At 74.1% G+C, this 46,255-nt stretch carries 40 protein-coding genes and 1 pseudogene; 19 read left to right on the top strand and 22 right to left on the bottom strand.

Translation table 11 applies throughout. The annotated features are described in order from the left end of the window. Window positions 1–1,060: 5-methyltetrahydropteroyltriglutamate--homocysteine S-methyltransferase (metE, locus tag ABZS51_RS31135; RefSeq protein WP_355448405.1), on the top strand; the 1,060-nt coding region annotated here is incomplete at its 5' end. On the opposite strand, the gene ABZS51_RS31130 is transcribed toward metE, so the two are convergent. The 6 genes from ABZS51_RS31130 to ABZS51_RS31105 all read right to left on the bottom strand — a co-directional run bounded on the left by ABZS51_RS31130 (window position 1,053) and on the right by ABZS51_RS31105 (window position 6,831). Further along, a complete protein-coding gene (locus tag ABZS51_RS31130) occupies window positions 1,053–1,898 on the bottom strand; it encodes an aminoglycoside phosphotransferase family protein (protein ID WP_355448402.1) in 846 nt (281 codons plus the stop codon). The genes metE and ABZS51_RS31130 overlap by 8 nt on opposite strands. 61 nt (window positions 1,899–1,959) lie before the next feature. Then, complete coding sequence (locus tag ABZS51_RS31125; RefSeq protein WP_355448399.1) at window positions 1,960–2,877, bottom strand: carbohydrate ABC transporter permease; 918 nt, start codon at window positions 2,875–2,877, stop codon at window positions 1,960–1,962. Then, the gene (locus ABZS51_RS31120) at window positions 2,877–3,791 is read right to left on the bottom strand and encodes a sugar ABC transporter permease (RefSeq protein WP_355448396.1); all 915 of its coding nucleotides are present in this window, start codon (window positions 3,789–3,791) and stop codon (window positions 2,877–2,879) included. Before ABZS51_RS31120 ends, ABZS51_RS31125 begins: the two co-directional genes overlap by 1 nt. Further along, complete coding sequence (gene ngcE / locus ABZS51_RS31115) at window positions 3,791–5,206, bottom strand: N-acetylglucosamine/diacetylchitobiose ABC transporter substrate-binding protein (protein ID WP_355448393.1); 1,416 nt, start codon at window positions 5,204–5,206, stop codon at window positions 3,791–3,793. Before ngcE ends, ABZS51_RS31120 begins: the two co-directional genes overlap by 1 nt. 20 nt (window positions 5,207–5,226) lie before the next feature. After that, on the bottom strand, window positions 5,227–5,961 hold the full coding sequence (locus ABZS51_RS31110; RefSeq protein WP_355448390.1) for an SIS domain-containing protein: 735 nt from the start codon (window positions 5,959–5,961) through the stop codon (window positions 5,227–5,229). Then, on the bottom strand, window positions 5,962–6,831 hold the full coding sequence (locus ABZS51_RS31105) for a MurR/RpiR family transcriptional regulator (RefSeq protein ID WP_310716500.1): 870 nt from the start codon (window positions 6,829–6,831) through the stop codon (window positions 5,962–5,964). It lies immediately after the preceding gene. 79 nt (window positions 6,832–6,910) lie between these two features. Between ABZS51_RS31105 and ABZS51_RS31100 the strand changes: the two genes are divergently transcribed. Further along, on the top strand, window positions 6,911–7,867 hold the full coding sequence (locus ABZS51_RS31100) for a BadF/BadG/BcrA/BcrD ATPase family protein (RefSeq protein ID WP_355448387.1): 957 nt from the start codon (window positions 6,911–6,913) through the stop codon (window positions 7,865–7,867). A 1-nt stretch (window position 7,868) separates the two neighbouring features. On the opposite strand, the gene ABZS51_RS31095 is transcribed toward ABZS51_RS31100, so the two are convergent. The 3 genes from ABZS51_RS31095 to ABZS51_RS31085 all read right to left on the bottom strand — a co-directional run bounded on the left by ABZS51_RS31095 (window position 7,869) and on the right by ABZS51_RS31085 (window position 10,474). Next, a complete protein-coding gene (locus tag ABZS51_RS31095) occupies window positions 7,869–8,792 on the bottom strand; it encodes a hypothetical protein (protein ID WP_355448384.1) in 924 nt (307 codons plus the stop codon). Further along, window positions 8,789–9,316 (bottom strand): RNA polymerase sigma factor, encoded by a 528-nt coding sequence (locus ABZS51_RS31090; protein ID WP_355448381.1) that lies wholly within the window; start codon window positions 9,314–9,316, stop codon window positions 8,789–8,791. Before ABZS51_RS31090 ends, ABZS51_RS31095 begins: the two co-directional genes overlap by 4 nt. Window positions 9,317–9,403: 87 nt before the next feature. Next, the gene (locus ABZS51_RS31085) at window positions 9,404–10,474 is read right to left on the bottom strand and encodes an acetyl-CoA acetyltransferase (RefSeq protein WP_355448378.1); all 1,071 of its coding nucleotides are present in this window, start codon (window positions 10,472–10,474) and stop codon (window positions 9,404–9,406) included. A gap of 246 nt (window positions 10,475–10,720) precedes the next feature. Here ABZS51_RS31085 and ABZS51_RS31080 point away from each other — a divergent pair, with 246 nt between their 5' ends. After that, window positions 10,721–11,398, top strand: coding sequence for a MerR family transcriptional regulator (locus tag ABZS51_RS31080; RefSeq protein WP_355448375.1), 678 nt, complete (start codon window positions 10,721–10,723; stop codon window positions 11,396–11,398). A gap of 10 nt (window positions 11,399–11,408) precedes the next feature. After that, a complete protein-coding gene (locus ABZS51_RS31075; RefSeq protein ID WP_355448373.1) occupies window positions 11,409–12,275 on the top strand; it encodes an alpha/beta hydrolase in 867 nt (288 codons plus the stop codon). On the opposite strand, the gene ABZS51_RS31070 is transcribed toward ABZS51_RS31075, so the two are convergent. Further along, window positions 12,265–12,939 (bottom strand): ThuA domain-containing protein, encoded by a 675-nt coding sequence (locus tag ABZS51_RS31070; protein WP_310716488.1) that lies wholly within the window; start codon window positions 12,937–12,939, stop codon window positions 12,265–12,267. The genes ABZS51_RS31075 and ABZS51_RS31070 overlap by 11 nt on opposite strands. A 147-nt stretch (window positions 12,940–13,086) precedes the next feature. Between ABZS51_RS31070 and ABZS51_RS31065 the strand changes: the two genes are divergently transcribed. The 6 genes from ABZS51_RS31065 (at window position 13,087) to ABZS51_RS31040 (ending at window position 20,920) form a co-directional block, all read left to right on the top strand. Continuing rightward, window positions 13,087–13,848 carry an SDR family oxidoreductase gene (locus ABZS51_RS31065; RefSeq protein WP_355448370.1) on the top strand — a complete coding sequence of 254 codons (762 nt, stop codon included), beginning with the start codon at window positions 13,087–13,089 and terminating at the stop codon, window positions 13,846–13,848. Window positions 13,849–13,943: 95 nt separating this feature from the next. Further along, on the top strand, window positions 13,944–15,593 hold the full coding sequence (locus tag ABZS51_RS31060) for an FAD-dependent oxidoreductase (protein WP_355448367.1): 1,650 nt from the start codon (window positions 13,944–13,946) through the stop codon (window positions 15,591–15,593). Then, window positions 15,590–17,029: an ATP-binding protein gene (locus tag ABZS51_RS31055; protein ID WP_355448364.1), complete on the top strand. Its 1,440-nt coding sequence runs from the start codon at window positions 15,590–15,592 to the stop codon at window positions 17,027–17,029. Before ABZS51_RS31060 ends, ABZS51_RS31055 begins: the two co-directional genes overlap by 4 nt. Window positions 17,030–17,065: 36 nt before the next feature. Beyond that, window positions 17,066–18,199, top strand: coding sequence for a M20 family metallopeptidase (locus ABZS51_RS31050; protein WP_355448361.1), 1,134 nt, complete (start codon window positions 17,066–17,068; stop codon window positions 18,197–18,199). 90 nt (window positions 18,200–18,289) lie between these two features. Beyond that, window positions 18,290–19,345 carry an LLM class flavin-dependent oxidoreductase gene (locus ABZS51_RS31045; protein ID WP_355448358.1) on the top strand — a complete coding sequence of 352 codons (1,056 nt, stop codon included), beginning with the start codon at window positions 18,290–18,292 and terminating at the stop codon, window positions 19,343–19,345. 72 nt (window positions 19,346–19,417) lie between these two features. After that, window positions 19,418–20,920, top strand: coding sequence for an AMP-binding protein (locus ABZS51_RS31040; protein ID WP_355448355.1), 1,503 nt, complete (start codon window positions 19,418–19,420; stop codon window positions 20,918–20,920). A 71-nt stretch (window positions 20,921–20,991) separates the two neighbouring features. On the opposite strand, the gene ABZS51_RS31035 is transcribed toward ABZS51_RS31040, so the two are convergent. Continuing rightward, window positions 20,992–21,903: a cyclase family protein gene (locus ABZS51_RS31035; RefSeq protein WP_355448352.1), complete on the bottom strand. Its 912-nt coding sequence runs from the start codon at window positions 21,901–21,903 to the stop codon at window positions 20,992–20,994. A gap of 79 nt (window positions 21,904–21,982) precedes the next feature. On the opposite strand from ABZS51_RS31035, the gene ABZS51_RS31030 reads away from it, so the two are divergent. After that, window positions 21,983–23,287: a serine hydrolase gene (locus ABZS51_RS31030; protein ID WP_355448349.1), complete on the top strand. Its 1,305-nt coding sequence runs from the start codon at window positions 21,983–21,985 to the stop codon at window positions 23,285–23,287. 57 nt (window positions 23,288–23,344) lie between these two features. Here the strand turns inward: ABZS51_RS31030 and ABZS51_RS31025 are convergent, their stop codons facing one another. Both ABZS51_RS31025 and ABZS51_RS31020 read right to left on the bottom strand, forming a co-directional pair. Continuing rightward, window positions 23,345–24,094, bottom strand: coding sequence for an SDR family NAD(P)-dependent oxidoreductase (locus tag ABZS51_RS31025; protein WP_355448408.1), 750 nt, complete (start codon window positions 24,092–24,094; stop codon window positions 23,345–23,347). A gap of 119 nt (window positions 24,095–24,213) precedes the next feature. Next, window positions 24,214–24,837 (bottom strand): isochorismatase family protein, encoded by a 624-nt coding sequence (locus ABZS51_RS31020; protein ID WP_310716477.1) that lies wholly within the window; start codon window positions 24,835–24,837, stop codon window positions 24,214–24,216. Between the two features lie 174 nt (window positions 24,838–25,011). Here ABZS51_RS31020 and ABZS51_RS31015 point away from each other — a divergent pair, with 174 nt between their 5' ends. The 6 genes from ABZS51_RS31015 to ABZS51_RS30990 all read left to right on the top strand — a co-directional run bounded on the left by ABZS51_RS31015 (window position 25,012) and on the right by ABZS51_RS30990 (window position 32,173). Next, window positions 25,012–26,841 carry a protein kinase gene (locus ABZS51_RS31015; RefSeq protein WP_355448346.1) on the top strand — a complete coding sequence of 610 codons (1,830 nt, stop codon included), beginning with the start codon at window positions 25,012–25,014 and terminating at the stop codon, window positions 26,839–26,841. Between the two features lie 109 nt (window positions 26,842–26,950). Next, entirely contained in the window at window positions 26,951–27,313 is a 363-nt protein-coding gene (locus ABZS51_RS31010; protein ID WP_355448344.1) for a Zn-ribbon domain-containing OB-fold protein, read from the top strand. Beyond that, window positions 27,310–27,645 (top strand): VOC family protein, encoded by a 336-nt coding sequence (locus tag ABZS51_RS31005; protein WP_355448341.1) that lies wholly within the window; start codon window positions 27,310–27,312, stop codon window positions 27,643–27,645. Before ABZS51_RS31010 ends, ABZS51_RS31005 begins: the two co-directional genes overlap by 4 nt. Before the next feature lie 89 nt (window positions 27,646–27,734). Further along, on the top strand, window positions 27,735–29,324 hold the full coding sequence (locus ABZS51_RS31000) for a class I adenylate-forming enzyme family protein (protein ID WP_355448338.1): 1,590 nt from the start codon (window positions 27,735–27,737) through the stop codon (window positions 29,322–29,324). A gap of 4 nt (window positions 29,325–29,328) precedes the next feature. Beyond that, entirely contained in the window at window positions 29,329–31,437 is a 2,109-nt protein-coding gene (locus ABZS51_RS30995) for an acetate--CoA ligase family protein (RefSeq protein WP_355448335.1), read from the top strand. Further along, entirely contained in the window at window positions 31,424–32,173 is a 750-nt protein-coding gene (locus ABZS51_RS30990; protein ID WP_355448332.1) for a glucose 1-dehydrogenase, read from the top strand. The genes ABZS51_RS30995 and ABZS51_RS30990 overlap by 14 nt, the downstream gene beginning before the upstream one ends. A 38-nt stretch (window positions 32,174–32,211) precedes the next feature. Here the strand turns inward: ABZS51_RS30990 and ABZS51_RS30985 are convergent, their stop codons facing one another. After that, on the bottom strand, window positions 32,212–32,835 hold the full coding sequence (locus ABZS51_RS30985; RefSeq protein ID WP_355448329.1) for a PaaI family thioesterase: 624 nt from the start codon (window positions 32,833–32,835) through the stop codon (window positions 32,212–32,214). A gap of 309 nt (window positions 32,836–33,144) precedes the next feature. Between ABZS51_RS30985 and ABZS51_RS30980 the strand changes: the two genes are divergently transcribed. Further along, on the top strand, window positions 33,145–35,982 hold the full coding sequence (locus tag ABZS51_RS30980) for a CHAP domain-containing protein (protein WP_355448326.1): 2,838 nt from the start codon (window positions 33,145–33,147) through the stop codon (window positions 35,980–35,982). Between the two features lie 60 nt (window positions 35,983–36,042). On the opposite strand, the gene ABZS51_RS30975 is transcribed toward ABZS51_RS30980, so the two are convergent. Genes ABZS51_RS30975 through ABZS51_RS30955 form a run of 5 tightly spaced genes read right to left on the bottom strand, consistent with a single transcriptional unit; the run spans window position 36,043 to window position 40,695 of the window. After that, window positions 36,043–36,879: a TIGR03619 family F420-dependent LLM class oxidoreductase gene (locus ABZS51_RS30975; RefSeq protein WP_355448323.1), complete on the bottom strand. Its 837-nt coding sequence runs from the start codon at window positions 36,877–36,879 to the stop codon at window positions 36,043–36,045. Between the two features lie 8 nt (window positions 36,880–36,887). Beyond that, window positions 36,888–37,877 carry an acyl-CoA dehydrogenase family protein gene (locus ABZS51_RS30970; RefSeq protein WP_355448320.1) on the bottom strand — a complete coding sequence of 330 codons (990 nt, stop codon included), beginning with the start codon at window positions 37,875–37,877 and terminating at the stop codon, window positions 36,888–36,890. After that, on the bottom strand, window positions 37,874–38,974 hold the full coding sequence (locus tag ABZS51_RS30965) for an acyl-CoA dehydrogenase family protein (RefSeq protein ID WP_355448317.1): 1,101 nt from the start codon (window positions 38,972–38,974) through the stop codon (window positions 37,874–37,876). Before ABZS51_RS30965 ends, ABZS51_RS30970 begins: the two co-directional genes overlap by 4 nt. A gap of 24 nt (window positions 38,975–38,998) precedes the next feature. Continuing rightward, a complete protein-coding gene (locus ABZS51_RS30960) occupies window positions 38,999–39,991 on the bottom strand; it encodes an alpha/beta hydrolase (RefSeq protein ID WP_355448314.1) in 993 nt (330 codons plus the stop codon). A gap of 41 nt (window positions 39,992–40,032) precedes the next feature. Continuing rightward, window positions 40,033–40,695, bottom strand: coding sequence for a type 1 glutamine amidotransferase domain-containing protein (locus ABZS51_RS30955; protein WP_355448311.1), 663 nt, complete (start codon window positions 40,693–40,695; stop codon window positions 40,033–40,035). A gap of 71 nt (window positions 40,696–40,766) precedes the next feature. Between ABZS51_RS30955 and ABZS51_RS30950 the strand changes: the two genes are divergently transcribed. Beyond that, the gene (locus ABZS51_RS30950; RefSeq protein WP_355448308.1) at window positions 40,767–41,630 is read left to right on the top strand and encodes a LysR family transcriptional regulator; all 864 of its coding nucleotides are present in this window, start codon (window positions 40,767–40,769) and stop codon (window positions 41,628–41,630) included. 10 nt (window positions 41,631–41,640) lie between these two features. Here the strand turns inward: ABZS51_RS30950 and ABZS51_RS30945 are convergent, their stop codons facing one another. From ABZS51_RS30945 to ABZS51_RS30935, 3 genes and pseudogenes are all read right to left on the bottom strand, one after another. Then, entirely contained in the window at window positions 41,641–42,381 is a 741-nt protein-coding gene (locus ABZS51_RS30945) for an ATP-binding cassette domain-containing protein (protein ID WP_355448305.1), read from the bottom strand. Further along, window positions 42,381–45,050: an ATP-binding cassette domain-containing protein gene (locus tag ABZS51_RS30940; protein ID WP_355448303.1), complete on the bottom strand. Its 2,670-nt coding sequence runs from the start codon at window positions 45,048–45,050 to the stop codon at window positions 42,381–42,383. The genes ABZS51_RS30945 and ABZS51_RS30940 overlap by 1 nt, the downstream gene beginning before the upstream one ends. Then, window positions 45,047–46,162: pseudogene (locus ABZS51_RS30935) on the bottom strand (ABC transporter substrate-binding protein); the annotation flags it as partial. The gene ABZS51_RS30940 and the pseudogene ABZS51_RS30935, both read right to left, overlap by 4 nt. Between the last annotated feature and the right edge of the window lie 93 nt (window positions 46,163–46,255).

Raw genomic sequence — 46,255 nt, 5'->3', positions numbered from 1 at the left:
GTCCGGCGCGCGGGCGCCGTACGCCGTGCGGGCCGCCGCGCAGGCCGAGCGGCTGGGGCTGCCGGTGCTGCCGATCACGACGATCGGGTCGTTCCCGCAGACCGGCGAGCTGCGAGCCGCCCGCGCCGCCGTCGCGGCGGGGACGCTGCCGGAGGAGGAGTACGAGCGGCGGATCGAGGCGGAGATCGAGCGGGCCGTCCGGACCCAGGAGCGGCTCGGCCTCGACGTCCTCGTCCACGGGGAGCCGGAGCGCAACGACATGGTGCAGTACTTCGCCGAGCACCTGGACGGCTTCGCGGTCACCCGCGAGGGCTGGGTGCAGTCGTACGGCTCCCGCTGCACGAGGCCGCCGATCCTGCACGGCGACGTCGGCCGGCCCGCGCCCATCACGGTCCGCTGGGCCCGCCACGCGCAGTCGCTGACGGACCGGCCGGTCAAGGGCATGCTCACGGGCCCCGTCACGATCGTGGCCTGGTCGTTCGTCCGGGACGACCTGCCGCTGCGCGACGTGGTGTTCCAGGTGGCGGAGGCGATCCGGGAGGAGGTGCGGGACCTGGAGGCGGCCGGGGTGCCGGTCATCCAGGTGGACGAGCCGGCGCTGCGGGAGCTGCTGCCGCTGCGGCGCGCCTCCCGGGCGGACTACCTGGAGTGGGCCGTCGCCGCGTACCGCCGGGCCACCTCGGGCGCGGGCGAGGCCACGCAGATCCACACGCACCTGTGCTACTCGGACGCCGACCAGATCCTCACCGCGATCGACGGCCTGGACGCGGACGTCACCACGGTCGAGTCGGCCCGGTCGGGCGGGCGCATCCTCGGCGCGGTCGGCGGGTTCGGGCGCGGGCTCGGGCCCGGGGTGTACGACATCCACTCGCCGCGGGTGCCGGACGCCGAGGAGGTCGAGCGGCTGCTGCGCGAGGCGCTGAAGGCGCTGCCAACCGGGCGGCTCTGGGTGAACCCGGACTGCGGGCTGAAGACGCGCACGTACGAGCAGGTCGAGGCGGCGCTGGCGAACGTGGTGGACGCCACGCGCCGCCTGCGCGCGGAGCTCAGCCTCAGCTGAAGGTGCGGACCAGATGGGCGAGGGCCGCGTCCGCGTAGTGCCGGGGGCCCGTGCTCAGGCCGAAGGCCAGGTCCTCGATGAGGGCGCACCGCGCGTAGAAACGGACCCTGGCCCGGTCGTCCTCGCCGAGGCCGCCGTCGTAGTGGGCCGCGGTCGCCTCGAACACCTCCGGGCCGAGGTCGCGGTAGATCCGGGCGAAGTCGTGGGCCGGGTCGGTCAGCGCCGCGTCGGTCCAGTCGATGACGCCCGTCAGCAAGCCCGTCTCCGGGTCGGCGAGCAGGTGCTCGGCGCCGAGGTCGTTGTGGCAGAAGCGCACGGTGTCCGTCTCGGCGGGCACCGGGGCGCGCAGGAACGCCTCCACCAGCGGGCGATGCTCCTCCGGCACGTGCGACTCCACGTCGCGGTAGTCCTGGCCCGCGTCCTGGAGCAGCGTCGGCGCGGGGTAGTGGTCGGGCGGGGCGAGCTCGGCCAGCCCGTCGGCCGGGGCGGCGTGCAGGGCGCTGAGGAAGGCTCCCAGGGGCTCGGCCAGCCGGCCCGGGTCCGGCACCGGGCTCAGGTTGAGCGGCCGGCCGGGCAGCTTGCGGTAGGCGATGACGGCGGCCTCCGGGTCGCTGAAGACGACCTCGGGCACCGGCAGCGGGGAGATGGCGCGCACGGCGGCGAGCAGCGCGGCCTCACGCCGGGTGGCGTCGCCGTCGGCGACCTTGGCGCCCCGGACGATCAGCTCGCCGTCGACCTCGTACACGACGTTGTCCAGGCCCTGGCCGAGCCGGACGACGGAGCGGACCTCGTGGCCGGGCAGATGGCGGGCCAGCAGCGCGCGGATGTCGGCGATCACACCCGCAGCCTAGGCCCGCCGCGCCCGGCAGGCGAGGGTCCCCGCGAGTCCTGTCACACGGTCACTTCAGCGCCCCGGCGGTCAGCCCGGCCTGGATCTGCCGCTGGAAGATCGTGTAGACGACCAGCATGGGCAGGATGGCCAGGGTCAGGGCGGCGAACAGCGCCGACCAGTCCTGGTCGTAGCCCGCGGCGGTGGAGATGTCGGCGATGCCCTGGGTGAGCACCCACTTGTCGCGTTCCTGGAGCAGCACCAGCGGGAGCTGGTACTGGTTCCACTGGCCGAGGACGTTGAAGATGGTGACGCTGACGATGCCGGGCCTGGCCATGGGCAGCATGATCTGGAAGAACACGCGGGTGTGCGAGGCGCCGTCCACCATGGCCGCCTCCCCGACCGCCGTCGGCAGCGTCCGGAAGAAGGCCGCCAGGAAGAACACGGTGAACGGCATCGAGTACGCGATGTAGACGAGCACCAGCCCGGCGTGGGTGTTGAGCCCGATGAACGGCCCGAGCACCGGCACGTTGCCCATGTTCTGCACCACGAAGAACAGCGGGGTCAGCGCCAGGTACACGGGAAAGGCCAGCCCGGAGACGAACAGCAGGTAGAAGGCTTGGTTGCCGCGGAAGGAGTAGCGGGCCAGCACGTAGGCCGCCATGGACCCGACCAGCATGGTGCCGAACGTACTGAACGACACCACGATGACGCTGTTGAGCGTGTACTGCCCGATGTGCGCCTGGTCCCAGGCGCGGGCGAAGTTGTCCCATCGCAGGGTCGCCGGCAGCGACCAGGCGTCGCCGAAGATCTCGTCCTCGCTCTTGACCGAGGCGAGGAACGTCCACAGGATCGGCACCACGACCAGCACGGTCCACACCAGCAGCGCCACGTGCGACAGCACGCTCAGCGGCCCGAGCTGTCGCCGGCGCTCCCGCCGCGCCTCCCGGCGCGAGGTGGTGACCGTCCCCGAGGTCATCGTTGTCATCAGTACTCGATTCGTTCGCGCCTCGACAGGCGCAGCGAGATGATCGCGAAGCCGACGGTGAAGAAGAACATCACGACGCCGAGCGCGGAGGCGTAGCCGAAGCGGAAGTACGAGAACGCGTTGCGGTAGATCTCGGCCGCCATGACGGTGGTGGAGAAGTCCGGACCGCCGTGCTGATCGGTCATGACCCACACGACCGCGAACACGTCCAGCGCCAGGATGCCCAGGTACACCCACGCCACCTGGACGGTGTCCCACAGCAGCGGCAGCGTGATGCGGAAGAACAGGCTCCCCCGCCCGGCCCCGTCGATCTGGGCCGCCTCGAACATGTCGCGCGGGATCGAGGCCAGCCCGGCGGAGAAGAGCACCACGTAGAACCCGACGGCCTGCCAGACCATGACGCCGAGCACCGACCAGAACGCGACGTCCGGGTTGGACAGGAACCCGACCGGCTTGGCCCCGAGCGCCATCAGCGGCCCGTTGAGCATGCCGCTGCCGTCCGGCCGGAACACCTGCTGGAACAGCACCGCCACCACGGCCACGGCCAGCACCTGCGGGAAGAAGAAGATCACCCGGTAGAGCTTCGACCCCCTGATCCCGCTCAGGCCGCCGCTGCCGCCGCCCACGTTGAGCAGGAAGGCGAAGAACAGCGCGATGACGATGGTCAGCAGCGGCAGCAGCACGAGCAGCGCCGCGTTGTGCCGCACCGCCTTCCAGAAGATCCCGTCGGAGAACAGCCGGGCGAAGTTCTCGAACCCGATGAAGCGCGGCGTGGCGCTCACGCCCCGCCAGTCGGTCATCGCGATGTAGAACGCCTGGATGTACGGGGAGATGACGTACACCAGGTAGAGCGTCACCGGGGCCGCGAGGAACGCGGTGATGAACAGCCCGCGGCGGTAGCGCTGGAACACCATCAGCGCTTGAACTTCTTGATCGAGGAGTCGCCCTTGATCTCGTCGGCCTTCTTCTGCAGGCGCTCCAGATACTTGTCGGAGGTCAGACCGCCGGTCATGAGCTCGCCGGTGGCGGCGACGGCCTCGTCCTTCAGCTGCGCGTACCAGGTCTGCCAGCGGTAGGTGACGGTGTTGGCGCCCGCGGCGGTGACGGCCTTGGACGCGCTCGCCGCGCCCGGGGACAGCTGCCGGCCCTCGCCCGCGCCCTTGACGACCGAGACCGTCCGCACCAGCTCGCTGAAGTCGCCGGCCGCCTTCTTCGACAGCATGGCCCGCAGGTACTCGATGCCGCCCTGCGGGTTGGCGCCCTTGGCCGGGACGATGAAGTTCTCGCCGGGCGAGGTGTGCAGGGTCCCGTACGGCATCTTGTCGGAGCCGGTGAAGTCGGGCAGCGGGAACATGCCGTACTCGAAGTCGGCGGGCGTGGTCGACTTCTGCTCGTTCTCCAGCCACGACCCGGAGGGCAGCATGGCCACCTTGTACTTGTTCTGCGCGGTCTGGGTCTGCACGTGGTCGAGGCCGGCGGTGCCCTCCATGAGGTACTTGGCGCCGATCTCCGCCCAGGCGGCGGCCGACTGCTTCATCGGCTCGCTGGTCCAGGCGCCGTCCTCCAGGTTGTCGATGTTGATGAGGACCTCCGGCCCGCCGATCTTGGCGGCCAGGGTCAGCAGCGGCTCGTAGAGGTACTGCGGGAACTTGCCGGCGTAGGTGAACGGGGCCATCTCGCCGGACTTCTTGATCGTGTCGCAGAGCTTGGTGAACTCGTCCCAGGTCTTCGGCACCTGCCAGCCCTTGTCACGGAAGACCTTCTGGGAGTACCAGATGCCGAAGATGTAGTTGACGTAGCCGAGCACGCTGAAGGTGCCGTCGTAGGTGCCGATCTCGACGACGGCCGGGTCCAGCAGGTCGCGCACCTTGGTGTTCGGGTCGTCCCAGCTCGGCGCGTCGAGCAGCGGGCCCAGGTCGTGGAGCTGGCCGTCCTGGGCGAGGGCGCCGAAGTCCATGGCGTTGGCGCCGGAGTTGTCGATGACGTCGGGCGGGTTGCCGCCGGCGAAGCGGGGCTGCAGGACCTTGGTGATCTCCTTGGTGGACTCGACCTTGATCTGCGCCTGCGGGTACTTGCTCTTGTACAGCGGCTGGTGGATGTCCTTGGCGTAGGCGGTGCCGAAGCCGCCGTCGAAGATCCAGACCTCCAGCGGCTTGTTCGCCGCCACGCCGAACGGGTTGGCGGCGCTGGTCGCGACCGGCGCCGCCGACGAGGAGGCCGGCGTCTTGGACGCCGGGGTGGCGCAGGCGGCGAGCGCGCCGGCCACGGGGACGAGCGCCGCGCTCCGGAGGAGCTGGCGCCGGGTGATGTTCTGGGGGGTGTTGGACATGATTGCTGTACTCCTGACTTTCAGGCTCCGCGTCTGATGCGCCCCGCGTAGCGGCTCTCCAGGGCCTTGTTGTGCTCGTCGCCGCCGGTCACGTTGACCGACAGGTAGATGGGCGGAGCCTCTCCGAGCGCCGCCATCCGCTCCACCGCCTCGGTGACGACCATCTGCGCGAGCAGCGCCGAGGTGATCGTGGAGACCGCCCCGTACGTGCCGCCGCCCGGCAGCTCCAGGACGGCGTCCCCGTACGGGGAGCCGTTGTCGAGCACGACGTCGGCCAGGTCGAGCAGCCGGCGGCCGGACGGGTGGCGCGAGGTCATCCGGGTGCTGTGCTCGACCGAGGTGATGGCGATCAGGGGGTGGCCGCCGTCCTTGACGATCGTGGCCAGCTCCACCACCGTGCCGTTGACGCCCGAGCTGGAGATCAGCACGAACACGTCCTGCGGCGCCACCGGGGCGAGGTCGTAGATCCGCCGGGCGATCGCGGGGTCGCGCTCCAGCTCGGGGGTCAGCACGCCGGGCGGCTCCCCGCCGTACAGGACGAGGTCGCGCGGTGTGAGCCGGTTGCTGGGCACCAGCCCGCCGGCCCGGCCGGCGATCTCCATGGCGATCGCCTCGGAGTGCCCCGAGCCGAAGGCGTTCACCACGCCGCCGGCCCGCAGCGCGGCGACGAGCAGCCCCGCCGCCCGGCCCACGGGCTCCGCCTGCGTCTCGGCCACCCGCTGCGCCAGCTCCAGGGCCTTGGTCGCGTACGTCATTCAGCCTCTCTCCACCCGGTGGCTCTCCACGGCTCTGATGGTCCGCTCGAACGCCTCGTTGGTGCGCTCGTAGGTGCGCTGGGCGACCGCCACGTAGACGGCGTCCAGCACGAACAGCTGCGAGTGGACGGCGGCGAGCCCGCCGAGCCGGAACGTGGTCTCCCGGCTGGCCGTCGTGAGCACCAGGTCGGCCAGGTCGGCCAGCGGCGAGCGGGCGAAGGAGGTGACGGCGACCGTCGTCGCGCCGTGGCTGCCGGCCTCGGCCAGCGCCTCCATCACCTCCCGGGTGCGGCCCCGGTGGCTGATGCCGAGCGCGAGGTCGCCCTCGCCCAGCAGGGCGGCGTCCGACAGCGCGACGTGCGCGTCGCCCGCGCTCCAGCACGGGATGCCGATGCGGCGCAGCCGGCCTTCGAGCATGGTGGCGACGTTGCCGCTGGTGGAGACGCCGACGAGCAGCACGCGTGAGGCGGCGACGACGGCGTCGGCCACCCGGGCGACCGTCTCGGAGTCGAGCTGGGCGGCGGTGTCCTGGATGAGGCGGGCGTCGGCGGCGGCCATGACCTCGATGGCGGAGTCGAGCGGGTCGTCCGGGCCGATCTCGTGGCCCACGCCCGCGCCCCAGCCCGCCTGCGCGGCCCGGCCGGTCTCGGTGGCGAGCGCCACCCTCAGCTCGGCGTAGCCGGAGAAGCCGAACGCGCGGCAGAACCGCGTGACGGTGGCGGGCGAGCTGCCCGCCCGTTCGGCGAGCGCGATGATCGTCGACCGGGCGGCCTCGGCGGGGTCACCGAGGATCACCTCGCCGACCCGGCGCAACGCCTCCGGCAAACCGGGCAGTTCTGTTTCGACGCGCCCGAGGGCTCCTGAAGTCACGAATATTCCTTCCGAATACTCGGTCTTCTGGCGAAAATTATTCTTGCTTACCGGTCGCGTCAAGACCCAGAATCGGACCGTGACGAACTCGTTCGTGATCGGTGTGGACGCCGGCGCCACCTCCACCCGGGTGGCGGTGCACGCCCTGGACGGGTCCCGCGCCGGCTACGCCCGGGCCGGCGCGGGCAACCCCAGCGCCCACGGCCTCGGCAAGGCGGTCGCGGCGATCGGCGACGCCCTCGCCGAGGCGCTCGACGGCATCGACCCGTCCCGCGTGGTGGCCTCCCTGGCCGGCGTGGCCGGGCAGGTCGAGGAGCTGCCCGGCGAGCTGGCCAAGGTCTGGGCTCGTCACGGGGTCGCCGCCGGGCCCCGGGTCGCGGGCGACGTGGTGATCGCGTACGTGGCGGGCACGCCGGAGCCGTCCGGCTCGCTGCTGCTGTCCGGCACCGGCGCGGTGGCCGCCCGCGTCACCGGCCACGAGCTGGCGGCCATCGCCGACGGGCTCGGCTGGCTGCTGGGTGACGCGGGCTCCGGCTTCTGGATCGGCCGCGCCGCGGCCAAGGCGGTGGTCGCGGCCCTCGACCGCGGCACCCGCGAGGGAGCGCTCGTCGAGCTGGTCCTCAACGACTTCCTGGGCGACTGGCGGGGCGCCACGACCCGCGCCGACGCCGACCGCGTCGTGCGGCTCGCCCAGGCCGACCACATGCGGCTCGCGTCGCTGGCGGCGCTGGTGAGCCGCGCCGCCGCGGCGGGCGACCCGATGGCCGTCGAGATCGTCCGCGAGGCGGCCGGTCACCTCGCGGCCACGGTGGGGCGCGTCCACGTGTCCGGGCCTGTCGTGCTGGCCGGGAGCGTGCTCACCAGCGACGGACCCGTCCGGCAGGCGGTGAGCGCCCTGCTGGCGGACCGGGAGGTGGCGACGGCACGCGACGCGGCGGGCGCGGCGGCCTGGCTCGCGGCCCGCGACCTGCTGCCGCCGGAGCGGGCCCGCGAACTGCACCCGCTCTTCACCGCCGCGCCCTCCGCCGTCGCCTGAGTCACTCGCTCGTGTCCTCCCGGGGCTTGGGACCGCCGTAGATCGGGTTCCTGGCGATCCGCTTCTCCGACACGAAGAGGCGGACGACGCCCGGCTGGTCCGGCTCCGCCTCCCATACGGTCCAGTCGTCCCCGACGGGCTGCGACTGCGCCGCCGGGTTCATGCCATATCCCTCGCCGTTCTCGTTCGGCTCGATGATCTGGAAGACCGCCTTGAGGCCGCGCCTGCGGACCTCCGCCATGACCTCGCGCACGGGCCGCTCGTCCACGCGGAACCCGGCCAGCATCTCGCCCTTCCGGGTGGCCGGGCCGTGCGACTGGTAGCTCTCCCCCGGCTTGGCCTCGCGGCCCAGGGACAGGACGCCCTTGCCGGTGAAGTCCCGGCCCACCTCGACGGTGAGCGCGCAGCCCGGCTGACCGATCGTGCAGCCCTCGGGTTCGAGGTTGCCGCCGATGCCCATGCTCGGACCGGTGGCTCCGCTGAATCCCATCTTGACCACTTCACCCACCTTGCTGGGGGCGACCGGCACCAGCTCCAGCGTGATGTCGAGTCCCACCGCCCGGAACGCCTCCGAGTAGAGCGCGTGGTCGGCGAAGGGGTCACGGATCCTGGCCACCCACCAGTCGCCGCGCTGCTCGATCTCGATGGCGGAGTTGGCGTAGGAAGTGGCCGGGCCCTTGCCATCCTCCAGGAAGCTGGGCCCGAGCACGACCGCGGCGGCGAGCGCGGCCGTCGCGAGCGCGCCCGCGACCAGGCGGCGCGTGCGCCGGCGCCTCCCCGCGGCGCCCGGCGGGGACACCGGCTGCGGGATCTCGTCAGGGTCCATGGCCGTGACAGTGGCCAGCAGCGCCCGCGCCCCCGCGCCGGACGCCCGGCCGGCCAGCTCCTCGTCGCGGACCCGGGCCAGGTCGCTGAGCTCGTTCATACAGCCTCCACGGCGAAACGGTGGGCGTTGACACCGGCGACGGCGAGCGCCTTGGAGAAGCGCTTGCGCGCCCGGTGCAGGCGGATGCGGACGGCGTTGCGGGAGCAGTCGAGGACCTGGGCGATCTCCTTGCTGCCGAGCCCCTCCCAGGCGACCAGGGACAGCAGCTCCCGGTCGTCCTCGGACAGCCCCGCGAAGGCCCGGGTGATCACACTCAGCTCGGCCCCGGCCTCCGGCGAGTGGCCGTAGAGGTCGGCCACGTCGTCGTCGAGCGCGACGAGGCGCCACCGGGCCGCGCCGCGGCGGTGGTTGGCCAGCACGTTGCGGGCCACGCCGTACAGCCACAGCCGGGCCTCGTCACCGGGCGGCAGCGTGTCGACGCGGCGCCAGGCGACGGCGAACGTCTCGGACACCACGTCGGCCGCGTCCTCCGGCGAGTCGCAGCGGCGCACGGCGTATCCGAGGATCTGCTCATATGTCTGCTCATATACGGCCCCGAACCGGGTTTTCCGGTCGTCATCCACGGGCGGTCCCCATGGTCGGCCTCCTGTGTCAGGGGATGATGGAACATCCCCTTCATGTCGGGAGATCCCCGAGCATTTCAGGATTTTTCATGAAGTCAGGATCGCGGCGCTGCCGTAGCCGCCGCCGAAGCCCGTCACCAGCGCCGCCTCGCGGCCGGCGCGCAGTTCCCGCACGGCCTGCGCCACGTTGTTGAGGCCGTGCACGTACCCCTCCGACAGCAGCCCGCCGTGCGGGTTCACCCACGCGTGCCGGCGCTCCAGCAGGTACGCGCCGAGGTCGGCCCGCTCGACCAGGCCGAAGTCCTCCAGTTGCCGGGGCACCAGCCACGAGTAGGCGTCGTAGGGCAGCGCCGCGTCCACGTCCGAGGGCCGCATGCCCGACGCCTCCCACAGCATGGGCGCCACGTACGCCGAGAAGATCGCCGTGACGTCGGGCGCGCGGTCCATCGCCGAGCAGCCCGGTCCTCCCCCGCGCACCACGGCCCGCACGCGCGGCCCGCCGAGCACCCCGCTGACCAGCAGCGCGCACGCGCCGTCGGTCTCCTGGCAGCAGTCGGCGGCGCGCAGCGGCGTGCAGACGTACGGCTTGGCCAGGTAGCCGCCGAGGCCCAGCGGTTCCCGGCGCAGCGCCCGGGGGTTGGCCGCGGCGTTGTCGCGCGACTGGGCGACGACCGCGTGCAGGTGCTCCTCGGTGAGGCCGGTGTCGTGCAGGTAGCGGGTGGCGGCCAGGGCGAACAGCGGGATCGGCCCGGCCATGCCGTACGTGAAGCGCTCCTGCGGGCCGGTGGAGACGGTGTTCATGCGCCTGCCGGAGCGGCCGTTGAGCGCCCGGTAGACGAGGACGTTGCGGGCCAGCCCGGCGTGCACGAGCATCGCGGCGTCCCCGAGGATCGAGGCGGCCTGCGTGCCGCCGCCGGCGATGTCGTTGTGCCAGCCCAGGCGCTCGATCCGGAGCGCGCGGGCGACCTGGACGACCGGCGCCGAATCGTTCATGTGGTAGCTGAGGACGGCGTCCACCTCGGCGGGCGCGACGCCGGCGTCGGCGCAGGCGGCGCGGCACGCCTCGACCGCCTGGTCCAGCACGGTGCGGCCGGACTCGCGCGTCAGCGCGGTCATCCCCACTCCCGCCACGGCCGCGCGTCCGGCGAACGGCTGCATGGACGTCCTCCCAGACGCGGCGGATGCGGGTCGCGGGTGGTGCGGTCGCCCGCCGGGACGGGGCGCGATCCGGACCGGCGGGCGACGTCTGCGGTGCTCGCCGACACGCTAACGCGCAGCCGTTCTTTAGACAAGCGCTTGCTCGGCAATCTCGGCCTGCCATGCGGGCCGATGCCAGGCCGACGCGACGACCTGGCGCACGCGGCACGGACCCTCTCCCGAACTGGATAGCGCTATTGTCCAAGGATGCGCATCTCGGAGCTGAGCGCCCGTTCCGGCGTGGCCATCGCGACGATCAAGTACTACCTGCGTGAGGGCCTGCTGCACCAGGGCGAGCAGCTCGCCGCCACCCGCGCCGAGTACGACGACTCCCACCTGCGCCGGCTGCGGCTGATCCGGGCCCTGCTGGAGATCGGCAGGCTGCCCGTGGCCGCCATCAAGCAGGTGGTCGAGGCCGTGGAGGACGAGACGCTCCCCGTGCACCGGGTGCTCGGCACCGCCCACTACGCGCTCGGCCCGGCCGTCGAGCCCGAGCCCGGCGAGTTGTGGGAGACGGCCCTGGCCGAGAGCGACCGGCTCGTCGCCGAGCAGGGCTGGACGCTCACGCCGTACGCCCCCACCCGCGCCGAGCTGGCCCAGACGCTCGTCACGCTGCGCCGGCTCGGCATGTCCACCGACCTGAAGCGCTTCGCCGACGCCGCTGGGCGCATCGCCGGGGAGGACATGGACACGATCCCGTTCGACGGCCCCCGGGAGAGCGCCGTGGAGGCGCTGGTGCTGGGCACGGTCCTGTACGGCAGGGCGCTCGACACGCTGCGCCGCATGGCCCACGAGTCGGAGTCCGCCCGCCGTTTCGGCACCGGCCCGGACCACGATGCCTCCGAGGAGGCCGGCGAGACGGATCGAGGCCCGGCGCAGGGGTAGGAGCGCCCCCATGTTCGATGACTTCACGACAGGCAGGATCGACGTGGGCGAGGCCGAGCTGTTCGTCCGGCACGGCGGCGCCGGCAGCCCGGTGCTGCTGCTCCACGGCCACCCCCGCACCCACGCCACCTGGCACGGGGTGGCGGCCGAGCTCGCCCCCCACCACACCGTGGTCTGCCCCGACCTGCGGGGCTACGGCCGCTCCTCCAAGCCCCCCACCACCGCCGACCACGAGCCGTACTCCAAGCGGGCGATGGCCCGCGACATGATCGCCCTCATGCGGGAGCTGGGCCACGAGCGGTTCGCCGTCGCGGGCCACGACCGGGGCGCGTACGTCGCCCACCGGCTGGCCGTGGACCATCCCGACGCCGTCAGCCGGCTCATCGTCCTGGACGCGGTGCCGATCGGCGAGGCGCTGGCCCGCTGCGACGCCGGGTTCGCCGCGAGCTGGTGGCACTGGTTCTTCCTCGGCCAGACCGACAAGCCCGCCGAACGGGTCATCAACGCCGACCCGGACGCCTGGTACCGGTACACGGCCGAGCACATGGGCCCCGAGGCGTACGAGGACCTGCGCAGGGCGCTGCACGACCCGGAGGTGGTGCACGCGATGTGCGAGGACTACCGGGCGGGACTGGGCGTCGACCGTGACGCCGACGACGCGGCGCGGGCCGCCGGGCGGCGGGTGCGCTGCCCGATGCTGTTCCTGTGGGGCTCCAAGGACGACATGGAGGACCTGTACGGCGACCCGCTCGCGGTCTGGCGGTCGTGGGCCGACGACGTGCGCGGGCACCCCGTGGACAGCGGCCACCACATGGCGGAGGAGATCCCCGGCGAGCTGGCCCGCGAGATCGGGGACTTCCTGCGCCCTACTCGCTGACCGTGACCGGCCGTTTCAGCAGCCACAGCGCGGCCCGCCGCAGCAGCGTGCGGTGGATCTCGTTGTCGTAGGAGCGGGTGTCGTGGCCGAGCGCGTCGTAGACCACGCGGCCCCGCCGTACCGGCCGCGCCCACACGAGGGGCTGCCCGTCGGCGGAGGCCAGCGGCCGCACGTCGGGCAGCACCTCCAGGTCGCTGTAGACCTCGTCCACCACGTCGAAGTCGCGCAGCCCCTCCACGATCGGATGCTCGCCGCTCACCCGCACCCCGGTCCAGCCGAGCGGCGGGTGGTGCGACTTGGGCCAGGTCCAGCAGCCGCCCAGCACGCGCGGCCAGCCCTGCCAGTCGTCGAAGCAGATGGACGCGGCGTGCATGCCGAGCAGACCGCCGCCGCGCTCCAAGTGGTCCAGCAGCGTCGTGCGGGCCTGCGCGGGCAGCTCGAAGCGCCACTGGTCGCGCAGGTCGGCGAAGCGGTCCTGGTCCATCCGCCAGCGCAGCGCGTTGACGGTGATGAGCTGTGTCTCGGAGGGCTCACTGAGCGCGCCGGCGATGTCCTCGGTGATCTCCGACTCGATCCCGACCTCCGCGAGCGTCTCGGCGATGGCGGCCGAGGTGGCGTCGAAGTCGTGGAACGGGCCTCCTGACAGGATCAGATTTCTCGCCATCGCCCAAGCCCATCACTTCTGCCCCACCTTTTCCACCCGTCGTGCTCGCCCGAAACCGTCACATCGGGGCTCGCCGGCCCGTCCGGGCACGTGGGACCGGCCTGACCTGCCGCGGTCCCGGCCGCCCGAGCTCCTATAGTCGGCCTCATGGATCTCGGTATCGAGGGCAAGGTGGCACTGGTCACGGGCGGCAGCGCGGGCATCGGCCTGGCCGCCGCCAGGAGCCTGGCGCGGGAGGGATGCGACGTCTGCGTGGCGGCCCGCGACCCCGAGCGGCTGGCCGACGCCGTGGTGGCGCTCCAGGAGTTCGGCGGCGTGGTGCACGCCGTGCTCGCCGACGTGGAGGACCCGGCCGCCGCCGCCCGCGTGGCGGCCGAGACGCGTGACGTGCTGGGGCCGGTGGACATCCTGGTGGCCAACGCGGGCGGGCCGCCCGCCGGCCGGTTCACCGAGAAGGGCCTGGACGAGTGGGAGGTGGCGATCCAGCGCAACCTGCTGGGCACGGTCCGCCTGATCCACGCGGTGCTGCCCGACATGCGCTCGCGCGGCTGGGGGCGGATCGTCACGGTCACCAGCCGGTCGGCGCGCGAGGCGCTCGACGGCCTGGCCCTGTCCAACGCCACCCGCTCGGCCGTCGCCGGCATCGTCCGCACGCTGGCCCGCGAGGTCGGCGGCGACGGCGTGCTGGTCACCAACGTGATGCCGGGCCCGATCGCCACCGACCGGCTGCGCGAGCTGGCGGGCGGCGACGAGGCGCTGGCGGGGCGGGCCGCGCAGGTGCCGGTGGGCCGCATCGGCCGGCCGGAGGAGGTGGGCGACGTGGTGGCGTTCCTCGCCAGCGAGCGGGCCTCGTTCGTCAACGGCGTCTCGCTGCTGGTGGACGGCGGCGAGAGCCGGGTCATCGCCTGACAGCGGCCCTCGGAGGTCCACCGGCGCCGACTTGCCGGTGGGCCGGTTTCGCATGACATGCTTCTTTTGAGAACTTTCGTGGGGAAGGCAGGGCCATGGACAAGCCGGTCATCGTGACGGTGGACGACGATCCGGGCGTGTCGCGGGCGGTCGCCCGTGACCTGCGCCGCCGCTACGGCCAGAGCTACCGGATCGTCCGCGCCGAGGCGGCGGACCAGGGCATCGAGGCCGTCAAGGAGATGCGCCTGCGCGGCGACGAGGTGGCGGCGATCCTCGCCGACTACCGCATGCCGCAGATGAACGGGGTGCAGTTCCTCGAAGCGGCCATGGACATGTACCCGTACGCGCGCCGGGTGCTGCTGACCGCCTACGCCGACACCGACGCGGCCATCCAGGCGATCAACGTGGTGGACCTCGACCACTACCTGCTCAAGCCGTGGGACCCGCCGGAGGAGAAGTTCTACCCGGTGATCGACGGCCAGCTCGACGCCTGGCACCGCACCGACCGGGTGGAGGTGGCGGAGCTGCGGGTGGTGGGCGACCGCTGGTCCGCCCCGTCCTACCGGGTGCGCGACTTCCTGGCCCGCAACCACGTCCCGTACCAGTGGCTGCTGGCCGAGGACCCGGAGGGCGCGCAGCTCGTCGCGGCGGTCGGCGAGCAGTGCCACCTGCCGCTGGTGGTCACGGCCGACGGCGTGTCGCTCCAGGCGCCCGATCAGTCCACGCTGGCCACGGCCGTGGGGCTGTCGACCACCCCGGCCACCGACTTCTACGACCTCATCGTGGTCGGCGGCGGGCCGGCCGGGCTGGGCGCGGCGGTCTACGGCGCCTCCGAGGGGCTCAACACGGTGCTGGTCGAGGCACAGGCCTCCGGCGGGCAGGCGGGCCAGAGCTCCCGGATCGAGAACTACCTCGGCTTCCCCGACGGCGTCTCCGGCCAGCAGCTCGCCGACCGGGCCCGCCGGCAGGCGCTGAAGTTCGGCGCGGAGCTGCTGACCGCGCGCAAGGTCACCCACCTGGAGCCGCGCGGCCAGGCCCGCGTGGTCGGCTTCAAGGACGGGGGCGAGATCGCCGCGCACGCGGTGATCCTGGCCACCGGCGTGACCTACCGCCGCCTGGAGGCCCCGGGCCTGGACGAGTTCGTCGGCAGGGGCGTCTTCTACGGCGCCGCGCTCACCGAGGCGCCCTCGTGCAAGGACCTGGAGGTCTGCATCGTCGGCGCGGCCAACTCGGCCGGTCAGGCCGCCGTCTACCTGTCGGGATTCGCGAGCAAGGTCCATTTGTTGGTGAGAGGTGATGGATTGGAGAGGTCCATGTCCCACTACCTCATCGAGCAGATCGACGCGATCCCCAACATCGAGGTCCACACCCAGACCCATGTCGTCTCCGGCCGGGGCGACGGGCACCTGGAGCAGCTCACGCTCAGCACGAAGGGCGAGGAGCACACCGTCGACACGCAGTGGCTGTTCGTGTTCATCGGCGCCGAGCCGTACACCTCCTGGCTGGGCGACACCGTCGAGCGCGACGCCAAGGGCTTCGTGCTGACCGGCCCCGATCTGGTGCAGGGCGGCCGGCGCCCGCGCAACTGGACGCTGCGGCGCGAGCCGTACTTCCTGGAGACCAACGTGCCCGGCGTGCTGGCCGCCGGCGACGTGCGCGCCGAGTCGATCAAGCGGGTCGCCTCGGCCGTCGGGGAGGGCGCGATGGCCGTCGCGCTCGTGCACCGCTACCTGGAGAAGCAGTGACCACCACCACCACGATCGACATAGACGAGCTGCGCAAGCTGTTCCTGTTCGAGCGGCTCAGCGACGAGCAGCTCAGCAAGCTGGCCATGAGCGGCCAGGTCCTCTCGTACGCGACCGACGATCTGATCATCCGGCAGGGCGAGCCCGCCGAGTGCTTCGCGGTGCTCATCGAGGGCGAGATCCAGATGCTCCAGGAGACCGTGAGCGCCGGCACGGTCGCGATGCCGCGCACCTCCCAGCCCGGCGTGTACGGCGGGGCGACGTCGGCCTACCTGGGCGACCGGGCGCCGCAGTACTACCAGAACTCGCTGCGGGCCACGGCGCCGACGCGGATGTTCCTGCTGCCGGCCAAGAAGTTCGCGCACATCGTGACCGAGTGGTTCCCGATGGCGATGCACCTGCTCGACGGCATGGTGTCGGGCGGCCGGATGCAGCGGGAGGTCATCGACCGGCGGCAGCGGCTGACGGCCCTCGGCACGATCACCGCCGGGCTCACGCACGAGCTGAACAACCCGGCCGCCGCGGCCGTCCGCGCGGTCGGCGAGCTGCGCTCGCTGATCAGGTCGTCCCGGGTGGAGCTGGCGCAGCTCGCCGAGAACGGCATACCGCCGGAGCGGCTGCGCGCGCTCATCGAGATGCAGGAGAGCTGCACCGAGGCCCTGGGCAAGCTGCCGCCGCGCAGCCCCCTGGAGATCTCCGACGCCGAGGACACGCTCGGCGAGGCGCTGGAGGAGCTGGGCCTGGAGGGCGCCTGGGACCTGGCCCCCGCGCTGGTCCAGGCCGGGTTCGGCCCGCAGCACCTGGACAAGATCCGCAGGAAGGTGGGCGACGAGCACGCGCCGGCCGCGCTGCGCTGGCTGTCGGAGGCGGTGGAGATCTCGCAGATGCTGGGCGAGGTGACCGAGGCCACCGAGCGCATCGCCTCGCTGATCCGCTCGGCCAAGCAGTACTCCCAGATGGACCGGGCGCCGTTCCAGATCTGCGACGTGCACGACCTGCTGGACAGCACGGTCGCGATCTTCCGCGGGAAGATCGCGCCGGGCATCAGCGTGGTCACCGACTACGACCGGACGCTGCCGCCGATCCCGGCCTACGGCGGCGAGCTGAACCAGGTGTGGACCAACCTCATCCACAACGCCCTCGACGCCATGGGCGAGGAGGGCACGCTGACGATCCGCACCGCGCACGACGAGGACGAGGCGATCGTGGAGATCGGCGACACCGGCCCCGGCGTCCCGGACGCGATCAAGGACCGGATCTTCGAGCCGTTCTTCACCACGAAGAACGTCGGCCAGGGCACCGGGCTCGGGCTGGACATCTCGTACCGGATCGTCGCCGGGCGCCACGGCGGCGAGATCAAGGTGCGGTCGGTGCCCGGCGAGACGTGGTTCGAGGTGCGCCTGCCGCTGCGGGAGCCGGCCACCGCCGCGTCCTGACCTCCGGAGGGCGGCTCAGCCGCAGAGAGGACTCCAGTGTCGATCTCCGAGTGGACCCGGCAGGCTCTGCCCGCCATGCTCGACGACCTGCGCATGGTCGTCGAGCTGGAGACCCACAGCTACGACAAGGCCATGCTGACCGCCGGCCTCGGGGGCGTGCGGGCGCTGGCGGCCGAGCGGCTCGGCACGCCGGACCGGGTCGCCCTGCACGACGGCGGGGAGCACGGCGACGTGCTGGAGCTGACCTACGAGGGCACCGCCCCGGGCACCGTGCTCATGCTCAGCCACTACGACACCGTGTGGCCGACGGGCACCCTCGCCGAGTGGCCGTTCACCGTGGCGGACGGCAGGGCGACGGGGCCGGGCGTGTTCGACATGAAGACGGGGCTGGTGCAGTCGGTCTGGGCGCTGCGCGGGCTGCGCGAGCTGGGCCTGCAGCATCCGTCGGTGCGGCTGCTGTTCAACGGCGACGAGGAGATCGGCAGCCCGTTCTCCCGCTCCTCCATCGAGGCGGCCGGCGAGGACGCCCTGGCGACGCTGGTGTTCGAGGCGTCGGGAGGCGGCGCGCTGAAGACGGCGCGCAAGGGCGTCGGGCTGTTCGACGTGAGCATCACCGGGATCGAGGCGCACGCGGGCCTCGACCCCGAAGCGGGCGCGAGCGCCGTCCACGCGCTGGCCGAGGTCATCGCGCAGGTCACGGCGGCGGCCGCGCCCGAGCGCGGCACCACGGTCAACGTCGGCCTGGTCAGCGGCGGCACCGGCCGCAACGTCGCGGCCGGTCGTGCCACGGCGGGCGTCGACGTGCGGGTCAGCGAGCCGGCGGAGATGCGCCGCGTCGAGGAGGCGTTCGCCGCGGTGCGGGCGGCCGACCCGCGGATCACGGTCTCGGTCTCCGGCGCCTGGAACCGGCCGCCGATGACCCAGAACCCGGCCTCGCAGCGGCTGTTCAAGGAGGCGCAGTCGGTGGCGGCGGGCCTCGGGTTCGCGCTGGAGGAGATCTCGGTGGGCGGCGCCAGCGACGGCAACTTCGTCTCGGCGCTGGGCCGGCCGGTGCTGGACGGCATGGGCGCGGTCGGCGGTGGCGCGCACGCGCGCGACGAGCACGTGCTCGTCGGGCACATCCCGGAGCGGACGGCGCTGGCGATGGGCCTGATCACCGCCCTCGGCTGAGGAAACCTGCACGCGGCGGGGTCTCAAGCGGGAACGGACCTGGTACGCTCCCAAGCGAGCGCTTGGTTTATCCCTCCGAGAGGCCGCCGCATGAAGTTCTCAACCTTCCACCTCTTCCACCGGTTCGACGGGCAGAGCTTCAAGGACGTCTACGACTACCATCTGGAGCTCATCGAGCTGGCCGAGGAGCTCGGATTCGACGGGGTGAGGCTGGCCGAGCACCACTTCCGCGACTACGGCGTGGCGCCCAACCTCTTCACCGTGCTCGCCCACGCCGCCGCCCGCACCTCCCGCCTGCGCCTGGGCACCGGGATCGTGGTGCTGCCGCTGCACAACCCCGTCCACGTGGCCGAGGAGGCCGCCCAGGTGGACGTGCTCTCCGGCGGGCGCCTGGACCTGGGCATCGGCCGTGGGTACCAGAGCTTCGAGTTCGAGGGCTTCGGGGTGGACCTGGCCGAGGCGCGCGACCGCTTCAACGAGGCGCTGGAGGTCATCCTGGGCCTCTGGACGCGGGAGTCGTTCCAGCACGAGGGCAAGTTCTACCGGACCGGCTCGGAGGTGTCGCTCACGCCGCGTCCCCTCCAGGACCCGCACCCGCCGCTGCACGTGGCCGCCGTGTCGCCGGAGACCGTCACGATGTACGCCGAGCGCGGGCTGCCCATCCTGGCCGACCCGGCCGCGCCGTTCCGCAAGGTCGTCAAGGCGGCGGAGACGTGGCGGGACACCGCCGCCCGCGCCGGGCGCGGGGCGGGCGCCGAGCTGGTCGTGGCGCGCAGCGTGTACGTGGCCCCGACCGCCGAGCAGGCGCGCGAGGACCAGGCCAGGTTCGAGGCGGCCTTCGACCGCTCCCGCATCTTCAACGAGGGCAGCGCCCCCATCGACCCGAGGACGGGCAGGGCCGCGCAGGGCTTCGAGTACTACCAGGACCGCTACCTCAAGGGCGGCAGCGTGTCGGCCGACTTCCGGTGGGAGCAGCTGGAGGTGATCGGCGACCCGGCGCGGGTGGTCGAGCAGATCACGCTGCTGCGCGACGCCGGCTTCGCCAACCTGCTGTGCGACTTCGGCAGCACCCGGCCCATGCCGCTGGAGGAGATGAAGAAGGTCATGCGCTTCTTCGCCTCCGAGGTCATGCCCGCCTTCGCCTGACCGGCCCCGCACACCAGTCCGTACGGCCCGCGCGCCGGCCCGGCGGCGGGCGACCACCCCCCAGGAGGCGCGATGATCCACAGCCTGACCCTCTCGGACGTCCTCGCCGAGCACGCCCGCAGCCGTCCCGGGACGACGGCGGTCGTGGACGGCGAGGTCCGGCTCACCTACCCCGCCCTCGACGAGCGGGTCACGCGCCTGGCGGACGCCCTGGCGGCGCGCGGCGTCACGCCCGGCGAGCGCGTCCTCTGGCTCGGGCAGAACTCCCACGCCGTGCTGGAGCTCCTGCTGGCCTGCTCACGCATCGGGGCGGTCCTCTGCCCGGCGAACTGGCGGCAGTCGGCCGACGAGCTGCGCTTCGTGGTCGAGGACCTGACGCCGCGCGTGGTGGTCTGGGAGCCGTCGGAGGCGACGACGGCCGTCCAGGAGGCGACGGCCACGTCCGGGGCCGTGTGGGTGCGGGCCGGCCAGGCGTACGAGGAGCTCGTGGCCGAGGGCCTGGTGCGCGACTTCCCGCAGGTCGCCGACACCGAGCCGGCGCTCGCCCTCTACACCGCCGCCTTCGACGGCCGCCCGAACGCCGCCCTGCTCAGCAGCGCCGCCCTGGTCGCCCACAGCGCCGCGCTGCTCGTGGTCCGCCAGATGGAGCCGGGGTTCACCTTCCTCAACAGCGGGCCGCTGTTCCACGTGGGCACGATGATGTTCTGCCTGGCCACGCTGCAGATCGGGGGGACGAACGTGTTCACGCCCGCGTTCGATCCCGAGGAGGTGTGCCGGCTGATCGACGCCGAGCGGGTCACGCAGGCGTTCCTGTTCGGCCAGATGATCGACGCCGTGCTGGCGGTCCGGCCGCAGGGCAAGTACGACCTGTCGTCGCTGCGGTTCGTCGCGCACTCGGCGGAGTGGGACGAGCTGATCACCGTGGACGACTCGCCGTGGTGCCGGTCCAGGATGGGCGGGTACGGGCAGACGGAGGTGGGCGGCATGCTCACGTTCCTGGGGCTGGCTCCCGGGGCGGCGGGTTTCGCCGGGCGGCCGTCGCCGCTCGTACAGGTGCGGATCCTGGCGCCGGACGGCGGCGACGTGCCGGTGGGGGAGGTGGGCGAGATCTGTGCGCGCGGCAAGTCCCTCTTTTCCGGATATTTCGCCCGTCCGGAATTAAATGCGGCGAAGTTCGCTCATGGGTGGCAGCACACCGGTGACCTCGGCCGCCGCGAGCCCGACGGCTCGATCACCTTCATCGGCCCCCGGCTCCGCATGATCAAGTCCGGCGCCGAGAACGTCTACCCGGCCGAGGTCGAACGGGCCGTCAAGACGCACCCGGCGGTGGCGGACGCGGCGGTCATCGGCGTCCCGGACGAGCGCTGGCACCAGGCGGTCCGGGCCGTGGTGGTCCTGGCCCCGGACGCCACGGTGACGGCCGAGGAGCTGGTGGCGCACGTCAAGGGCCTGCTGGCCTCGTACAAGAAGCCCCGTGACGTGGTGTTCGCCGACGCGATCCCCAAGCGCGGCTTCACCCCGGACTACGACGCCCTGGACCGGACCCACGGCGGCGGCAACTACCCCGGCACCTGACCCGCACGCACCGTCCCCACCACCCTGAGCCGCCCGCGACCGACAACCACGGACGGGCGGGCGGGCAGGGGTCAGAGGACGGCGAGGGGGTTGAGGGGGCTGCCGGTGCCGCCCTCGATCCGGAGCGGGGCCGCGACGAAGACGAAGTCCGCGCGGCCCCTGGCGCTCAGCTCCTCCAGCCACAGCATCTCCACCAGATGGACGCCGTGCCGGTGCAGCAGGATGAGGTGGAGGTCGTCCGTCAGGCCCTCCCCCGCGAGCTGGCGTTCGTCCAGGCCGCCGATCGCCGCGTTGTCCGAGGCCACCACCGCGACGTCCCGCGCCGCCAGCCACCGCCCGGCGGCGGCCGACAGGCCCGGCTGACCCGACCAGTACTCCTCCCGCGACCGCTCCCACACCGCGGGCCAGCCGGTACGGATCACCGCGACGTCCCCCGGCCGGAGCTCCGGCCCGGCCGCCTCCAGCTCCTCCGGCGTGATCCGGTGCCCGGCCGGCAGGTGGTCCAGGCCCAGGTGCCGGGCCACGTCGAACAGGACACCCCGCCCCACCACCCCGCCCACCTGCTCGATGCCGCAGCGCGTGGCCCCGTAGGAGCGCACCCGGGCGGCCGGGTGGCCGTTGTACAGCTCGTCGCCCGACCACATGTGGCACAGCGCGTCCATGTGGGTGGTCGTGCCGTGGTGGGAGACGATCAGCGCGTCGTCGGCCACCCGCAGCCCCGCGCCGACCGGCCGCGCCCCCGCCGCGTAGTCGCCGCCGTCCACGGACATGAAGTGCTGCGGCAACGGCCGCCCCCTCAGGTGCGGGACGGTGCCGGGGGCGGACGAGGAGGTGGAGCCCCTGATCGGCAGGGCCAGGCTGAGCACCTCGCCCGTGGTGGCCGAGCGGAGGGCGTCCAGGACGGCGCCGGGGGTGAGGAGGTTGAGGGTCCCACGCTGGTCCGCTGGGCCGAAACGGCCCCAGTTGTTAGGCTCGGCAACCAAGTAAGCGCTTCCTTTCAGAAGGGGCGTGGACGCGTCCGGAGAGGCGTGCCCGTTCGGGATGACGTGACGAGGAGGTCCGATGCGCTGCGATCCCCGGTTCTCGCGCGTGCGTGAGGTGTTCGAGCGGCACTTCGCCGACGGCGAGGAGGAGGGTGCCGCGTTCGCCGTGTACCTGGACGGTGAGCCGGTGGTGGACCTGTGGGGCGGCGTCGCCGACCGTCACACCGGGCGCGCCTGGCAGGAGGACACCCCGGTGTACGCGTACTCCTGCACCAAGGCGGTCACCGCCACCGTCCTGCTCCAGCTCGCCGAGCGGGGACTGGTGGACGTGGGCGCGCCGGTGGCGGAGGTGTGGCCGGAGTTCGCGGCGGAGGGCAAGGAGCGCGTCACCGTCGAGCATCTCCTCACGCACGCGGCGGGGCTGCCGGTGGTGGAGGACCCGGTGCCCGTGGAGGAGTTCGGCGACCATCCGGCCATCGCCGCCCGCCTGGCCGGGCAGCGGCCGCTGTGGGAGCCGGGATCGGCGCACGGCTACCACGCGCTGTCGTACGGGTTCCTGGTGGGCGAGGTGGTGCGGCGGGTGACCGGCAAGTCGGTGGGCGAGCTGGTCGCGGCGGAGGTCGCCGGCCCGCTCGGGCTGGACCTGTGGATGGGCGCCCCCGACCCGGTGCTGGCCCGGGCCGCCCGTCTGACGGCCGGCGGCGACGGCCCCCGCGCCCCCCTCAGCCCGGCGCCCGGCACCTCGACGCCCGAGACCGCGGCACCCGACAGCCTCGCGCCGGGCAGCCCGGCGACTGGCAGCACGGCAACTGGCAGCACGGCAACTGGCAGCACGGCGACGGGAGACGCGCCCTCGGCGAGCGCCCTCAGCGATCTGGCCGGGGCGTCCGGCGACGGCGGGGCCTTCGGCAGGATGGCCAGGGCCGTGGGCGATCCGCAGAGCCTCATGAACCGGGCGCTCGGCAACCCGTCCATGCAGCGGCTCAAGGGCGGCGCCAACCACCCCGTCATCATGCGCGCCGGCTGGCCCGCCGCCGGGCTCGTCACCACGGCCCGCGCCCTGGCCGGCTTCTACCGCTCGCTGCTCGCCGGCGACCTCCTGCGCCCCGAGACGCTCCGGTACGCCCTCCGCCCCCGGGTCGGCGGTCCGGACCGGGTCCTGCACCTGGACAGCTCCTTCGGCCTCGGCTACATGCGCCCGGCGTCGACGTTCTTCGTCCCGTCGGCGACCGCGTTCGGCCACACCGGCCTCGGCGGTTTCGTCGGGTTCGGCGACCCCGAGCACGGCCTGGCCGCCGCCTACGTCATGAACCGGATGGCCGACGCCGTCTCCGGCAGCCTGCGCGCGTACCGGCTCACGGAGGCCGTCTACCGGTCCCTGTGACCGCGCCGCCGTCCCCACTGTGCCGTCCCCCCCTGTGCCGTCCCCCCTGTGCCGTCCTCAGTGCATGGTCACGCCGCCGCTCACCGACAGGGTCTGCCCGGTGATGTAGGCGGCGCGGTCCGTGCACAGGTACGCGACGAGGCCCGCCACGTCGGCGGGCGTCCCGAGGCGGCGCAGCGGGACGGCCCTGGAGATCTTCTCGACCAGGCCCGGCTCGGCGGCCGCCACGCGGCGCAGCATCGGCGTGTCGGTGGGGCCCGGGCAGACCACGTTGGAGGTGACGTTCGCCCGTGCCGCCTCCCTGGCGAGGGTCTTGGCCAGCCCGAACAGCCCCGCCTTCGTCGCCGCGTACGCGCCCTCGCCGCCCGAGCCGGCCCGCGCCCCGTCGGAGGAGACGAACACCAGCCGCCCCCAGCCCCGCGCCAGCATCCCCGGCAGGAGCAGCTTGGTCATCAGCATCGGGCCGCGCAGGTTCACCCGCCACATGAGCTCCCAGGCCGCCGGGTCGCTCTCGGTGAACGGCTCGACGATGGACACGCCCGCGTTGTGGACGAGGATGTCCACGTCCAGGCCCAGGTCGCCGGCCGCGACGCAGAACCGCTCCACCGACTCCGGTACGGCGAGGTCCACGCCCAGGGGGACGGCCCGGGCCAGCCCGGCGGCGACCCTGCCCGCGCCCTCCAGGTCCACGTCCGCCACCACGACGCGGGCGCCCAGGGCGGTCAGGTCACCGGCGACGGCCGCGCCGATGGCCCCCGCTCCCCCGGTCACCACCGCCGTCCGCCCGTCGAGCCGCAGCCCCTCCATCAGCCCGCTTCCCGCCACCGGCCCGTCCGTCACCGCCCCGTCCGTCACCGTCCCGTCCGTCACCGTCCCGTCCGCCACCGTCGCGTCCGCCTCGGTTCCGTCCGGCTTCCCCTCCTCCGTCATCGCCGTACCTCCCCGGCCGTCCCGTCGTCGGCCTTCCAGCGCTCCACCAGCCGGTCCGCCGTCACTCGGGTCGCGAGAAGGCTGACCGTGTGCTTCAGCACGGCCCTCGCGTACTCCTCCGGTATCCCGGCGACCGCGTCCGTGACCACCGTGACCCGGTAGCCGAGGTTCACCGCCTCCAGGGCCAGCCCAGGGATGCCCAGGTTCAGCGACACGCCGACGGCGACCACCGACGAGACGCCCAGCGACCGCAGCGTCATGTCCAGGGACGTGCCGGTGAACGGCGAGAAGCCGTGGTACCGGCGGCTCTCCAGGTCGCCGGGCTCCCGCAGCTCCGGCAGCACCTCGACGGCCGGTGTGCCCTCCAGCATGTGGGCGGGGTCGTCGAGCAGGGAGACGATGAACGGGCAGTTGCCGGTGTGGGAGCCCGCCCGGTCGGCCCGGAAGGCGGCGGTGCAGTGGACGACGGGGAGCCCGGCCGCCCGGGCCGCGTCCAGGACCGCCGCCGCGTTGGGGACGACGTCACGGAGCCGGCACGCTGTCACCAGATCCGGAAATTTCGTGAGATCGCCGATGACGCCCCTCTGCATCTCCATCACGAGCACAGCCTCGCGGTCCACCCTGGCCTCCAGTTAGCCGAGCGCTTGCTTGGGAGCATGTCCAGCGTACACGAGCCCCACCCGCCACCCCGAGTGACGCCAGCACAACCATGGGCGAAATATCACCAGTCGTGACAACCCGCGCCCCGGGTGAGACCGTCGAACCGGAGAAGGCTCGCGTGATGGGGGTTGGACTTGGTCCCTGGGTACCGGGAAGTGCGCCAGCTCGGCGGCGGTCACACCGGCCGCGTGTTCCTCGCCACCTACGAGACCACCGGCGCCTACGTGGCGATCAAGTACCTGAACGCCACCCTGCGCCGGGACGCCGAGTTCATGGAGCGCTTCCGGGTGGACGCCCCGGCCCTCGTCGAGATCGACGACCCGCACGTGGTCAAGCTGCACGAGTACGTCGAGACACCGGCCCGGGCGGCCGTGGTGATGGAGCTGGTCGACGGCGTCTCGCTGCGCGCCCTGCTGTCGGAGCACGGCCACGCGAGCCCGGAGGCGGCGCTCGCCGTGCTGAAGGCCACCCTGCTGGCGCTCGCCGCGGCCCACGAGCGCGGGGTGGCGCACCGGGACGTCAAGCCCGAGAACGTCCTCGTCCAGGCCGACGGCACGGCCAAGCTGGGCGACTTCGGCGTCGTGGTCCACGCCGAGGAGCCGGGGGTGCCCGCCGGCAGCCCGCCGTACATGGCGCCGGAGCTGTGGACCCGGGGCGCCGCCGGGCCGCCCGCCGACCTGTACGCGGCGGCGTGCCTGCTGTTCGAGACCGTGAAGGGACGGCCTCCGTTCCGGGCCGGCGGCGTGCTGGAGCTGCGCGACCTGCACCTGGCCGAGCCCGTGCCGCTGGAGGTGGTGCCCGACACGCTGCGCGACCTGCTGCGGCGCGGCCTGGCCAAGGACCCGGCGGAGCGGTACGCCTCGGCGCGGCGGTTCGCGGCGGAGCTGGAGGAGGACGCGGTCGCGGGCTACGGGGCCGACTGGGAGAAACGGGGCCGTCGTCAGCTGGCGGAGCTGGCCACGCTGCTCGCGCTGCGCTTCCCGCTGGCCCCGTCCGGTTCGGCGACGACCGGCCGCGCCTCCCGGCGGGACCGGCCGCTGCGCGACCGGCTGCTGAGGGTGCCGAAGCTGCCGCCCCACCTGTGGATCGCGGGCGCGGCCGTGACGGTCATGGCCATCGCGGTCGCGGCGTCGGGCGGCCGGTTGGCGCGCGACCCGGGCACGGTGCTGATGCCGCAGCCCGAGGCGCCCGAACGGTCCACGTCCGGCGACGCCACGGACCCGTCCCGCCGGAGGACCACCGGCACGGACCGCCCGGCCGCGCCCGCCTCCTCACGCCCACCGTCCTCACGTACCGCCCCGTCACGTCCGGTCGCGTCACGTCCGGTCACACCGGCTCCCGTGGGCCCCGTCACCACCGTCCCCGCCTCTCCTGGGCCCGTCACGTCCGCGCGGCCCACGCCGGGCGTGCCCTCGCCGACCTCGCCGAGCTCCCCGGCCACCGCGCCGGTCGTCCGCTCCGCCGGCATCGTGGGGTGGAGCGGCTCGGCGGGCTCGGTACGAGTGTCCGCCGAGGGGACCGGCCCGGTACGGCTGCGCATCGCGTACACGCGGCGCGACGGCGACGGACCGGCCCGTACGGTGGCCCGGGAGACGCGCACCCTGACCGGCGAGACCGTGTACACGAGCGGGGTGCTGCGCGACCTCGGCGACGTGCCCTGCGGCACGCGGGCGCACTTCGGCCTCATGGTGCTGACGGAGCCCGCGGCGGACAACGGGCCGCAGATCAGCGAGGTCGAGGTGGACGGCGGTCCCTGCCCGCCGCCCACGCCCACCCCCTCCCCCACGGCGAGCCCCGCGCCGACGCCCGGCCGGGCCGTCGCCCCGCCCGGCCCCCGGCCCGGCGACCCCGTCCCCCTCTCCGGGTCCCGAGGAGACCCCGCGGTCTCTCCTCCGGACCCGCAGGCGCCCCCTGGCGACGGAGTGCCCCCGTCCGGTGCCCTCGGGACCGCCGGAAACCACTGATCCGGCGGTCGCCGATCCGGGCGCGCCGGCGGCCGGGCACCGGTCGACGGTCCCGGGGCTGCCGTCGCGCCCTTGTCGGGTAACCAAGCGTGCGCTAGCTTGGCAAGCGATGACCGGTGACACCTCCGCCTACTGGGCCGCCTGCAGGCGCGGCGAGCTGGTCGTCCAGCGCTGTACGGACTGCGGACGGCGCGTCCACCTCCCCGAGGCGGACTGCCCGTGGTGCGGCGGTGACGGGCTCGTCTTCGAGCCGGTCTCCGGCGACGGCGTGGTGCACACGTACACGGTCGTGCACCGGTCGTTCGCGCCCGGCTACCGGGGACGGGAGCCGTACGTGCTGGCCTGGGTGGACCTGCCGGAAGGGACCCGCGTGTTCGGACAGGTCGTCGGCTGCGCGCCGGATGAGGTCCGCATCGGGATGCCGGTGCGGGTGACGTTCCTGGACGACCTACCGCATTGGAGACCCCTGTGAGCGTGCTCGGGAAGCTCGGCAACGTGCTCATCCCCGTCGCCGACCTCGACCAGGCGATCGCCTTCTACGGGTTGCCGGTGAAGTTCCGCGACGGCGACCGGTTCGCGGCGCTGGACGGCGGCGGCGTGACCGTGGCGCTGGCCGGGCCCGCCGAGCAGGTCGCCGACACGGCCGCGCCCTCGTACCGGGTGGACGACGTGGCGCTGGCCGTACGGGAGCTGTCCGCCCGTGGCGGTGAGGTGGTGCGCGCGCCCGAGGAGGGGCCGCACGAGACGCGCGCCGTGCTGCGCGACCCGTCGGGCAACGTCTTCGTGCTCTACGCCCCCCTCTGACCGCCCCTCGCCGCGTCCGGGTACGCGGCGACCCCTCTGACCGATTGCCGGCACTCCTTTCCAGCTCGACCGCTGATCCGGAGGCTCCCATGGCGCGATCCCCCTACGGCAACTACGGCCACGCGATCCTGACCGCCGGGGCCCTGCGAACCCCGGACAGGGAGGCGCTCACCTACTGCGGCGAGCGCCGTTTCACCTACGACCAGCTCAACCGGCTCGTCAACCGCCGCGCCCACGCGCTCCTCGCCGCCGGGATCACCCCCGGTCAGCGGGTCGGGGCGCTGCTGAACGAGACCCTGCACGTCGCCGAGACCTACCTGGCGCAGGCCAAGACGGGCGTGGTCACCGCCGCCCTGAACCCGTACTGGCCCGCCGACACGCTGCGCGCGGTCGTCGAGCAGTCGGGCTGCACGGCCTTCGTGTACGACTCGACGGTGGAGCGGGCCGTGGCCGAGATCAGGCCCGCGCTGCCGGGCGTGACCACCTGGATGAAGGTAGGAGGGCCCGGCGACGACCGGGTGGACCCGGACACGGTGGACTCGGGCACGGTGGATCTCGACGCGCTGGCCGCGGAGGCGTCCGAGGAGGAGCCGCCGATCGAGGGCGCATACGACGACCCGCTCGCCCTCTACTACACCTCGGGCACGACCGGCCTGCCGAAGGCGGTCGTCCACACGCACGCCTCGTCGCTGGCCACGGCCCAGATCTGGCTGGACGTGCCGCGCGGTCCCGATGCGGTGTTCGGCACGGGCGCGATCATCTGGGGCATCGGGTTCCCGGCCATCGCCGGCCCGGCCCTGTACGCGGGCATGCGGCTGGTGCTGGAGCAGGACTGGGGGCCGGCGAACTTCCTGCGGGTCGTGCCGCGCGAGCGGGTCACCCATGTGTCCCAGATCCCGTCGTTCTACGCGGCGCTGCTCGGCTCGGCCGAGCACGAGGGCGTGGACCTGTCGTCCGTCGAGGTCATCATGCTGGGCGGCGAGCCCCTGACCGCCACCATGCTCGACCGCGTCAAGAGCCGCCTGCCCGGCGCCGCCGTCTACTCCTACTACGGCCAGACCGAGGCGCCGTACACCTGCATGGGCCGCGTCGACGACGGCTCCACCCCCCTCGGGGCGTCCGGACGGGCCCGCACCGGCAACGCGGTCCGCGTGACCGGGCCCACCGGCGAGCGCGTGGTCGGCGGGATCGGCGAGATCAACCTCGCGGGCCCGCACGTGATGGCCGGGTACGACGGCCTGCCCGGCCGGACGGCGGAGGTGCTGCGCGACGGCTGGTACGTGGGCGGGGACCTCGGCGCCGTCTCCGACGACGGGGTGCTGCGGGTCCTCGGGCGGCGCGAGGACGCGATTCTCAAGGGCGGCGTCTGGAGCCAGCCGGTGGCCGTCGAGGAGGCGGCCGCGGCGCTGGACGGCGTCGCCGAGGCGGGCGCGGCGGGCGTCCCCGCGCACGTCGAGGGCCGGGAGGCCGTGGAGCAGGAGATCCTGCTGGCCGTGGTGCCCCGCGCCGGCCACACGCTGGACTCCGCCAAGCTGGCGGCGGCCCTGGCCGACACGCTGCCGGCGCACCAGCGGCCGGACCACATCCTGGTGGTGGACGAGCTGCCGCACTTCCAGGACGCGTCGGGCGGGCCCGGCAAGCTGCTGCGGCGCGAGCTCCACCGCCTGCTGGAGCGCTGACGCGATGGCCGCCGTCGAGGACGTGCCCCAGCCGGTGCCCGAGCACGAGGCCAAGGCGCTGCTGCGGGAGGCCGGGGTGCCGGTGCCGCGCGGCGTCGTGATCACGACCGCCCCTGATGCCGAAGCGGTGGCGGGGCTGGCCGAACCCGTGGTGCTCAAGGCGTTCGGGCCGGGGCTCGTCCACAAGTCGGACGCCGGCGCGGTGCGGCTCGGCCTGCGGCTCCGCGAGGTGGAGGACGCGGCCCGGCGGATGCGCGAGGCGCTGTCGGCGCGCGGGATCACCCCGGCCGGGTTCCTCGTGGAGGAGCAGGCCGGGGCCGGGGTGGAGCTGATCGCCGGGCTGGTGCGCGATCCCGGGTTCGGGCCGGTGCTGCTGGCCGGGCTGGGCGGGATATGGGCCGAGGCGCTGCGGGACACCGCCCTGGGTCTGTGCCCGGTCTCCGAGGACGACGCCCGCCGCATGCTGGCGTCGCTGCGCGGCTCGGCGCTGCTGCACGGGTACCGGGGCCGGCCGGGGGTGGACGTCGGCGCGGTGGTCAAGCTGCTCATGACGCTGGGCGGGCCGGGAGGGCTGTGGGAGCGGCTGGAGCTGGGCGAGTTCGAGGCCAACCCGGTGATCGCGTCGCCGTCGGGCGTGGTGGCCGTGGACGCCCGTTACCTGCCCGCCGCCCGCTCAGCCGCCCCCTCGGCCGCCCCCTCAGCCGCCCCCTCAGCCGAAGGCGCGTGGAACGCCGGGGGGACGGACTTCCGGCCGCTGTTCGAGCCGCGCGCCGTGGCCGTGGTCGGCGCCTCCACCACCCGCCCGAACTTCGGCAACATGTTCCTCGACTTCTACCGGGCCGCGGGGATGCCCGTGGTCGCCGTCCATCCCGAGGCCGCCGAGGTGGCCGGGGTGCCCGCCGTGCCGTCGCTGGCGGAGGTCCGCGTGGACTACGCGCTCGTCGCGGTGCCCGCCGACAGATGCGCCGATGTCGTACGGCAGGCGTCCGGCGTGCCGTACACGCAGGTCATGAGCGGCGGGTTCGGCGAGGCGGGCCGGCCCGAGCTGGAGGCCGAGCTGGTGGCGGCGGCGCGCGCGGCCGGCACCCGGCTGCTCGGGCCCAACTGCATGGGCGTGTACTGCCCGCGCGGGCGGCAGACGTTCACCGGCGGCGGGCTCGGACCGCCCGGGAACGTCGCGCTGATCTCGCAGAGCGGCGGCCTCGCCGGAGAGGTGATCAAGGTCGGGGAGCGGCGCGGGCTGGCGTTCAGCCGCGTCGCCACGGTCGGCAACGCGGCCGACGTCACGCCCGCCGAGCTGCTGCGCTGGCTGTCGCACGACCCCGAGACGCGGGCCGTGGGCCTGTATCTGGAGGATCCGCGCGAGGGACGGGCCCTGTACGAGGCGCTGGCCGCGACCACGCTGCCCGTCGCGCTGCTGGTCGGCGGGCGCAGCCCCCAGGGGCGGCGGGCCGCGGCCTCCCACACCGGCGGGCTCGTCGGCGACGGGCGGATCTGGCGGGCGCTGGCCGAGCAGACCGGCGCCACGCTGGTGGGCAGCCAGGACGACCTGATCGGCGTGCTGTCGTTCTTCCAGGCGCACGGCACGCGGTCCGTGTCCGGCGACGGAGTGCTGGTGATCGGGCCGAGCGGCGGGGCGAGCGTCCTCGCGGCCGACGCCTTCGACCGGGCCGGGACACGGCTGGACCCGCTGCCCGGCGAGGTCCTCGCCGACCTGCGCGGGCTCGGCCTGGGAGCGGGCAGTACCCTGGCCAACCCGCTGGAGGTGCCCGTCGGGCCGCGCGCCCGGTCGGACCTGGTCCCGTCGGCCGTCGCCGCGATCCTGCGCCGCCGGCCGTACCGGGACGTCGTCGCGCACGTCAACGTGCAGAGCTTCTTCACGTACGGCACCGCGGCCGAGCCGCTGCTGGAGTACGCCCGCGCGCTCGGCCGGGCGCAGGACGAGCTGTCCGGCACCAGGTTCACCCTGGTCACGCGGAACGGCGAGTGCGCGCCCGCGGGCGTGGAGGACGAGGTGAGGGGGATCGCCGCGCGGGCCGGCGTCCCGGTGTACCGGTCCATGGAGGCGGCCGCGGTGGCGGTCGCGGCGGGAGGTCGTGGTGGGACTGCTTGACGGCAAGGTGGCGCTGATCACCGGCGGGGCGCGCGGCATGGGCGAGGCGCACGTGCGGCTGTTCCGGGAGGAGGGCGCCGAGGTGGTCTTCGGCGACGTGCTGGACGAGGAGGGCAAGGCGCTGGCGGAGGAGACGGGGTCGTCGTTCGTGCATCACGACGTGACGAGCCCGGAGGAGTGGGGCCGGGCCGTGGAGACCGCCGTCTCGCTGCACGGCAGGCTCAACATCCTGGTCAACAACGCCGGGATTCTGAAATTTCGGCGTATCGCGGACATGAAGCCGGACGAGTTCGACCGGGTGATCAGCGTGAACCTCAAGGGCACCTGGCTCGGCGTCAAGTCGGTCATCGAGCCGATGAAGGCCGCCGGGCGCGGCTCGATCGTGAACATCTCCTCGATCGAGGGCTTCGTCGGCGCCGAGGGGCTGTCGGCGTACGCGGCCTCGAAGTTCGCGGTGCGCGGCGTGACCAAGTCGGCGGCGCGGGAGCTGGCCCGCTTCAAGATCCGCGTCAACTCCGTCCACCCCGGGGCCATCAACACCTCCATGGCCATGAACCCCGACATGATGGGCGAGGTCGACGCCGACGCGTTCGTCAGGTCCATGGTGATCAAGCGGTTCGCCAAGCCGGTGGAGGTGTCCCACGTGGTCGCGTTCCTGGCCTCGGACCGGGCCAGCTACTGCACGGGCGGCGAGTTCACCGTGGACGGCGGCCTGACGACCGGCGCGGGGTACTGACGACCGGCGCCGGGCACTGACCGGGCGCCTGGCCGGCCTCAGGGGAGCCGGCGGCCGATCCAGGCGCTCGGGGTGATGAACAGGCCGGTCGCCTCCACCAGGACGGTGCCGTCGGGCAGCGCGATGCGCCCGTCGGCCCACGACTTGCGCCCCTCGCTCCGGCTGTGCTCGGCCGTGGCCACCAGCGGCCGGCCGTACGGGACGGTCGACCGGTAGCGGACGGTCAGCGTGCCGGTGAGGCCGCCCATCCCGGCGGCGGCGACCGCCTGACCGAGCAGATGGTCGAGGATCATCGCGCTGATGCCGCCGTGGACGGCCGAGGGCGGCCCCTCGTGCAGCGCCCGGAAGGCGATGTCGGCCCGTACGCCTCCCTCGGGGTCGCGCTCCACGACCAGGGGCAGCGCGTGCGGGTTGGCGGCGCCGGTGACGGCGTTGCCGAGGTGCCGTACGGTGCCGTCCGCGCCTATCTCCAGCGGCTGCGGGGTCTCCCGCGAGGCGGCCCGCAGGCGTGCGGTCAGGGCGGCCAGCTCGGCGGCGACGGCGGCGATCTCGTCCTCGCCCACCTCGGTGAGGGTCACGGCGTCCATGAAGTCCCTGGTCCCGCGGGCGAGGGCACAGAGGGCTTCGAGCCGGGCGTCCTGAGAGGCGACGTCGATCGTCATGGACCGCATCTTAGAACACGTTCTATCAAATCGGGATCTTCGGCGCTAGAGCTAGATCTTTTACCTATAAACGACACGTTCTTTGGACAAACCTGGCAAGCTCTTGACCAGCACCTTCCCACCGCCGAGCGCGCGACGCGCGCTTGACGCGTGCTTGACCTGCCTTTTTGTCACGGTAGCCTCCGACATCACGGATGACTACAGGCCTCCGGACAGTCACATGCGTCCCGGGATACCCCGAGTACCCCAGGCTGCGGTGATAAACCCGGTCTTGCCCGAAAGGTTTCTCTGCACTAGATGACGCCAGAGATGCGGAAGTTCATCGACCTCCTCGAGGGCCAGCTGGGCTACTCGGAGAGGGGCGGTGCCTACACCAAGTTCGGCGACTGGTACGGCAAGAACGTCGAGTTCGACGCCGACTACACCTCCGCGCCGTGGTGCGACATGATGCTCTCGTGGGCCGCGCACAAGCTCGGCTACGAGGACTGGATGGGCCAGTTCGCCTGGACCGTCAGTCACGCCAAGTGGTTCCGCAAGCACGACGCATGGGGGCACAAGCCCCAGCCGGGAGCCTTCGTCTTCTACGACTGGAGCGGCTCCCGGAGCATCGACAAGATCGACCATGTGGGCATCGTCACCCGCGTCGAGGGCGACACGATCTACACGATCGAGGGCAACATCGACGGCGGCGTCGCCAAGCGCAAGGAACGTGACACGAGCAAGGTGGTCGGCTACGGCTACCCGTGGCGGATCAAGGAGCGCCTGGACAAGAAGGCCCGTGAGGAGGCGTTCCGGCGGGACTCGGTCGAGCCCATCGTCCCCCCCGGCAGCGACCCCACGCAGCTCCAGGCGCCGGACAGCACGCTCGGGGCGTTGATCCCGTACTCCGAGGTCAACATCGTGGCTCCCCCGCTGGCCGCCCGCGCCAAGCCCACCGCGAAGCCCACCAACGGGGCCCAGCAGGCCGCGGCCCCCACCCCGGCGCCCACCGCCCAGGCACAGGCCAAGCCCCAGGCCGTCGCCCCCACCACCGGGTCCACCGCTAACGCCGACAAGGCCGCCAAGAAGGGCAAGCACGCCAAGCCCGTCACGGCCGGCACCAAGGCGGTCACCAGCGAGCCCCTGTCGCCGCCGCCCGTGGACGCCGCCGCTCCGCACCCGTCCCCGGCGCTGGAGTCGCCGGCGCTGGTGGGCTCCGCGCTGGTCGCCGCCCTCGCGCTGCTGGCGGTGGCCAAGACGCGGCACCTGCGCGCCCGGCCCGCCCTCGCCACCCCGGCCCCGGTCCCGGCCTCCCCGGCCCGCCGCCGCCACCGCCGTACCCGCCGCCCGGCCACCGCCCCCGCCGCCGCCGCGACCCTGATGACGCGCTCCACGGCGACGGCCGCCTCGACCCTCGCCACCGCCACGGCCCGCGCCACGGCCGGAGCGGCCCTCGCCGCCGGCGCCACAGCGACGGCCGGCGCCACCCTGGTCGCCGGAACCCCGGCCCACGCCCGGCCGGCCCTGGCGAGCGGTGCCACGGGCGGGCACCGCTCCGGCCGCAGGTCCACGGCGACGGCCGCCGACGCCCTCCTGGACACGGTGGAGCCGGTCGCCGCACCGCGCTCGGCCGCGCTCACCTCCTCGGCCCCTCCCTCGGCGCCGGCCACGCCGGGCACCGGCTCCCCCTCGGCCGCGGACTTCTTCCCGACGGACCCCGCCGCCACGGGCCCCCTCCCGCTCCACCCGGACATCCTCGCCGAGCTGTTCCCGGACCGGCACCCGGATCGGGGCGCCGCCGGCCCGCTGGAGCCCACGGCCATCCACCAGAGCGCCCCGCTGGAGGCGCTCGGCGCCCGCCGTATCGTCCCGGTCGACGCCACGACGGAGCGCCGCCACCGCCGCCCCACCCCCCTCACGTCCGACGCCGACGGCCGCCTGACCCCCATGGACCCGGCGCGCCTGGACCGGTTCGCACCGCTGAACCCGGCCGCCGTACGGCAGAGGGTCCCGTTGGAGACGGTCGCGGCCCGGCTGGCGCTGCCGTTCGGCACCTTCACGATCCCGGAGGCGACGAGCGCGTTCGACGCGTTCGGCCCGCGACCGATGGCGGCCGCCGGCGCGCGCTCGTCCACCCACACGTCCGAACCGGTCCGGCGCCACGATCCCCAGCCGGTGGCGTACACGCCGCACCAGGCGGAGGGGTCGGGCCGGGCAGAGGGGTCGCGCCGGGCGGAGGGGTCGCGCCGGGCGGAGGGGTCGCGCCGGGCGGAGGGCCCGGCGTCGCGGTACGCGCCTACGGAGCCGTGGCCTGCCGTCGAGGCGCTGCCCCAGGAGGTCGCGCACCTGGTGCGGGACGCCCGGAGCCTGCTGCGGGACGCCCAGGGCCTGCCGCCCCGCGAGCAGGAGCCGTGGGACGCCTTCGGCCGCCGGTCCTCCGCCACCCCGCACGCCGGGAACGCCCCGCACGGGAACGCCCCGCACGGGAACGCCCCGCACGCCGCGCACGGGGACGCCCCGCACGCCGCGTACGCCGATCAGGGACGGTTCTCGCGGCAGGACGGCTCCTCCGGCGGCTACCGGGGGCGCCGGCGCCGGAGCGGGCACCCGGTCGAGGAGCCCGTCGCGTTCTCGCCCGACGCGGCCCCGCGCGGTCGCCGGCACCGTGGTACGGCCCAGCACCGCCCCGAGCAGCCGCACCACATGGACGCCCGCCGGATCGACCCCTACTGGGCCCAGCCCACGTCCCACCGAGGCGACGGGCACGGAGCCGACGCCCATCGGGCCGGCGGGCACGGTGCCGACGCGCAGCGGGCCGGCGGGCACGGTGCCGACGCGCAGCGGGCCGGCGGGCGCTGGGACGTCCGCCAGCTGGAGCCCCGCTGGTCCGACCAGTTCCCCCAGGACACGCCGCTCCGGGGCCGTCGCCACCGCTCCCCCGTCCACACCGCCGCGGACGGCTCCCCCGAACCGCGCCGCGCCCCGGCCCTGGCCGCCCCCGCCCACGCCACCCCGGCGACCACCGGCCCCGCGCAACCCGCCGCGTCCCCCGCCACGCCGAGGACGCCGGCCATGTCCACGCCCGTCTCCCCTACCCCGGAACGGTCCTCCACGGGGACCCGCGAGGGCCGCCGCACCGGAGCCCGGAGGGGCCGCCACCGCGCCTGACCCGGCTGACGTGACAACGAGACGCACACCGTCAGCCGGACCAGGACCAGGACCCGGCGCTCACCCCACCCTCGTCTCCCGGGCGCCGGGCGTCACCCCGTACCGGGACGCGAACGACTCCAGGCTCGACACCGCGTCCCTGCTCCGGGTCCACGGGCGGACGATGAGCCGGTCCACCCCCAGCGCGGCCCAGGACGGCACCTCGTCCGGCGATCCCAGCTCGTACGCGTGGACCGTGACCGATCTCGTCCCGCCGAGCGCGGCGAGGCGGTCGAGCTGCGGCCGGATCGACTCCAGCGTGTGCGGCATGCTGATCCACCCGTCGCACAGCCGCGCGGCCCGGCGCAGCGCGGCGGGCGACTCGCCGCCGCACAGGATCGGCAGCCGGTGCTGTACGGGCTTCGGCTCGAACGCCACCTCGGGAAAGCTGTAGAACCTCCCGGAGTGCGCCACCACGGGCTCGCTCCAGAGCCGCCGCGTCACCTCGACCGCCTCGTCCAGCCGGGCGCCCCGGTCCACGAACGGCACCCCGGCCGCGTCCCATTCGCCCTGGTACCACCCTGCCCCGACCCCGCAGATCGCCCGGCCCGAGGACACCACGTCGAGCGTGGCGAAGGCGCGCGCCGACACGAACGGGTGCCGCAGCGCGAGCAGGTGCACGGCCGTGCCGAGGCGGACGCGGGTGGTGAGCGCGGCCAGCCAGCACAGGTACGCCGGGGCGTCGAACAGCGGCGTGGACGGCTTGATGCCCGGCTCCGTGGTGCCCGGGTACGCGGCCGACGACAGGTCGGTGGTGAACACCAGGTGCTCGGGCAGCCACACCGACTCGAACCCGAGCCGATCGGCCGCCACCGCGACGTCCTTCCACGCGGCCGGGTGCACGAGGCCCAGGGGCACGCCGTACTTCACGGGTACCGCCGGGTGACGCCACCGGTCAGGCTCTCGCGGATCCTGGCCCGATGCTCGGCCGTGCCACCGTACGCGGCCGACAGCGACCAGGCGCGGGCCAGCCAGAACCGCAGGTCCAGCTCCTCGGTGTACCCGATGGCGCCGTGCGTCTGGAGGGCGGCGCGGGCGGCGAGGTCGGCGGCCTCACCGGCGGCGGCCTTGGCGGCGCTCACGTCCCGCTCCACATCTCCTCCGGGCTGAGCGTCCACCGACAGGGCGGCCCGGTGGACGAGCGGCGCGGCGAACGCGATCCCGACCGCCACGTCGGCGAGCCGGTGCTTGACCGCCTGGAACGACCCGATGGGCGCGCCGAACTGCCGCCGCGCCCCCGCGTAGGCGACGGAGACGTCCAGCAGCCGCCGGGCGACCCCGATGAGCTGGGCGGCGGTCGCCACGGTGGCCGCCCGCAGCGCCGGCGCGAACGGCCGTTCCACCGGCGTGGACTCCGTGAACGACACCTCGGACAGGCGGCGGCACGGGTCGGGGCCCGGCACCGGCCACAGCCGCGCCGACTCCCGCGCCACCAGTCTCGGCACGACGGCACCGGTCCCCGCGCCGGGCGAGGTCCCGGGGACCACGATGAGGTCGGCGAGGTCCGCGTCCGGCGCGCCGACGCCGCCGGGCGGCACGACGCTCACGCGCACCGCCCCGGAGGCGAGCTTGGGCACCCCGGGCAGCAGGTACGGCGCCACGACGGCCGTCTCGACGACGGGCCCCGGCAGGCAGGCCCGGCCGGTCTCCTCCAGCGCGGGCAGCGCGTCCACGAGGCGCAGCCCCAGCCCGTCGGCCTCGGGCGGGACGAGCAGCCCGAAGAAGCCCACGGCGGCGAGCCGGTCCCAGGCGGGCAGGCGTTCGGTGCGCAGCGCGGAGGCGGGACAGTGCTCGGCCAGGACGTCCCGGACGGTCTCGGCCAGGGCGAGCTGGTCGGGGGTGAAGGCGAAGTTCATCGGGGCAGCCCCAGGACGCGCTCGGCGATGATCGTGCGCTGGATCTCGTTGGTGCCCGCGTAGATGGGCCCCGCCAGCGCGAACAGGAACCCGTCCAGCCACGGCGTCCGCCCCGCCCCCTCCCCCAGCAGCTCCATGGCCAGGCCGTGCATCCGCAGGTCCAGCTCGGACCAGAAGACCTTGCCCATGCTGGACGCGGAGCCGATCTCCTCCCCGGCCATGATCCGGCGCGCGGTCTGGAAGGTGTGCAGCCGGTACGCCTCGGCGTCGGTCCAGCACCGGGCGGCCCGGTCGGCGAGCGCCGGGTCGGCGTCGCGGGCCAGCTCCACGAGCCGGTCGGCGGTGGCCAGGAACCGGCCGGGGCTGCGCAGGGCGAGGCCGCGCTCGGAGGAGGTGGTGGCCATGGCGATGCGCCAGCCCTCACCGGGCTGTCCGATCACCATCGAGTCGGGCACGTACACGCCGTCGAAGTACAGCTCCGCGAACCCCGGCAGCCCGTCGAGCTGCGCGACGGGCCGCACCGTGACGTCGTCCAGCGGGAACATGACGTAGGTCAGCCCCTTGTGCCGCGCCCCGGAGCTGCGGAACAGGCCGAACCCGTGGGAGGCGTGGGCGGCCCGGGAGCTCCACGTCTTCTGCCCGTACAGCCGCCAGCCGCCGTCTGCCCGCTCGGCCCGGGAGGTGAGCGCGGCCAGGTCGCTGCCGGCCTCGGGCTCGGACCACGCCTGCGCCCACACCTGGTCGGCGCGGGCCATGCCGGGCAGCCAGGCGCGCCGCTGCTCCTCGGTGCCGTACGTCATCAGGGTGGGGGCGAGCAGGAAGATCCCGTTCTGGCTGACCCTGCCGGGCGCGCCGGCGGCCCAGTACTCCTCCTCGAAGATCAGCCATTCGATGAGCGAGGCGCCTCGCCCGCCGTACCGCTCGGGCCAGGAGACGGCGGACAGGCGGGCGGCGGCGAGCAGCGCCTCCCAGGCGCGGTGCGCCTCGAAGCCCTCGGGGGTGTCCATCGACGGCAGCGGGCCGGGCACGTGCGCGGCCAGCCAGTCGCGGACCTCGGCGCGGAAGTCCTGCTCGGCCCGGGAGAAGTCGAGATCCACGACACCAACCTAGCGCACGCTTGGTCAACTGGCCAGGCCGGGCGGGCGGCGGAAGGCCCGCCCGAGGGCCGCCAGCCGCGCCGCCGCGACCGCGCGTCCCAGCTCGGTGTCCGGCAGCAGCACGTCGAACCCGTGGAAGGCGCCCGGGTACAGGTGGAACTCCGTCGAGACGCCCGCCTCGGCGAGTCGCCGCGCGTAGTCGAGCGCCTCGTCCCGGAAGATCTCCAACTCGGTCACGTCGACGAAGGCCGGAGGCAGCCCGGACAGGTCCGTCGCCCTCGCGGGCGCCGCGTACGGGGAGACGTCGCCGCCACCCGTGCGGTCGCCGAGCAGGGCCCGCCAGCCGAAGGCGTTGGCCGCCCCGTTCCACAGCAGCGCGTCGGCCAGGCGGCGGCTGGACGCGGTGACGCCGCGGTCGTCGAGCATCGGACAGGCCAGGAGCTGGAACGCCAGGGCCGGTCCGCCCCGGTCACGGGCGAGCAGGGCGGTGGCCGCGGCCAGGCCGCCGCCCGCGCTCATGCCCGCCACGGCCAGCCGGGCCGGGTCCGCGCCCAGCGCCGCGGCGTTCGCGGCCGTCCACACGAGACCCGCGTAGCAGTCCTCGACGGGCGCGGGGTGCGGGTGCTCGGGCGCGAGCCGGTAGTCGGCGGAGACGACGACGCAGCCGAGCCGTTCGGCGTACCCGGCGAGCAGGCCGTCGTCCATCTCCGGCCGGCCGAGGACCATGCCGCCGCCGTGGATCCAGTACAGGCAGGGCCGCCCGGCCGGGCCGGCGGGCTCGCCGACCGGCAGGTAGAGCCGCAGGCGGACGTCCGGCGCCCCCTCCGGGCCGGGCACCCGCCGGTCCTCGACCGTCACCCCGGGGCCCGGCGGCGGCGCGAGGGCCAGCAGGGCGTCGATCTCGGCCCGCTGCCGCGCGACGGCCTCCGGGGTGAGCGTCGCCGCTTCGAGCAGGGTCAGCGGCGCCCGCTCCAGGGCCGCGCGGAGCTCCGGGTCGAGGTTGGGGTGCAGTGTCATGACCCGTCTCTTTCCGCGGACGGGCCGCCCTACCTCCGGTGCTACCGCTGACCGAGCAGCTCGACGACGCGCTCGGCGAGGGGCCCGGCGCTGGCGGGGTTCTGGCCGGTGGCGAGGCGGCCGTCGACGACCACCTGGGCCTGCCAGTCCGGCGCGCCCTCGTGCCGGGCGCCCCGCTCCTCCAGCGCGTCGGCCAGCAGGAACGGCACGACGCCGTCCACGCCGGCGGCCTTCTCCTCGCTGTTGGTGAACCCGGCGACCCTCTTGCCGTCCACCAGGTACGACCCGTCGGAGAGCGCGAGGTTCACCAGGGCGGACGGGCCGTGGCAGACGGCGGCCACCACGCCGCCGTGCTCGTAGACCTCCCGGCCGACGCGGGCGACGTCGGGGTCGTTCGGGAAGTCCCACATGGTGCCGTGTCCGCCGGCGTAGAGCACGGCGTCGTACGCGGAGCCGTCCACGTCGGCCAGCCTGGCCGTGTCGCGGGCCGCCTCCGTGGCGAGGAACGCGTTCTGGACCTCGTCGGACGGGTCGTGGCCGTCCTGGGGCGGCTCGCCGCCGCGCACGCTGGCCACGTCCACCTCGAACCCGGCCGTGCGGAACACCTCCCACGGGTGGGCCGCCTCGGAGACGTAGTAGCCGGTCCTGCGCACGCCGCCGAGGTCGTCATGGCTGGTCAGTGCGATGAGAATGCGCTTGGTCATGCCTCCAGGATGTCCCTCCCGGCCATCAGCCACAAATAGCGCAAGGCACGCCTAGCCATCAGAATACTGATATGTCGGTATCACTGGATCTGCTCAGGACGTTCCTCGCGGTGCACCGCACGGGGTCGATCACGGCGGCGGCGCAGACGCTCGGGCTGTCGCAGCCCGCGGTCACCGCGCAGGTCAGGAGCCTGGAGGCGGCGCTGGACCGGCCGCTGTTCGACCGGCTGCCCCGCGGCGTGGCGCCCACGGCCGCCGCGGACGAGCTGGCCCGCCGGGTGGCCCCGTCCCTGGACACGCTGGACGCCGTGGTGGGGTCGCGGCTGCCGGCCGAGCGGGCGGTGCATCTGGGCGGGCCGGCGGAGTTCCTGTCGGAGCAGGTGGTGCCGATGCTGGCGCCGCTGGTGCGCGACGGGCTCCGGGTGCGCTTCACGCTGGGCCTGGCCGACGACCTGCTCGCCGGGCTCGCCGCCGGGCGGCTCGATCTGGTGATCTCCACGATCCGGCCGCGCCATCGGGGCATCCAGGCCGAGCCGGTGTACGACGAGGAGTTCGTGCTGGTGGCGGCCCCGTCCGTGGCGGGTGAGTGGCCGGCGGGGCTGCCGCTGATCGCGTACGCGGAGGACCTGCCGATCGTGCGGCGCTACTGGCGCACGGTCTTCGGCCGCCGCCCGTCGATGGCCGCGCAGGTGGTGATCCCCGACCTGCGCGCCGTCGTGGCGGCGGTGCTGGCCGGGATGGGCTGGTCGGTACTGCCCTCGTACCTGTGCCGCGCGCACCTGGCATCGGGCGCGCTGGTGACGCTGGCCGAGCCGGAGGTGCCGCCGATCAACACCGGCTATCTCGCGGTCCGCTCCGGCGGCCTGTCCGCCGAGCCGGTCGCCCGCGTCCACGCCCACCTGCTGGAGACGATCCGCGCGTCCCCGCCGTTCTGAGATACGTGGCTCACCCCAGGTACGCCGCCCGCACCACCGGGTCGTCGCGGACCTCCGCCGGGGCGCCCGCGGCGATGACCCGGCCGAGGTCCAGCACCACCAGCCGGTCGCAGACGTCCATGACGAAGCCCATGTCGTGCTCGACCAGCAGCACCGTCGTGTCCAGCGACCCGACGACCGCGCGCAGCCGGGCCGTCTGCTCCGCGTCGAGGCCGGAGGTGGGCTCGTCGAGCAGCAGCAGCCTCGGGCGGTCGGCCAGGGCGCGGGCCAGCTCCACCAGCCGCCGCTGCCCCACCGGCAGCGCCGCCGCGTACGCGTCGCGCAGCGCCGTGAGGCCGCACAGCTCCAGCACCTCGTCCACGCGCCGCCCGCGCTCGCGCTCCAGCCGCCCGCGCGCGGGCCGGCCGACCAGGTCGGCGGCCAGGCCGCCGCCCCCGCCGTGCCAGTCGAGTGCCGCCAGCACGTTGCCGGCCACGGTGAGCCGCCCGAACACCTGGGTGCGCTGGAACGTGCGCCGCAGCCCGCGCCGGGCCCGCCGGACCGCGGACACCCGGGTCAGGTCCTCCCCCGCCACGCTCACCCGGCCCGCGCTCGGCCGGCGCAGTCCCGACACCACGTCGAACAGCGTCGTCTTGCCCGCGCCGTTCGGCCCGATGACCCCGCACACCTGCCCCTCGGGCACCTCGAACGAGACCCCGTCCAGCGCCCTGACCCCGCCGAAGGACACGGACACGTCCATCACCCGCAGCATCAGGACACCCCCAGGTAGGCGGCGGTCAGGCGGTCGGCGTCCACCTCGGAGCGCGGCCCCGTCCAGGTGATCCGGCCGAGCCGCATGAACGCCACCCGGTCGGCCACGGCCAGCGCCTCGGTCGCCTTCTCCTCCACCAGCAGCAGCGCCACCCCGCGCTCCCGCAACTCGGCGAACACCTCGAACACCTGCCGGACGACGAGCGGCGCGAGCCCGAGCGACGGCTCGTCGGCGACGAGCACGCGCGGCGGCCTGACGAGGGCCGGCGCCAGGGTGAGGAGCTGCTGCTCGCCGCCGGACAGCGCCCCCGCGAGGACGGTACGGCGGGCGGCGAGCTGCGGCATCCGCTCGTAGGCGGGCGCGGGGTCGTCGAGCCAGGTACGCAGGTTCTCCTCCACGGTGAGGCCGGGGAAGACGCCCCGGCCCTCGGGCGCCAGCAGCACCCCGGCGCGGGCCCTGCGGTGCGCGGGCCAGAGCGTGACGTCCATGCCGTCGAGCAGCACCCGGCCGGCGGCCACGGGCAGGTCCCCGGCGGCCACGGCGCAGGCGGTGGACTTGCCGGCGCCGTTCGCGCCGAGCAGCGCGACGACCTCGCCGGGCCGTACGGACAGCTCGACGCCGCGCAGCACCGTGCAGTCCGCGTATCCGGCCACCACGCCCTCCAGCCGGAACAACGCCGGCGCGCCGTCCGCGACCTGATCGGCGGGCTCGCGGACCGCCCCCACGACGGGCTCGCGCCGGTCCGGGTCCCGGCTCTCCGGGTCCCGGCTCTGCGGGTCCCGGCTCTGCGGGTCCCGGCTGCGCCTGCGGCGGGACCGGGACTCGGCGAGCTGCGCCAGCACCCCGTCCGGGTGCTGGGCCAGGATCACGCCGCCCGCGCCGAACAGGACGGCTCCCACGTGCGCCGACACGCCCCAGGCGGCGAGCAGCTCGGGCACGGCGGCGGCGACCAGCCCGCCCAGCACGGCCCCGCCCACGCGCCGCACCCCCTGGAGCACCACCACGGCCAGCCACACGAACCCGGAGAAGGCCGGCAGGTCGGTCGCCGTGATCGACTCCTTGGACACGGCGAACAGCACGCCGCCCAGCCCCGCGACGCCCGACGCCAGCACGAACAGCGTGATCTTGGCGCGGGGCGCGGACAGGCCCGAGGTGACGGCCGCCGCCGGGGCGGAGCGGACCGCGAGGACGGCCCGCCCGGAGGCCGACCGTTCGAGGTTGCGCACCAGCAGCCCGGCGAGCCCGACGAGCGCGAGCAGCAGCGCCACCCGCACCCGCGGGTCCGAGGTGTCGGCGAACCCGAGCCCGAGCGCGGGCAGCGGCCAGCCGATCGTGCCGTTGCTGAACGCGTCCACCTGGAACAGCACCTGGTCGGCGAGCAACGCCAGGGCCAGCGTGGCCAGCGTCAGCACCCGGCCGCCGAGCCGCAGCGCGGGCAGGGCCACCAGCAGGCCGGCCGCGCAGGCGGCCAGCACCCCGAGCACGATCGCCACGAAGAACGGCAGCCCCGACGCGTACGCCCAGCCGCAGGTCAGGGCGGCCATCGCGGCGAAGGACGCCTGGGCCAGGTTGACCATGCCGCCGATCCCGGTGACCACCACGAACGAGCAGAAGATCAGCGCCAGCACCAGCCCGTTGGCCGCGACGCCCACGTAGTACTCGGGCCCGGCCACGGTGAAGGCCAGCAGCGCCACGAGCGCCAGCGCCCACGGCAGGCGCCGCCGCCACGGCGGCACCCCGGTCAGATGGTCCGGCGCGTCCTCGGCCGAGCTGCCCGCCACCCGCTCCCGCGAGCGGTTCAGCAGCACGAGCCCGGCGAACAGCAGGATGACGGGCACCGCGGTCCGCAGCCCGGTGATCTCCTCCAGGAAGTCGGTGTACCCGGCGACCAGGTTCTGCACGACGCCCAGCCCGAGCCCGGCGGCGAACGTCCACGGCACCGACCGCAGCCGCCCGAACACCGCCGCCGTCGCCGAGGCGAACAGCAGGACCGTGTACGCGGTGGCGTCGAGGCCGATGACCGGCACGGCCAGCACCCCGGCGAGCCCCGCGAGGCCGGAGCCGAGCATCCACGCCAGGGCGGAGGTGGCGTCCACGTCCACGCCGCGCAGCGTGGCGAGCCGCCGCCGGTCCACGGAGGCGCGCATGCGCAGGCCGTACGGAGTGTGGCGCAGGAACGCCCACAGGCCCGCGGCGGTGACGGCCGAGAGCGCGAAGGTGATGAGCTGGTCGGTGTCGAGGCGGACGCCGAGCACATCGAGGGTGACGGCCGGGTGCGGGCCGACGCCGCGCGGCAGCGCGGCGGCGTCGGCCGGCGGCAGCCCGAGCAGGTCCACGGCGAGCAGCCCGAGGGCGGGCAGCGCGATCGTCAGCCCGATGGTGCCGACGATCTGCGCGGTCTCCCCGGCGCGGGCCAGCCCGCGGAACATGGCCCGGTGCAGCGCGTAGCCGAGCGCGGGCGCGAAGACGCCGACGGCCAGCAGCCCCGACAGCCACGCGGGCAGCCCGGCGCGGTCGCACTGGTAGAACAGCAGGGCGGTCACGAAGCCGACGGCGCCGTGGGCGAAGTTGAACACGCCGGTGGCCGCGTACGACAGGGTGAGCCCCGCCCCCATGACGGCGAAGACGGCGCCGGTTACGAGCCCGCTGAGGATGTAGCCGGCGATCATTTCAGCGGCACGTTGTCGAAGCACTTCAGGCTCTTGGCGACCTTGAAGGCGCCGCCCTCCAGCCTGACCAGGGCCCCGCAGCCGTTGGGCTCGGTGTGGTCCGCGGGGAAGCGGACGCGGCCGAAGCCGGCGTTCTCGTAGGTGTAGTCGCCGTTGGCGGTGGCCAGGAACTTCTGGCGGGTGAGGTCCTTGCCGGTCTTGGTGAGCATGTCGAGGAAGATGTCGGCCGCCCAGTAGCCGATCGCCAGGTGCTGGGTGAGCGTCGTGCCGGCCGCGACCTTCTCGACGTCGGCCCTCAACGTGGCGATCTCGGGGGCGGCCGACTCGAACGGCTCGAACATCGGCGCCGCGACGACGCCCTCCAGGGCCTGCGCGCCGGCCGGGTCCTTGAGCACGGCGGCGTCGTAGCTGGTCGCGTCGGTGATCACGCCCCGGTAGCCGGCCCGCTTGAGCGCGGAGTAGAGGCCGACGTTGAACTTGGTGCCGGCGATGACCGACACCACGACGTCGGGCGCCTTGCCGCCGTCCGAGGTCATGATCTTGTTGACGTACGGGAGCCAGTCGGGGGGCGGCGCGGCGGCGGGCAGGCCGGAGTTCAGGCCGGCGAGCTCGAACCCGGCCGCGGTGAACGACTGGGAGATCGTCGTCCCGCCGTACTTGCTGCCGCTGGAGTCGGTGGTCTGGACGTAGACGCTCCTGCCCTGGGCGCCGCCGAGCAGGTCGGCCAGCTGCCGGCCCCACCAGGTCTGCGAGCCGGCCCCCTTCTTGGGCGCGAGGCAGCCGTTGTAGCCGAACCCGGTGGTGGTGCCGCACCACTGCGGGCCGGTCGCCCAGCCGAACCACGGCACGCCCTGCTGCTCCAGGAACGCCGCGCCGCCGAAGTTGGGCGCGTGCACGGGCACCAGGGCGAACACCTCGTCGCGCTGCACGAGCTTCCTGGCCGCCGCGTCGCCTTTCGCGGCGTCCTGGCCGTCGTCCTCCGCGCCGACGAACTCGATCTTCCGCCCGTGGACGCCGCCCTCGGCGTTGGCCCGCGCGAACCTGGCCCTGGCGCCGATCTCGGCGTCCTTGGTGGAGTAGCCGCTGGCACTGGTCTTGGTCAGCACGCCGCCGACCTTGACGGTGGTGGCGTCCTTAGGACTCGGCCCGTTCGGCCACTAAATCTTCACGGCCTTCAACGACGCCGTGCTGCACGGACGGCCGTA

This window comes from Nonomuraea sp. NPDC005501, assembly GCF_040605905.1.
Taxonomy (GTDB): Bacteria; Actinomycetota; Actinomycetes; order Streptosporangiales; family Streptosporangiaceae; genus Nonomuraea.
Note: the sequence above shows the minus strand (reverse complement) of the source record. Positions and strands in the feature narration are given on the sequence as shown.

Bases quoted from the DNA above. Each gene is read 5' to 3' on its own strand.
- ABZS51_RS31125 (WP_355448399.1), bottom strand. From the start codon at position 2,877: ATGACAACGATGACCTCGGGGACGGTCACCACCTCGCGCCGGGAGGCG.
- ABZS51_RS31120 (WP_355448396.1), bottom strand. From the start codon at position 3,791: ATGGTGTTCCAGCGCTACCGCCGCGGGCTGTTCATCACCGCGTTCCTC.
- ngcE (WP_355448393.1), bottom strand. From the start codon at position 5,206: ATGTCCAACACCCCCCAGAACATCACCCGGCGCCAGCTCCTCCGGAGC.
- ABZS51_RS31110 (WP_355448390.1), bottom strand. From the start codon at position 5,961: ATGACGTACGCGACCAAGGCCCTGGAGCTGGCGCAGCGGGTGGCCGAG.
- ABZS51_RS31095 (WP_355448384.1), bottom strand. From the start codon at position 8,792: ATGAACGAGCTCAGCGACCTGGCCCGGGTCCGCGACGAGGAGCTGGCC.
- ABZS51_RS31085 (WP_355448378.1), bottom strand. From the start codon at position 10,474: ATGCAGCCGTTCGCCGGACGCGCGGCCGTGGCGGGAGTGGGGATGACC.
- ABZS51_RS31080 (WP_355448375.1), top strand. From the start codon at position 10,721: ATGCGCATCTCGGAGCTGAGCGCCCGTTCCGGCGTGGCCATCGCGACG.
- ABZS51_RS31075 (WP_355448373.1), top strand. From the start codon at position 11,409: ATGTTCGATGACTTCACGACAGGCAGGATCGACGTGGGCGAGGCCGAG.
- ABZS51_RS31070 (WP_310716488.1), bottom strand. From the start codon at position 12,939: ATGGCGAGAAATCTGATCCTGTCAGGAGGCCCGTTCCACGACTTCGAC.
- ABZS51_RS31065 (WP_355448370.1), top strand. From the start codon at position 13,087: ATGGATCTCGGTATCGAGGGCAAGGTGGCACTGGTCACGGGCGGCAGC.
- ABZS51_RS31060 (WP_355448367.1), top strand. From the start codon at position 13,944: ATGGACAAGCCGGTCATCGTGACGGTGGACGACGATCCGGGCGTGTCG.
- ABZS51_RS31045 (WP_355448358.1), top strand. From the start codon at position 18,290: ATGAAGTTCTCAACCTTCCACCTCTTCCACCGGTTCGACGGGCAGAGC.
- ABZS51_RS31040 (WP_355448355.1), top strand. From the start codon at position 19,418: ATGATCCACAGCCTGACCCTCTCGGACGTCCTCGCCGAGCACGCCCGC.
- ABZS51_RS31030 (WP_355448349.1), top strand. From the start codon at position 21,983: ATGCGCTGCGATCCCCGGTTCTCGCGCGTGCGTGAGGTGTTCGAGCGG.
- ABZS51_RS31025 (WP_355448408.1), bottom strand. From the start codon at position 24,094: ATGGAGGGGCTGCGGCTCGACGGGCGGACGGCGGTGGTGACCGGGGGA.
- ABZS51_RS31010 (WP_355448344.1), top strand. From the start codon at position 26,951: ATGACCGGTGACACCTCCGCCTACTGGGCCGCCTGCAGGCGCGGCGAG.
- ABZS51_RS31000 (WP_355448338.1), top strand. From the start codon at position 27,735: ATGGCGCGATCCCCCTACGGCAACTACGGCCACGCGATCCTGACCGCC.
- ABZS51_RS30995 (WP_355448335.1), top strand. From the start codon at position 29,329: ATGGCCGCCGTCGAGGACGTGCCCCAGCCGGTGCCCGAGCACGAGGCC.
- ABZS51_RS30985 (WP_355448329.1), bottom strand. From the start codon at position 32,835: ATGACGATCGACGTCGCCTCTCAGGACGCCCGGCTCGAAGCCCTCTGT.
- ABZS51_RS30980 (WP_355448326.1), top strand. From the start codon at position 33,145: ATGCGGAAGTTCATCGACCTCCTCGAGGGCCAGCTGGGCTACTCGGAG.
- ABZS51_RS30970 (WP_355448320.1), bottom strand. From the start codon at position 37,877: ATGAACTTCGCCTTCACCCCCGACCAGCTCGCCCTGGCCGAGACCGTC.
- ABZS51_RS30960 (WP_355448314.1), bottom strand. From the start codon at position 39,991: ATGACACTGCACCCCAACCTCGACCCGGAGCTCCGCGCGGCCCTGGAG.
- ABZS51_RS30955 (WP_355448311.1), bottom strand. From the start codon at position 40,695: ATGACCAAGCGCATTCTCATCGCACTGACCAGCCATGACGACCTCGGC.
- ABZS51_RS30950 (WP_355448308.1), top strand. From the start codon at position 40,767: ATGTCGGTATCACTGGATCTGCTCAGGACGTTCCTCGCGGTGCACCGC.
- ABZS51_RS30945 (WP_355448305.1), bottom strand. From the start codon at position 42,381: ATGCTGCGGGTGATGGACGTGTCCGTGTCCTTCGGCGGGGTCAGGGCG.
- ABZS51_RS30940 (WP_355448303.1), bottom strand. From the start codon at position 45,050: ATGATCGCCGGCTACATCCTCAGCGGGCTCGTAACCGGCGCCGTCTTC.